This is a genomic window from Streptomyces sp. NPDC044044, from assembly GCF_056434405.1.
Genome location: NZ_JBWKFG010000010.1, coordinates 221,583 through 277,762, shown reverse-complemented (window position 1 = coordinate 277,762; position 56,180 = coordinate 221,583). Strand labels below are relative to the sequence as shown.

The window sequence follows — 56,180 nt, the reverse complement described above, 5'->3', positions numbered from 1 at the left end:
TAAGGGCCGCTTTGTTCCAGGTGGAGTGGTCAGGCCAAAGGTGTGACGCTCTTGTTATGCCACGGAGTATTCCGCGCTGGAACTCAGGGGGCGGTTGGGGCGGAATGCGCCACCTTCGGCGCATCCCGCATGCTGAGAACTTGCAGGACTGTCAGGGTGTTTTACTCATGACATCAGTGTTCGGGGGGCATGCGGCTGTCAGGGCCTCGGAAAGATCTTTTGCGTACGCCGAACCGAGGATGAAGCTCTGCGTCTGCATTGCGCGCACATTACGCAGTGTTACTTCCAGGAAAGGGAGTCCGGCATTCCGCGGCACATTTCCACATTCGCGAATGTGCATGGAAATACGTGCCGTCCGAGGGCTTCCGCTTTTCACTGTGAATGGGGTATGGGGGGCGACGGTGACCGACAGCGCCGCAGACGGCTGGCCGATCCGTCTGACGGACACGGGCGGCCCCGAGTCCTGGCCGAGGCTGACGGTGAAGCTGAACGTGCGGTCGCCTGCCCGTGGGTGCGTCATGTCGCCCCTGTACGCCACGGACACGGTCTGCGACGGGTAGAGCGGTGGCGGCGGCGCGGGGGGCCGGGGACGCGTCAGGTAGAGGCTGAGCCCCGCGGCCCCGACGACCGCGGCCAGGGCGACGGCCAGGGAGGTGCGGCGGTGACGGTTGAGGGGCGGGCGGGTCCTGACGGGGTGTGCGGCGGCCTGGTCCGGGGAGGCGGTGCGGGCGGCGTAGGTGTTGTCGCCGGGCTCGATGGGGCCGATGGCGTTCACACCCACGGCCCGCCGCTCGGCTGCCCGTGGCGGTAGCGCTTCTCGCACCGCTCGCGGGCCTCACGGGTGAGCAACGTCCGCCCCGAGGCGGCTCCGTGGCGCTCACGCTCGGCGCGGGCCAGGTCGAGGGTGTCCCGGAGGATCATGTACTGCCCGTTGGAGAGGCCCATCGACTGGTAGTCGCCGTAGGTCTCCTTGCCCGAGTCGTAGATCTGCCGTCCCCACTTGGTGATCAGGGCCGTGCAGAGGTCCTCGGGGGATGTGGTGGCGGGGGAGGGCTCAGGGGTGTCGTCGGAAGGGGAGCTCCCGCATCCGGTGGCGGTGAAGAGGGTGCCGAGGAGGGTGGTGAGGGCGAGCGCACAGAGCGGTTTCCGGTGCCTCATGCACAGACGCTAGACCGGCGCCCCACGCTCCGACAATGCGTGGGGCGCCGCCTTCAACTGCCTCAGCCGGCGGTGCCGTTGGGCTCCACGTCACGCAGCAGGCAGGTCAGCCGCGCGGTGCACACCCGCTTGTCCTGCTCGTCGGTGATGACGATCTCGTACGTCGCCGTGGAGCGGCCCCGGTGCACGGGCGTCGCCACGCCGGTGACCAGGCCCGAACGCGCGCCGCGGTGGTGGGTGCAGTTCAGGTCGACGCCGACGGCGAGCTTCCCGCTCCCGCCGTGCAGCATGGAGCCGACCGAACCGAGGGTCTCGGCGAGCACGGCGGACGCGCCGCCGTGCAGCAGGCCGTACGGCTGGGTGTTGCCCTCGACCGGCATGGTGCCGACGACGCGGTCGGCGGAGGCCTCGACGATCTGGACGCCCATACGGACGCCCAGATCCCCGGCGGAGAACAGGGCGGGCAGGTCGATGCCGAGCGCGGCGTACTCGTCGATGACCTCTTGCGGGAACTTCACGCTGTGCTGCTCGCCCATGGGCCCGGCTCCGTTCGTCGTCCTCACTTGTCGCTGAGCGAACGCTCAGTCGGTGCCTGATTGTTCCAGGCGCACGACGACGGACTTGCTGGCGGGGGTGTTGCTCGTGTCGGCCGTCGCATCCAGCGGGACCAGGACGTTCGTCTCCGGGTAGTACGCCGCGGCGCAGCCGCGGGCGGTGGGATAGTGCACGACCCGGAAGCCGGGCGCACGCCGCTCGACGCCGTCCTTCCACTCGCTCACCAGGTCCACGTACGACCCGTCGGCGAGGCTCAGCCCGCGGGCGTCGTCGGGGTTGACCAGGACGACGCGGCGGCCGTTCTTGATGCCCCTGTAGCGGTCGTCCAGGCCGTAGATCGTGGTGTTGTACTGGTCGTGCGAGCGCAGCGTCTGCAGCAGCAGCCGGCCCTCGGGCAGGCCGGGGAACTCGACGGGCGCCGCGGTGAAGTTCGCCTTGCCGGTGGCCGTGGGGAAGCGGCGCTCGTCGCGCGGGGCGTGCGGAAGGGCGAAGCCCGCGGGGTCGGCCACGCGCGCGTTGAAGTCCTCGAAGCCGGGGATCACGCGCGCGATGCGGTCGCGCACCGTGGCGTAGTCCTTCTCGAACTCCTCCCAGGGCGTGGCCGATCCGGGGCCGAGGACGCGGCGGGCGAGGCGGCACACGATGGCCGGCTCGGAGAGCAGATGTGGGCTCGCGGGCTCCAGACGGCCGCGCGAGGCGTGCACCATGCCCATGGAGTCCTCGACGGTCACGAACTGCTCACCGCTGCCCTGCAGGTCCCGCTCGGTACGGCCGAGCGTCGGCAGGATCAGGGCGCGCGCACCCGTGACCGCGTGCGAGCGGTTCAGCTTCGTCGACACATGGACGGTCAGGCGGGCCTTGCGCATCGCCGCCTCCGTCACCTCCGTGTCGGGCGAGGCCGCCACGAAGTTGCCGCCCATCGCGAAGAACACCTTCGCCTTGCCGTCCCGCAGGGCCTCGATCGCGCGGACGACGTCGAAGCCGTGCTCGCGCGGCGGCGCGAAGCCGAACTCCTTCTCCAGGGCGTCCAGGAAGGCAGGCGCGGGCCGCTCGAAGATGCCCATCGTGCGGTCGCCCTGCACGTTCGAGTGCCCGCGCACCGGGCACACGCCCGCGCCGGGACGGCCGATGTTGCCGCGCAGCAGAAGGAAGTTGACGACCTCGCGGATGGTCGGCACGGCGTGCTTGTGCTGGGTCAGGCCCATCGCCCAGCACACGACGGTGCGCTTCGATGCGAGCACCATGGCGAGCGCTTCCTCGATGCGGTCGCGGCCGAGACCGGTCGCCGTCAGCGTCTCGTCCCAGTCGGCGTCCCGCGCGGCCGCGGTGAACTCCTCGTACCCATGGGTGTGTTCGCGGACGAACTCCTCGTCGACCGCGCCATCCGTTTCGAGGATCAGCTTGTTCAGCAGCCGGAACAGGGCTTGGTCGCCGCCCAGACGGATCTGCAGGAAGAGGTCGGTCAGGGCGGTGCCCTTGAGCATGCCCTGCGGGGTCTGCGGGTTCTTGAACCGCTCCAGGCCCGCCTCGGGCAGCGGATTGACCGTGATGATCTTCGCGCCGTTGTTCTTCGCCTTCTCCAGGGCGGAGAGCATGCGCGGGTGGTTCGTGCCCGGGTTCTGCCCGGCGACGATGATCAGGTCCGACTTGTAGAGGTCCTCCAGGAGGACGCTGCCCTTGCCGATCCCGATGGTCTCCGTGAGGGCGGAGCCGGACGACTCGTGGCACATGTTCGAACAGTCGGGCAGATTGTTCGTGCCCAGCTCGCGGGCGAACAGCTGGTAGAGGAACGCCGCTTCGTTGCTGGTGCGGCCCGAGGTGTAATAGACGGACTCGTCCGGACTGTCCAGCTCGGCCAGTTCCTCGCCGATGATGTCGAAGGCCCGCTCCCAGGGGACGGGTTCATAGCGCTCGGCACCCTCCGCCAGATACATCGGGTGGGTGAGGCGGCCCTGCTGCCCCAGCCAGTACCCACTGCGGGTGGCGAGGTCGGCCACGGGGTGCGCGGCGAAGAAGTCCGGGGTGACGCGGCGCAGCGTGGCCTCCTCGGCGACCGCCTTCGCGCCGTTCTCGCAGAACTCCGCCTTGTGCCGGTGCTCCGGCTCGGGCCAGGCGCAGCCGGGGCAGTCGAAGCCGTCCTTCTGATTGACCCGCAGCAGCGTCAGCGCCGTGCGGCGCACGCCCATCTGCTGCTGGGCCATGCGCAGCGTGTGCCCGATGGCGGGAAGCCCCGCCGCGGCGTGCTGTGCCTCGGCGACCTGCGGCGCGTCCTGGACCGGATCACCCTTGGGCGACTTCCTTGCCATGATCGGCTCCCCTTCGAGCACGTGCGTGAGCTACGTCTCCGATCCTCCCACGCGGCAGTGACGGCGCGGTGGCGGGTGAGGGTTGGGCCTGAGTGTCAGTGGGGCGTGGCAGGATCGGGGACGTGGCAGAAAAAGCAGCGAAGAAGAAGTCCGAGACCGCGACGAAGCCGAGTGGCGAGCAGCGTCCGCGCCTGCTCCTCATGGACGGGCACTCCCTGGCCTACCGGGCGTTCTTCGCGCTGCCCGCGGAGAACTTCACGACCGCGACGGGCCAGCCGACGAACGCGATCTACGGCTTCGCGTCGATGCTGGCGAACACCCTGCGCGACGAGGCGCCCACGCACTTCGCGGTCGCCTTCGACGTCTCGCGCAAGACGTGGCGCTCCTCGGAGTTCCCGGAGTACAAGGCGAACCGCTCCAAGACCCCGGACGAGTTCAAGGGCCAGGTCGAGCTGATCGGCGAGGTCCTCGACGCGATGAACGCGGTGCGGTTCGCGGTGGACGGCTTCGAGGCGGACGACGTCATCGCCACGCTCGCCACCCAGGCCGAGGCGGCCGGCTTCGACGTCCTGATCGTCACCGGCGACCGCGACTCCTTCCAGCTGATCACCGACCACGTGACGGTGCTGTATCCCACGAAGGGCGTCTCCGAGCTGACGCGCTTCACGCCGGAGAAGGTCGAGGAGAAGTACGGCCTCACGCCCAGCCAGTATCCCGACTTCGCGGCCCTGCGCGGCGACCCGTCGGACAACCTCCCCGGCATCCCCGGAGTCGGCGAGAAGACCGCCGCGAAGTGGATCAACCAGTTCGGCTCCTTCGCGGACCTCGTCGAGCGCGCGGAGGAGGTCAAGGGCAAGGCCGGACAGAACTTCCGCGACCACCTGGACGCGGTGAAGCTCAACCGCCGCCTCACGGAGATGGTGCGCGACGTCGAGCTCCCCAAGGCGGTCACCGACCTGGAGCGCGCTCCGTACGACCGCACGGCCCTCGCCCTGGTCCTGGACACCCTGGAGATCCGCAATCCCTCGCTGCGCGAGCGTCTCCTGGCCGTCGACCCCGGCGCGGAGGAGGCCGAGCAGACCCCGGCCGAGCCCGGCGTGGAGCTTGACGGCTCGGTGCTCGGCGCGGGTGAGGTCGCCCCGTGGCTCGCCGAGCACGGCAAGGCGGTCCTCGGTGTGGCCACGGTCGACACCTGGCAGCTCGGCACGGGCTCGGTGACCGAGGTCGCCCTCGCAGCGGCCGGGGGAGCGGCGGCGTGGTTCGACCCGTCCGGCCTGGACGAGGCCGACGAGAACGCGTTCGCGGCCTGGATCGCCGACCCGGACAAGCCCAAGGTCCTGCACAACGCCAAGGCCACGATGCGGGTCTTCCCCGAGCACGGCTGGACCGTGGACGGCGTCACCATGGACACGGCGCTCGCCGCGTACCTGGTCAAGCCGGGCCGCCGCTCCTTCGCCCTGGACGCCCTGTCCCTGGAGTACCTGGGCCGCGAGCTGGCCCCCGCCGGGGCGGCCGAGGGACAGCTCGCCTTCGGCACGGAGGAGGACGACCAGGCCGAGGCCGAGTCGCTGATGGCACAGGCCCGCACGATCCTCGACCTGGGCACGGCCTTCGGGGAGAAGCTGAAGGAGGTCGGCGCCGGTGACCTCCTGACGGACATCGAACTGCCGACGTCCATCCTCCTGGCCCGCCTTGAGCGGCACGGCATCGCGGCGGACCGCGCCCATCTGGAGGCGATGGAGCAGCAGTTCGCCGGCGCGGTGCAGCAGGCGGTGAAGGAGGCGCACGAGGCCGCGGGCCACGAGTTCAACCTCGGCTCGCCCAAGCAGCTCCAGGAAGTCCTCTTCGGCGAGCTGAACCTCCCCAAGACGAAGAAGACCAAGACCGGTTACACCACGGACGCGGACGCCCTGGCCTGGCTCGCGGCCCAGACCGAGAACGAACTGCCGGTCATCATGCTGCGCCACCGCGAGCAGGCGAAGCTGCGCGTCACGGTCGAGGGCCTGATCAAGGCGATCGCCGCGGACACCCGCATCCACACGACGTTCAACCAGACCGTGGCGGCGACGGGCCGCCTGTCCTCCACCGACCCGAACCTCCAGAACATCCCGGTCCGCACGGACGAGGGCCGGGCGATCCGCCGCGGCTTCGTGGTCGGCGAGGGCTTCGAGTCCCTGATGACCGCGGACTACAGCCAGATCGAACTGCGCGTGATGGCCCACCTCTCCGAGGACGAGGGCCTCCTGGAGGCCTTCGGCTCGGGCGAGGACCTGCACACGACGGTCGCCTCCCAGGTCTTCTCCGTCGAGGGCTCCGCCGTCGACGCCGAGATGCGCCGCAAGATCAAGGCCATGTCGTACGGCTTGGCGTACGGCCTCTCCGCGTTCGGTCTCTCGCAGCAGCTGAACATCGAGGCGGGCGAGGCCCGTTCGCTGATGGACACCTACTTCGAGCGGTTCGGCGGCGTACGCGACTATCTGCGCCGAGCCGTCGACGAGGCCCGCGCGACGGGGTACACGGAGACGATGCTGGGCCGCCGCCGGTATCTCCCCGACCTCAACAGCGACAACCGCCAGCGCCGCGAGATGGCCGAGCGGATGGCCCTGAACGCGCCCATCCAGGGCACGGCAGCGGACATCGTCAAGATCGCCATGCTGAACGTGCACCGCGCGCTCACGGAGGCGAAGCTCGACTCCCGCATGCTGCTCCAGGTCCACGACGAAATCGTCCTGGAGATCGCTCCGGGCGAGCGCGCCAAGGTCGAGGAGCTCGTCCGCCGCGAGATGGCGGGCGCGGTGTCGCTGCGGGCTCCGCTGGATGTGTCGGTGGGCGTGGGGGCGGACTGGGAGTCCGCCGCGCACTGACTGCGTCGGGCTTGAGCGCATCCTCGGGCGCACCGGAAATCACCGGCTCCGCCGAGTTCGTCCGCACACGCCGGAGGGGCTGGAAGTCTTCCGGCCCCGGCTGAGATCTTTCAGCCGGGGCAGGGAGGAGCAGCCCCTCCGGCGTGTGAGGCGCGGGTTCCGGGGCGGAGCCCCAGGGGCGGTGCCTGTCCGGGGTCCGGGGTGGACTCTCAGGGTCGGGCCTGTCCGGGGGGTCTGGGGCGGACTCTCGGGGTTGGGCCTGTCCGGGGGGTCTGGGGCGGACTCTCGGGGTTGGGCCTGTCCGGGGGGTCTGGGGCGGACTCTCGGGGTTGGGCCTGTCCGGGGTCCGGGGTGGACTCTCAGGGTCGGGCCCGTCCGGGGTTCCGGGCGCCCCCTCAGGGGTGGCGCCCGTCCTGCGGGGCGCGTCGGACTCCGGCCGCACCCCGCAGGGCCCCTCACCCACGTGGCCCAGGTCCCCAGGCCCGGAGAAGGCGCCCCGGCCACGATGACCGCATGGCCCTTCACCTGCGAAAGTGCCGAATAGCGATAGCCACGGCACTGCTCACCACCCTCCTCACCCCCCTCCCCGCAACCGCTGCTCAAGCCAGCGCGGCGCAACGCGCGGCCTCTTGCACGGCCCGCAGCGATCCCGGCCTCGCCGCCCAGCTCTCCCGCGACATCCGCGCCGTCCTGACCGCACGGCGGGGCACCATCTCCGTGGCCCTCCACGACCCTGCGACCGGCCTCAGCTGCGCCTTCGGCCGCAGCCACCGCTACGACACCGCGAGCGTCGCCAAAGTCATGATCATGGAGACCGCCCTGCGCCGCGCACAGGACTGGGGGCGCGGGCTGACCGCCTGGGAACGCCGCAAGATACGCCCGATGATCATCCGCTCGGACAACACCGCGGCCCGGCGCCTCTTCGACGACCTGGGCCAGTCCTACATCGCCCGCTTCCTCGGCCGCGCGGGCACCACCGCCACCACGCTCAACCCGTACGGCCTCTGGGGCCTGACCCGCACCTCCGCGGCCGATCAGCTCCGCATCCTCGGCGTCCTCACCGGAGCCAGGGCCCGCGCCCTGCTGAGCCCGCGCTCACGCGCGTACGGCCTGAAGCAGCTGAACGAGGTGCGGCGCGACCAGCGCTGGGGAGTGCCCGCCGGAATGCCGCGCGGCACCAAGGCGTACCTCAAGAACGGCTGGCTGCCCCGGTCCACGCACGGCTGGCGGGTGCACAGCATCGGAGCGTTCACCGGAATCGGCGCACAGAAGGGCGGCGGCCGTATGTACCGCATCGTCGTCCTCTCCCACGACAACCCCACGATGAAGTACGGAGTCCGTACCATCGAACGCGTTGCCCAGGCCGTGCACCGCGCGCTCAACAAGGGCCGCTCGGCGGCGCAGGAGCTCACCCCGGAGAACGAGATCAGCGAAGTGCCCGACGGGTCGGTACCGCCCGAACAGGACGAGGCCAACCGGTGAAAATCGGGCACGAACGGGTGTCTGGGCGCCGGAAGTTGTCGTAGTGTCGCCTGAGTCGGCCTGCTGGGGAGCACAACGGGGAGCACAACAGGGCAGGGCGGCGACAGGCACAGTCGTCAAGGGGAGGGGTTCACGGTCATGGCGGCGGTATTCGGCAGGCGGTTGCGCAGGGGAGCGGTGACCACCGCGGTGGCGGCCGCGGCGGTGGCGGCGCTCGCGGCGTCCCAGGCCCCGGGCGTGACGGACGTCCCTCGCGACGAGCGGGCGGGGGCATCCGGCGCCACGCCGCCACCCGAGAACTCCGCGACCGGCAACTCCCCCTATTACACCGACCTGCCGCCCCTGAACACCCCGGTCCCGCCGACGGTAGCGCCCAACGGCGGCGACGACGAGACCGAGGCGGGCCTCCCGGCCACCGTCCTCGACGCGTACAAGAAGGCCGAGGCGTCCCTCGCCACCTCCAGGCCGGGCTGCAAGCTGCCCTGGCAGCTGCTCGCCGCGATAGGCAAGGTCGAGTCGGGCCAGGCGCGTGGCGGTCGCGTGGACGCGAACGGCACGACGCTCGCACCGATCCTCGGCCCGGTCCTCAACGGCAACGGCTTCGCGAAGATCACCGACACCGACGGCGGCGCGTACGACGGCGACAAGACGCACGACCGCGCGGTCGGCCCCATGCAGTTCATCCCCTCGACGTGGGACACCTGGGCGCAGGACGGCAACGCGGACGGCAAGAAGGACCCGAACAACATCTACGACGCCGCGCTCGCCGCAGGGCGCTACCTCTGCGCGAACGACCGCGACCTGTCCGTCGATGCCGATCTGCACAAGGCGATCCTCAGCTACAACCACTCGACGGACTACCTGAACACGGTCCTTTCGTGGCTGGAGTACTACCGCAAGGGCACCCACGAGATCCCCGACGGCACGGGCGTCCTGCCGAACGACCGCAGCGACAGCAGCGGTCCGAGCGCGGGCCCGAGCCTGAGTCCGAGTCCGACGCCGGGGTCGTCCGGTTCGCCCTCGCCCAAGCCGTCAGGGACGGGCGACGACAAGCCGTCCAAGCCCGGGAACGGCGGCGGCAGCGAGAGCCCGTCCAAGCCGCCGAGCGGTGGCGGCTCCGAGACCCCGAACCCCAGCCCCACGCCCACCGACCGGGTGGCGAGCCTAAAGGACGCCGGCACCGGCAAGCTCTCCGCGACGGCGGGCGACGCCTTCGCCGAGCGCGTCGAGGTGCGCACGGAGTCCGCGTCGGGCTCGGCCGTGGCCAAGGCCAAGGTGAGGTTCGCGATCGTCGGTGACACCGATGCGCGCTTCCCGGGCGGCGCCACCAGCGCGACCGTCACCACGAGCGCCTCGGGCAAGGCCACCGCCCCGGTGCTCAAGGCGGGCGAGAAGACGGGTGAGTTCACGGTCAGGGCCACGGTCGTCGGCCGCTCGCTGCCCGGCCTCGACTTCACGGCCTCGGTCGCCGCGCGTCAGGCCGACGCCCTGGCCAGGACCAGCGACAAGGCGCTGACCTGCGCGCCGGGCGGGGAGTTCGCCGACCAGGTCGAGGTCAAGGCGACGTACAAGGGAGAGGCCGCCGACCGCGTCGCGGCCACCGCCACCATGATCAAGTCGGCGGCCGACGCCACGGCCAACGACAAGGGTCCGTACTTCAAGGACGCGGACGGCAAGCCGGTCCGCACCCTCAAGGCCCTGAAGACGGACGCGAACGGCGTGCTCAAGCTCCCCAAGATGTACGCCGACGACGCGGCGGGCACCTTCCTGCTCCGCGTCACCACCGTGGGCGGCGCGACGCTCACGGTCGAACTGAAGGTGGCGGCGCCCGCGGCCTAGCCGCACGCACAGCGCATACGCAACAGCACGTGCGCGCCTCCTGAACGCAACGCCCCTGCGCCGCCCGGCGCAGGGGCGTTCGTGTGTGTGCAACGTGTTCTCATCTGGCCGCGGCGTTGCTACGGTGCCCCAGCCCTGACGCCCTGTCAGTTCATGACCGGCGTCCAGGACACCGTCAGATTTCCCGCCTCGGGAGGATCCGCATGCGCGCCCTCATCGCCGCCGCGACCGGTCTTGCCGTCGCCTTCGCCCTGGTCCTGACGATCACGGCGATGGGGGCCCCGCCCGGCGAGACATCGCCCGAGCCACTGCTCACCACCGTCCCCAAGCACCCGTAGGGAGGGCCGCCGCGATGCGCCGCAAGGCCAGCCTGATCCTGCTCGCCTTCGCCGTGTTCTTCACGGCGATGTCCCCGCTCATGCGCTGGTACGCCTTCCCGCGCCTCGCCAAGATCCCGCCGAGCCAGTACCAGGAGGCGGTCCTCGAGGCGAAGAACCCGACGCTCATCGACTACGGCTCGATGAAGGCCAAGAAGGTCGACAAGGTCACCATCGTGCAGACCCTCAAGGGCAACGTGGAGGCGTCCGAGAAGATCGAGAAGACGGCGGACCGCGACGTCGTCGTCTGGGACGCCCTCTCCTACGTCCAGGACGCCGACGGCAAGATGGTCTCCAAGGTCCCCGAGCGCTACATCTTCGACGCGCACAGCCAGGAACCGGTGCACGCGAAGGGCGAGATGGTCGACGGCGACGCGGTCAAGCGCGAGGGCATCGAGTTCAAGTGGCCCTTCCTGACCGAGAAGCGGGACTACGAGTACTTCGACGCGCAGGCCCGCGTCACCAAGCCCATCCACTACAAGGGCACACAGACGTTCCGCGGCGTGGAGGTCTACTACTTCGAGCAGACCATCCCCTGGACCAAGGTGCCCTTCCCCAAGACCATGCCGGTCAAGGGCATCACCCCGGAGTCGCTCGCCAAGACGGGCACCACGCGCTGGTACACCACCGTCCGCAAGTTCTGGGTCGACCCGACCACCGGGGCACCGGTCTACGGCGAGGAGATCCAGAAGAACGAGCTGCGCGGCGGCACACTCCTCGGCGGACGCGACAAGGTCACCGTGTTCGAGGGCCACGTGAAGATGCGCGAGGACTACATCAAGAGCACGGTCGACCTGGTGAAGTCCCAGCGCGTCCTGGTGCTCCTCCTGACGTCCTATCTCCCCTGGGGCTTCCTGGGCCTGGGACTGTTCCTGCTCGCCCTCTCCCTGTGGCTGGAGGCCCGCAGCCGCAGGCCCGGTGATCCGGAGGCCACGACGGCGCCCGAGCCGGAGCCGGTCAACGCCTGAGCCGCGCGTTGGTGAACCGCGTCGCCTGGGCGGCCGCCGGATCCTCCGGCCACGGATGCTTCGGATACCGCCCGCGCAGCTCCGCCCGCACCGCCCGGTAGCCGTCCCGCCAGAAGGAGGCGAGATCGGCGGTGACCGCGGCGGGGCGTCCGGCGGGGGACAGCAGATGCACCAGGACGGGCACGCCGCCGTCCGCGACCCGCGGGGTCTCGGCGAGCCCGAACATCTCCTGCAACTTCACGGCGAGTACGGGCTGTTCGGGGTCGGAGTAGTCGATCCGGATCCTGGAACCGCTGGGCACCGCCACCCGCTCCGGAGCGAGCGCGTCGAGCCGGGTGGCTTCACCGGTCGCCCACGGCAGGAGCCGGCCCAGCGCCTGCCCCGCGTCGATGCGCCGCAGGTCGGCCCGGCGCCGCGCCTTCGACAGCTCGGGCTCCAACCACTCGTCCACGCGCGCGTGCAGGGCGCTTTCGGACACGTCGGGCCAGGGCGCCCCGAGATGCCGGTGCAGAAAGGCGAGCCGCTCCCGCAGCTCCCGGGCGCCCTCGGACCAGTGCAGCAGCGAGGTCCCCTCCTCCTTGAGCCCCGCAAGCAGCCCTTCCCGTACGAGTCCGGGGGCGGGCTTCTTGAGGGGCCGCACCGTCAGTTCCACGGCACCGAGCCGCTCGACGTGGCGCGCGACGAGATCCCCGTCCGCCCAGGCGACCTCGTCCCCCTCGCTGTACAGGGGCGCCGCCGCGCTCCGGGCGACGTCCTCGTCGATGTGCCCGCCGAGCAGCACGCGCGCGTGCCCGGCACCCACCGGCCGGTCGGCCACGGCCACGGTGATCCACTCCGCCCCGGTGAGCGCGGACCCGGGCCGCACCTCGGCGCGGGTCCCGTTCACCATGAGGTACGCGCCGTCCCCACGCCTCTGGGCAACCCGCTCGGGGAAGGCGAGCGCGGCGACGAGTCCGGCGACGTGCTCGTCGCTCGTGCCGGTCCCTGACTCCCGCGCCTTCGGCGTACCGGTTCCCGGCGGCGACGCCTCCGCGGCAGCGGTCAGCCTCCGCACCTCCGTGCGCCATCGCGCCGCGTACCCGTCCCGGCCCTGCCGGGCAGCGCGCCACGCCGCCGCGAGGTCGTCCCCGTACTCACGCGGCGGCTCCTCGCTCAGGAGGGCCACCACCTCGGCCGCTCGGCGCGCCCCCACCAGGGGAACGGCATCCAGCAGGGCCCGCGCCAGGCGGGGGTGCAGCCCCACCCGCGCCATCCGCGTGCCCCGCTCCGTGACCCGCCCCGACTCCCCGGACACCGCCCCGACCGCCGTCAGAACGGCACGCGCCGCCGCCATCGCACCACCCGGCGGGGGATCGAGCAGGGCGAGACCGGAGGCGTCGGGATCGCCCCAGCAGGCCGCCTGCAGCGCGAACGCGGAAAGGTCCGCCAGCTTGATCTCCGGCGCCGGAAAGCGCGGCAGACGGGCGTCCTCCGCCTCCGCCCAGCACCGGTACACGGCCCCCGGCGCCTCACGCCCTGCGCGGCCCGCCCGCTGCCGTCCTGCCGCCTGCGAAGCCCGTACCGTCGTCAGCGCGCTCAGCCCGCGCGCATGGTCGACGCGCGGCTCACGTGCCAGCCCCGAGTCGACCACGACCCGCACCCCGGGAACCGTCAGGGACGACTCCGCCACGGATGTCGCGAGCACCACCCGGCGCGCGCCTCCCGCCGAGCCCGCGAGCACCGCGTCCTGCACCGCCGCGGGCGCCCGCCCGTGCACCTGCAGGACCTCCGCGGGCGCGTCCCCCAACTGCCCGGCCACGCGCGCGATCTCGCCGACCCCGGGCAGGAAGCACAGCACGTCCCCGTCCCGCTCGGCCAGCGCCCGCCGCACCACCGACGCCACATGGGTGAGCAGCGCCGGATCCACCCGCATCCCGTGCGGCGGCCGCACCGGACGCGCGGGCGGCGCCCAGACGACCTCCACCGGGTGAGAGGTGCCCTGCGCCTCCACCACGGGAGCGTCCCCGAGGATCCGTGACCAGCCCTCCGCGTCCGTCGTCGCGGACGCGGCCACCAGGCGCAGCTCGGGCCGCAGCGCCGCCCGCACGTCGACCAGGAACGCCGCCACGGTGTCGGCGTCGAGATGCCGCTCGTGACACTCGTCGATGATCACTACGTCGACTCCGCCGCCACCGGCCAACTCCTGGTCCCGCTGCAGCCGTTGCAGCAGGACACCCGTGGTGACGACCTCCACGCGCGCGTGGCGCCCCACCACGCGCTCACCGCGCACCGTGTACCCGACGCTCTCGCCGACCTTCTCGCCGAGCAGCCACGCCATCCGCCGCGCGGCGGCCCGAGCGGCGATGCGCCGGGGCTCGGCGACCACCACGCGTCGTACAGGCCCGTCCCCGAGAAGCCCGGCCAGGGCGAGCGGCACCAGCGTCGTCTTGCCCGTGCCGGGAGGCGCGCACAGCACGGCGCTGCCCGGCCCCTCCAAAGCGGAGCGCAGCGCGGGCAGCGCGCTGCGTACGGGAAGGTCCAGGGCGTCGCTACGGAGACGGATCACGCACTCAGTCTCGTACGCAGACGTAGATCGCCGTCCCCGGGATCAGATTTCCGCGCAGCGGGGACCAGCCGCCCCACTCCTGGGTGTTCCACGCGGGCCACTCCGGCTCCACGACGTCGACGAGGCGGAGACCGGCGGCCACGATGTCCCGCACCCGGTCGCCGAGCGTCCGGTGATGCTCTACGTAGACGGCGTTTCCTTCTTCGTCCTGCTCTACATAAGGAGTGCGGTCGAAGTACGAGGCCGCGACCGAGAGCCCCTCGGGGCCCGGCTCGTCGGGGAAGGCCCAGCGCATCGGGTGCGTCGCCGAGAACACGAACCGGCCGCCGGGCCGCAGCACGCGGTGCACGTCCTTGAGGACCCGTACCGGATCGGCCACGAACGGCATCGCTCCGTAGGCCGAGCACACGAGGTCGAAGCTGCCGTCCGCGAACGGCAGCGCCCCCGCGTCCGCCTCCACCAGCGGCACACCGCCGCCGATCCGCAGCGCGTGCTGCAGCTGCCGGTGGGAGAGGTCGAGGGCGACCGGACGCGCGCCCTGCGCGGCGAGCCAGCGCGAGCACTGCGCCGCACCCGCGCCGATCTCCAGGATGTCCTTGCCCTTCAGCTCCTCGGGCGGACCGAGCAGCTCGGCCTCGACCTCGTCGAGTCCTTCCGGACCCCACACGAACCGGTCGTCACCCAGGAAGGTGCCGTGCTCGATCTGGTAGTCGTCCGCATTCCTGTCCCACCAGCCACGATTGGCGCGGCTGCTCTCCGTGACGTCGGCGTCACGGCGGGTGGCTTCCGGTTCGGGCGTCTCGTGCAGCTCGGACTCTTGGATGATCGGCTCCATCGTCGTACTCTTCCGTCTGGCTTGATACGGCTCGTCGCGGCGGGACAGTGGCGAGGCGGGCCGAAAAGTGGTCGCGGCAGGGCGCTGTGCGGCCCGTGTGGCCTCATGCGACAGCATTTGTGCCGGGTATGCGGCGTTCCGCCCCGGGTGTGCGCCTTCGCGCATTGACCCTGTCCGGCTGCCCCCGTATGCTACAAGTTGCGCTGCGAGCCTGCCTTCCTCAGACATAGCAGGATGCGCTCGCATCTGTTGTATGTCCCCTCGGTTGTCGAGGCGCCTTCCGTAACTCAGGAATCGGCGCTTCCCAGGCTGTCCGGCTTCTTCAGAGCGAAATCGGCTCCGGCGCTAGCAGTACCTACGACTCACCGTCCGTACCGGAGCCCTTACCCACATGACGAGCAGCACCGAGACCACCGCTTCCACCACCCCGCAGGTAGCGGTCAACGACATCGGTAACGAGGAAGCCTTCCTCGCCGCGATCGACGAGACGATCAAGTACTTCAACGACGGCGACATCGTCGACGGCGTCATCGTGAAGGTCGACCGGGACGAGGTCCTGCTCGACATCGGTTACAAGACCGAAGGCGTCATCCCCTCCCGCGAGCTTTCCATCAAGCACGACGTCGACCCCAATGAGGTCGTCGCCGTGGGCGATGAGATCGAGGCTCTTGTTCTCCAGAAGGAGGACAAGGAAGGCCGTCTCATCCTGTCCAAGAAGCGCGCACAGTACGAGCGCGCCTGGGGCACGATCGAGAAGATCAAGGAAGAGGACGGCATCGTCACCGGCACCGTCATCGAGGTGGTCAAGGGTGGTCTCATCCTCGACATCGGCCTCCGTGGCTTCCTGCCGGCTTCCCTCGTCGAGATGCGCCGCGTCCGCGACCTCCAGCCCTACGTGGGCAAGGAGCTCGAGGCCAAGATCATCGAGCTGGACAAGAACCGCAACAACGTGGTCCTGTCCCGCCGTGCCTGGCTCGAGCAGACCCAGAGCGAGGTCCGCCAGACCTTCCTCACGACCCTGCAGAAGGGCCAGGTCCGCTCCGGCGTCGTTTCCTCGATCGTCAACTTCGGTGCGTTCGTGGACCTCGGTGGCGTCGACGGTCTCGTGCACGTCTCCGAGCTTTCCTGGAAGCACATCGACCACCCCTCCGAGGTTGTCGAGGTCGGCCAGGAAGTCACCGTCGAGGTTCTCGACGTGGACATGGACCGCGAGCGCGTGTCCCTGTCGCTCAAGGCGACGCAGGAAGACCCGTGGCAGCAGTTCGCCCGCACGCACCAGATCGGGCAGGTTGTTCCCGGTAAGGTCACCAAGCTCGTTCCCTTCGGTGCGTTCGTGCGCGTCGACGAGGGCATCGAGGGTCTGGTCCACATCTCCGAGCTGGCCGAGCGCCACGTGGAGATCCCGGAGCAGGTCGTCCAGGTCAACGACGAGATCTTCGTCAAGGTCATCGACATCGACCTCGAGCGTCGCCGCATCAGCCTCTCGCTGAAGCAGGCCAACGAGGCCTTCGGCGCCGACCCGTCGGCCGTCGAGTTCGACCCGACCCTGTACGGCATGGCCGCGTCGTACGACGACCAGGGCAACTACATCTACCCCGAGGGCTTCGACCCCGAGACCAACGACTGGCTCGAGGGCTTCGAGTCGCAGCGTGAGGTCTGGGAGACGCAGTACGCCGAGGCGCAGACGCGCTTCGAGCAGCACCAGGCCCAGGTCATCAAGTCCCGCGAGGCTGACGCCCAGGCCGAGGCCGAGGGCGCTGCGGCTCCCGCTTCCTCGACCGGCACCCCGGCCGCCGGTGGCAGCGGTGGCGGCGGCGGTTCGTACTCCTCGGAGTCGGACGACAACTCCGGCGCCCTGGCGTCGGACGAGGCGCTCGCCGCTCTGCGCGAGAAGCTCGCCGGAGGCCAGAGCTGACCTCGCGTCGCTCTCTCTAGGCGGTAGCTGAACACTGCGGGCCCGCATCTCTTCGGAGATGCGGGCCCGTTGTTCTGTTTGCGGGTGCGGGTGCGGGTGCGGTGCGAATGCGCGGGTGCGGGCCCGGTGGGGGCTTGGCGCCCTGCCGAGGGCCTACGGCGTGACCGTGATGTTCGTCAGGCCCTTGCCGCCCGTGACCGTGTTGCTCGCGTACACCGTCGTCCTGCAACTGCCGCTGAAATTGGTCACGTTGATCGCGAGCTGCTTGTCGCCCGTCGAGCCGGACAGGGTCGACCTGTTGCCGCGGAAGACCGTGCCGCAGCCCCAGCCGGACTGCTGGCTGTGGGTCTCGTAGCCGTTGTTCGTGGTGTTCTTGCCGGTGTTGTTCTCGATGAGGTAGTTGTTGCCCTTCACGTCGATCCACGAGTCGTCGTAGTTGTTGCCGGTCAGGCCCTTGCCGTCGAAGGTGTTGCCGGTGACCTTGCCGCCGGTGGTGCCTTCCTTGAGGTCGATGGCCTCGCCGCCCACGTCGGGGCCGATCGTGTTGTTCAGGATCTGTACGTTGTCGCTCTTGTCGCTCACGCCGCCCGCGCTGCCCACGTAGACGCCCTCGCCCATGCCGCGGTCGTCGTTCCCGGTGTCGTAGATCTTCGAGCCCTTGATGACGCCGTCGGTGCTCGACTTCCGGAAGTGGACGCCCTCCATGTCGAGGCCGTGGACCGTGACGGTGTCCACGACGACACCTCTCGCGGAGTCGATCATGATGCCCTTCTGGCCGCCCGTGACGGTGATGCCCTTCACCGTCCAGTAGGAGGCGCCGTTCAGATGCAGGCCGTATCCGCCGCCCGCCGTGAGCACCGCCTTCGAGGAGCCGGTCAGGGTGATGCGGGAGCCTGAGCTCGCGGCCGTGCTGGTCTTGAAGTTTCCGTTGTACGTGCCGTCGGCGAGGTGGATCGTGTCGCCCGGGGAGGCGCTGGTGAGCGCGGACTTGAGCTCGGCGGCCGTGGAGACCTCGATGGTCCCGGCCGCCGTCGTTGCGGGGGAAGCGGTGGCCATGGAGGCCAGGCCTCCGGTGGCGGCCGTCGCGGCGAGCGCGGAGACAGAGACGGAGACGGAGATGAGCAGGGTGCGTCGGGTGCGCATGTGGGGTGACCCTCCGGTTCTTGTACATGAACACTGGGTGTGCATCTGAACGTAGAGGTGGGGCATGTCCGCGTCAAGGTCTGGACCAGGCCGGTGAACTCGGCTCCCCCCAAAGGGGGTTCATGCATACGAACCCCCGGGTGCGCGTGACGTAAGAAGCCGCCGTGAAGGAGCCCGGCAGGGAATGCCCACGCCCTTGCGCGCGTTCTGCTGTACGAGTCACGAAGAAGAGGGCGAGGAGCGGTCACAGTGCTTGATCCGCAGGATTTGTACGCATGGGAGCCGAAGGGCCTCGCCGTCGTCGACATGGCGCTCGCGCAGGAGTCGGCCGGACTGGTCATGCTCTACCACTTCGACGGCTACATCGACGCGGGCGAGACCGGCGACCAGATCGTCGAGAGCCTCACGGACAGCCTGCCCGGCCAGGTGGTGGCGCGCTTCGACCACGACCGGCTCGTCGACTACCGCGCGCGCCGCCCGCTGCTCACGTTCCGGCGCGACCGCTGGACCGACTACGAGGTGCCCACGCTCGACGTGCGGCTGCTCCAGGACGCCACGGGTGCGCCCTTCCTGGTGCTCTCCGGGCCCGAGCCCGACGTCGAGTGGGAGCGCTTCGCGGCCGCCGTCGCGCAGATCGTGGAGCGGCTCGGCGTACGCCTCTCGGTGAACTTCCACGGCATCCCCATGGGCGTGCCGCACACCCGCCCCGTGGGCCTCACCCCGCACGGCAACCGCACCGACCTGGTGCCGGGGCACCGCAGCCCCTTCGACGAGGCGCAGGTGCCCGGCAGTGCGGCCTCGCTCGTCGAGTACCGCCTCCTGGAAGCGGGCCACGACGTGCTCGGCGTCGCCGCGCACGTCCCGCACTACATCGCGCGCTCCGCGTACCCGGACGCCGCTCTCACGGTCCTCGAGGCGATCACCGCGGCGACGGGCCTCGTGCTGCCGAGCGTCGCGCACGGCCTGCGCACCGAGGCGCACCGCACCCAGACCGAGATCGACCGGCAGATCCAGGAGGGCGACGAGGAACTGGTCGCCCTCGTGCAGGGACTTGAGCACCAGTACGACGCCGCGGCAGGTGCCGACGCGCGCGGCAACATGCTCGCGGAGCCCATGGACATCCCGTCGGCCGACGAGATCGGCCAGGAATTCGAACGCTTCCTCGCCGAGCGCGAGGGCGACGCGTAGCGGGAAGGGCGCGACGCATATCCGGGAGGGTGGAGCGTGGCCGGGAGGGTAGCGCGTATCCGGGAGGGGAACGCGTATCCGGGAGGGCGGAGCGTAACGCCACCCCCTAAGCTGCCGGTCATGCTGAAGGTGGGCCTGACCGGCGGTATCGGCGCCGGCAAGAGTGAAGTATCGCGTCTCCTCGTCGCGTCGGGAGCCGTGCTGATCGACGCCGACAAGATCGCGCGAGAGGTCGTGGAGCCGGGAACCGACGGGCTTGCGAAGGTCGTTGACGCCTTCGGGCAGGAGATCCTCGCCCCGGACGGCACCCTCGACCGGCCGAAGCTGGGCTCGATCGTCTTCGCCGACCCGGAGAAGCTGGCCGTGCTGAATTCGATCGTGCACCCGCTGGTCGGCGCCCGCTCCGCCGAGCTCGAGGGGGCGGCCTCGCAGGACGCGGTGGTCGTGCACGACGTGCCGCTGCTCGCGGAGAACGGCCTGGCGCCGCTGTACGACCTCGTGGTCGTGGTCGACGCGAGCCCCGAGACCCAGCTGGAGCGTCTCGTGCGGCTGCGCGGCATGAGCGAGGAGGACGCCCGCGCGCGGATGGCCGCCCAGGCGACGCGCGAGAAGCGTCTGGAGATCGCGGACATCGTGATCGACAACGACGGCCCGCTGGAGGGACTGGAGCAGCGGGTCGGCGCTGTATGGGCGGACCTCGCGCGGCGGGCACGCGCGGCCTAGAAGGAGGCGGGAGTGGTCGTACTGGCGGTGTTCACCGCTCTGGGCGGCCTGGTCGCGCTGCTGGCCGGTGCGTACGGCCTGCGGCAGACCCGGCGCATCACGGACCTGGGCGAGGTGACGGAGGCCCTGGTCAAGGCGGTGCAGCCGGGTGCCGAGAGGCCGATGCTGCAGTTCGAGACGGGGGACGGGCGGGTCGTCGAGGTGGTGTCCCCGGTGCCGCCCAGCAGGAGGGCGCCGCTCGCCGCGGGCGACCGGGTGCGCATCGCGTACGACAGCGACGATCCCCGGGAGACCGTCGTGCTGGGGCGCGAGCGCAAGGGCATCGACCGGGGATTCGTGGCGGCGGGCGCGGCGGTGCTGCTGCTCGGACTCGTGCTGACGGCTCTGGCGCTGTGAGGGGCGCGGAGGGCGCGGAGGGTGAGGGGCGGTGCCGGAGTGTGGGGGCCGCGTTCACGGGGAGACTTGACGGAATAGGCGTCGGCGTGACGGGCGTTGACACAGAGCAGCGAGGGAAGGAGTCACGCGTGCCCGAAATTACCCCGGAGACCCATGTCATCGACTTCCGTGCGGCGGAGCAGCTCCTTGCCGCGCGGGACCCCCGAGGCGCGGTGAAGCTGCTCGACACGGTCATCGCGGCCCACCCCGAGAACACGGCGGCGCGGCTGCTGCGGGCGCGCGCCTTCTTCGCCGCCGCTCAACTGCGCGCCGCCGAGCTGGAGTTCAGCATCGTCCTGGAGCGCGAGCCGGACAACGCGTTCGCCCATTTCGCCCTGGCCCGCACGTACGAACGCGCGGCGCGGCCCGACCAGGCCCGCCGCCACTTCCGCCTCGCCGCTGCGCTCGACCCGCAGCCGGACTACCTGGCGGCGGCGCGCTTCGACGACGGCGGCGGCGCGGGCACCGAGGGCACCGAGGGCACCGCGGGCGCCGAGGGCTGACACCTCTCCTTGGCCGGTCCGTCCCTCTTGGCCGGCCAGTCCCCATGGCTAACCCGTCCTCCCGGTCCGCGGAGGGTCGTACGGCGGGATGTCGCGGCCCGGCTGATAGTGCGGGCCCTGGTGGATGTGGTGCAGGATCACCGCCATGTCGGCGGTGACGATCAGCCAGAGCACCCCGCAGGCGAGCGCCCACTCGGGGCGGCCCACGAGGGCGAAGGCGACGGTGCCGAACGTGGCCCAGATCAGGCCCCACACGCTGAACCAGAAGCGCATGCGCAGCGGACTGCGCGCGGTCACCGGTTCACTGCCTGTGCGCATCAGGAGAGGTCATCTCCTCCCTCTCTATCCCGTTCTCCACCCCGTTCTCCACCCTTCCCTGCGCGTCTCCACCTTCAAGGATCCACCCGTGGGTGGTGGACCGGAAGGGCCCGAGGCTTCAAGATCGTAGATGTGTCGATCGGGGGGGCAGGGCTGTGCTGGACGTACTGAGGAACCGGGCGAGGTCGGACGAGCGGCTCGCCGCGTGGCTGCAGGATCTGGAGGCCCAGGAGGCCCAGGAGGCCCCGGAGGGCGTGGAGGTGCCGCGGGCCGCGGCCGTGCTGCCCTCTGCCGACGAGCTGCCGGACGTGCTGCTCGACCTGGCCGTGCCGCACGAGGACATCAACGCCCTGCTGGCCCTGCGCGGACGGCTGACGGAGGACCCCGAGGCGCGGTGGCTGCTCGACCGCAGCGTCGCCGGGACGGTGCGGGACATGGGAAGGCCGGGTGCGGGCCCCAAGTACGCTCCCTTGCCGGTGGAGTTGGGCACCTTCGGGGCCTACTTCTACGTGTACGTCTTCGTGGCGGCCTTGCCGTACGTGCGCGCGTATCACCGGAGTCACGGCATCCCGGACGACGTCTCCCGGCACACGCTCGCCGACCTCGGACGGCACATCGCGGTGCACCGCAGGGCGCGCGGTGGTCCCGGGCTGCTGCACCCGAGCTGGAATTCCCTGCATTTCCGGGGCGAGCTCTACCAACTGGGGCGGCTGCAGTTCCAGCGCGCGGTGCTGGGGGAGCGGATGGGCGGGGTGGTGGCCGCGGCGGGGCATTCCGCGAGCCGGGGGGACCTCTGTCTGAACCTCCACATCACCGACTTCCGGGGGCCGCTGTCCCCGGAGGCCTGCGACCGGTCGATATGGCTGGCGCGGGAGTTCTTCGCGCGGCACTTCCCGGAGGAGCGATATGAGATAGCAGTGTGCCACTCCTGGCTGCTCGATCCGCAGCTGAAGCGGTATCTGCCGGCGGACGCGAACATCGTCCGCTTCCAGGAGCGCTTCCACCTCGCGGACGGGTATGGGCGGGAGCCGGACGACAGCGCTCCCGTCGCCTTCGTCTTCGGCGACGGGGACCTGCCCGTGGCCGAACTGCCGCGGCGGACAAGGGTGGAGAGAGCCGTGGGGGACCACTTGAGGGCGGGAGGCCACTGGTATGGAGGGCATGGCTGGTTCCCGCTGTAGACGACGGGGCCAATGGGAGAGGTGGGAACGGGCCCTCGAAGCGCTTCGTTGACGGGGCATGACTGCTGAGATGCGTGAGGGATACGAGGGGACGGGCCCGGGAGCGATCACGCCGGACGGCTGCGCGGTGGACCTGTACGCGCGCCTGTCCGTCGGGGACGAGCCCGATGTCATCGCCGGTGCGGTACCGGCCGGGGCGCACATTCTGGAGCTGGGCAGCGGTGCGGGGCGGGTGACGCGTCCGCTGCTGGAGCGGGGGTTCCGGATCACGGCGGTGGACGAGTCCCCCGAGATGCTGGAGAAGGTCTCCGCGGTCGGCGGGCGGGTGCGCACGGTCCACAGCCCGATCGAGAAGCTCGAACTGGACGAGCGGTTCGAGGTGGTGATGCTCGCGTCGTTCCTCGTGCACACCGGCGACGTGTCGGTGCGCCGCGGGATGCTGCGGGCCTGCCGGAGCCATGTGACGGACGAAGGCTGGGTGCTGATCCAGCGGGAGGGCGCGGACTACCACACGAACCTGCCGAGGGAGCGGGTCGACCCCGGTGGGTTCACGGTGCGGATCGTGTCGGCGGAGCCGGTGGGGGACGGGGTGAACGAGGTGCGCGCGGAGTACGTCTTCCCGGACGCCGCATGGACCCACACGTTCCGCGCCCGGCCGCTCACGAAGGAGCAGTTCGAGCAGGCGCTGGAGGAGGCGGGGCTGAAGGTCGACAAGTACCTCACGGAGGACGGGACTTGGGTGCGGGCGGTGCCGGTGCGCTGACGGTGGGCTGCGGGCGACGCCCGGCGGAGATGGTGTGCTGCCGGGCGATGAGTTCCGTGGGGCGGGCCGGTCTATCTCGGTGACAGCACAACAGCCCCTGCGCATCGAGGAGATCGAGGAGATCACCATGACCACGGCCACCACCGCCCCCAGCGCCTCCGCCTCCACCGCCCCCAGCGGCACCGCCTCCAGCGCCTCCGCCCTTGGAGGGCGCCGCTCCGTTCGCATCACGCTGCGCACGGTCCAGGTCGTGCTCGCCCTGTTCTTCGCTCTCGCCAGCGGGGCTCCGAAGCTGATCGCGCACCCCACGGCGGTCGAGGCCTTCGAGAGGCTCGGGTGGGGCGATCCGGGGATGTACGCGATCGGCGCGCTGGAGGTGCTCGGCGGGATCGCGCTGCTGGTCCCGGTGCTCAGTTCCGTCGGCGCGACGAGTCTCGTCGGGCTGATGATCGGTGCCTTCATCGTGAGCGTGACCGCGCTCGGCGGGGAGAACGCCGCCACGCCGCTCATCCTCATCCTGCCGCTCGCGTGGATCGCCTGGGCGCGGCGCGGGCAGAACGCGGAGCTGATCCGTCTCCTTCAGCGGCGAGGCGTGGGCCGCGGCGAGTGAAAGGCGCCGCACCGGGGTGGAGTTCCGTCCCCGTGCCGAGGGCTCACCGGGTCATGCCGGGTGGGCCCTCGGTGCGGGGACGAGGCCGTGGCTAGGCCTCGCCCCGCAGTCGTTCCATCTCCCGGCGGTCGCGCTTGGTGGGGCGGCCCGTTCCCCTGTCGCGTACGCCGGCGGGGGCCACGGCCTCGCGGGGCGGCGGGGGAGGGCTGTTGTCGACGTAGCACTCGACGGCCACCGGAGGGCCCACGCGCTTGCGGATGAGGCGTTTCACGACGACGACGTGTTCACGGCCGCCCGCGTGGCGCAGGCGTACCTCGTCGCCGACGTGCACGCCGTAAGCGGGCTTCACGCGCTCGCCGTTGACCCGCACATGGCCGCCCTTGCAGGCCGCCGCGCCCATGGAGCGGGTCTTGACCAGGCGTACGGACCAGATCCACGCGTCGATCCGGACGGAACCCCCGCCCGCGCCAGCGCCTGCCCCCGCGCCGCCCGCACCCGCGCCTGCCGGAGCACCGCCGGCTCCGTTGCCGTTGCCGCCACCGCCTGAAGTCTCCGAAACCATGCCCCGACTTTAGTGCCTGTGGGGTGGTTCGTGGCGGGGGCCGTGATGTCCGGGGAAGGGCCTCGCGGCATGGCCGCTCACCCAGGCAGGCATTGTGCGGTCAGGCAGGTGCTGTGCGGCAGCGGTGCGGCATCCCCGGCTGCACGGCGAGCCGTTCGGAATCCGTTCCCCTCGGAGTCTGATAATTCGGGCTAATCACCACAAAGCCGGATGCAGACGACCCAGGGGTGCCGCCTATGAAGCTCGAAGCCACCGTCGATGACCTGATGGACACGTTGCGCGCCGACCTCGAACGGCTCGCCGCGATCCCCTCCATCGCCTTCCCCGGCTTCCCGGCCGCACCGGTGCAGGAGGCGCACGACCTGCTGGTCGAGCTGTTGCGGGGAGCGGGGGTGCCGACCGTCGAGCGGCTCGACCTGCCGGACACCTCACCCGTGATCTACGGGGAGATCCCGCCGCCGACCCCCGACGCCCCGACGGTCCTGCTCTACGGCCACTACGACGTCCAGCCGCCCGGCGACGAGAGCCTGTGGAAGTCGCCGCCCTTCGAGCCCACCCCGATCGAGGGGGGCCTGCGCGCCCGCGGCATCGCGGACGACAAGTCCAACGTCATCGCGCACCTGGGCATGCTGCGGGCCTACGGCGGCAGGCCACCCGTCGGCATCAAGATCGTCATCGAGGGCCAGGAGGAGTACGGCAGCGCCTTCGACGACTATCCGCCCACCGACCCGGAGCGGTTCGCCTGCGACGCCATGGTGGTCGCCGACCTCGGCAACCTCCGGCCCGGCACCCCCACCCTCACCACCGCCCTGCGCGGCGCGTCCGAAGTGGTCGTCGAGGTGCGCACCCTCGACGAGCCGCGCCACAGCGGGGAGTTCGGGGGCGCGGCGCCCGACGCGCTGCTCGTGCTCCTCAAGGCTCTGGCCACCCTGCACGACGTACACGGAGACGTGGCCGTCGAGGGGCTGCGGCGCGAGGACTGGAGCGGCACGAGCTACACCGAGGACGAGTTCCGCTCACTCGCCGGTGTGCGCGACGGGGTGCCGCTCATCGGCAGCGGCAGCCTGGGCGAGCGGCTCTGGAGCGGCCCCGCGATCACGGTGATCGGCCTGGACGCGCCGAGCGTCGAACATGCCGCTTCGGCCGTCGTGCCGTACGCACGCGCCAAGTTGAACCTCCGCTTCCACCCCCGTCAGGACGCGAAGGATGCGCAGGCCAAGCTGGTCGACCACCTGCGCTCGCTCACCCCCTTCGGCGTCCCCCTCACCGTCACGCCCGGCGACACGGGCCCCGGCTACGAGGCGCCCACAGGCGGTCCCGCCTACCGCGCCGCCCGTGCCGCGCTCAAGGAAGCCTGGGGCGAGGAGGCCTCGTTCGTCGCGACCGGCGGCTCCATCCCCCTGGTCAACGGCCTGGCGAAGGCGGCACCCGGCGCCGAGGTCCTGCTCTTCGGCGCCCAGGACAGCATGTGCAATCTGCACGCCCCGAACGAACGCGTGCTCTTCTCCGAGCTGCGCAACACGGTCGTCGCCATGGCCGCCTTCGTGCGGGAGTACGCGGCCGACTTCAATGGCTCAGGCACAGGCACAGGCGCAGGCTCCGGCGCCGACGGGGAGCGCCGCGCATGAGCACCACCGCGACGGATCCCGGCACCGAAGAGCCGCAGCACAAAAGGAAGTTCACCTTCCCTAGCGCCCTGACCATCCTCGCGATCGTCACCGTGGCCGTCTGGCTGCTGGCCTTCCTCATCCCCTCCGGCGCCTACGACCGCAATGCCGACGGAGCCCCCGTCGAGGGCAGCTACCACCGCGTCGACTCCGGCCAGACCTTCGTCGACCGGCTCAACGACCTCTTCCTCGCACCGGTCAACGGCCTGTACGGCATCCAGGACGAGAAGTCGGGCGTCGTCGGGCCCGACATGGCCGGTGAGCTGTACGGCAGCGCGGGCGTGTTCCTGTTCGTGCTCGCCATCGGCGCGTTCATCACCGTCGTCTTCGCCACCGGCGCCCTCGACCGCGGCATCGGCCGCCTCGCCCACCGCCTTCGCGACCGCGGCGCGATGCTGATCGCGGGCGTGATGCTCGTCTTCTCCGTCCTCGGCACGGTCGAGGGATTCGCGGAGGAGACGCTCGGCTTCTACGGCCTGATCGTGCCCCTCATGCTCGCCCTCGGCTACGACCGCATGGTCGCGGTCGGCGCGATCATCCTGGGGGCGGGGATCGGCGTGCTCTGCTCGACGGTCAACCCGTTCGCCACCGGAGTCGCCTCCTCCGCCGCCGACATCTCGCTCGGCGACGGCATCGTGCTGCGGTTCGTGATGTGGATCGTCCTGACCGCGGTCACCATCGCCTACGTCATCCGCTACGCGAAGCGCGTACAGAAGAACCCGGACCGCTCCCTCAGCGGCTTCCTGCCCGGGGACCGCGAGCAGACCGCCGCCGACGCGGGCGAGGTGCCGGAGCTGACGCGTCTGCACAAGACCGTGCTCGTCGTGGTCGCTCTCGTCTTCGCCTTCATGATCTTCTCCGTGGTGCCCTGGGCGAGCGCGCTCACGGGCAACGCGGACGCGAAGCCGTACGGCTTCGAACTCGGCTGGTCCTTCCCGCAGTTGGCGGCGCTCTTCTTCTGCGCGGCCGTGCTCGTCGGGTGCGTGGCGCGGATGGGCGAGCAGAAGGTCAGCTCCACGATCATCCAGGGCGCGGCCGACTTCATCTCGCCCGCCCTGGTCATCGTGCTCGCGCGCGGCGTCACGGTGATCATGAACAACTCGAAGGTCACGGACACCGTCCTGCACTCCATCGAGGGCGTGGTGAAGGGCACGTCGTCCGGGCTCTTCGCGATCATCGTCTTCGTCGTGAACCTGCCGCTGGCCTTCCTGATCCCCTCCACCTCCGGCCACGCGACCCTCGCCATGCCGATCCTCGCCCCGCTCGCCGACTTCGCCGGGGTCTCGCGCGCGGTCGTCGTCACGGCGTGGCAGTCCGCGAGCGGCTGGATGAACCTGTGGGTGCCGACCACCGCCGTGACCATCGGCGGCGTCGCGCTCGCGAAAGTCGGCTACGACAAGTACCTGCGCTTCGTCTGGCCGCTGCTCGCCATCCTTTTCGTACTGATCTGCGTCTTCGTGGCGCTCGGAGCGGTGATGACATGACGAACTCCTCAACCGTCGCGGCCAAGAGTGCCGAGGCCAAGCCGTCGGCCGCCGCCTACCGCAATCTCGCCGTGGCCACGGTCGGGTTCACGCTCACCTTCTGGGCATGGGACCTCATCGCGCCGCTCGGCAGCGACTTCGGCGACCGGCTCGGGCTCACGTCGTTCGCACAGTCCCTGCTGGTCGCCGTGCCGGTCATCGTCGGCTCGCTCGGCCGCGTCCCGGTCGGCGCGCTGACCGACCGCTACGGCGCCAAGCTGATGTTCCCGCTGATCTCGGCACTCACGATCGTGCCGGTGCTGCTGATCATTCCGGCCAAGGACAACTTCGTCGCGATGCTCGCGGTCGGCTTCCTGCTCGGCCTCGGCGGAACGACGTTCGCGATCGGTATCCCGCTGGTCAACTCCTGGTTCCCGCCCGCGCACCGCGGCTTCGCGCTGGGTGTCTTCGGGATGGGCATGGGAGGCGTGGCGCTCTCCGGGTACTTCACGCCGCGGATCGCCAAGCACGGCGACAACCTGCCGTTCCTGGTCGTGGCGATCGCGCTCGCGGCGTACGCGGTGCTCGCGGCCCTCCTGATCACCGACCGCCCCGACCGTCCGGTGCCGACGAGCCCGCTCACGACCCGCCTCGGGGAGGCCGGACGGCTGCGGGTGACGTGGGAGCTGTCCGCGCTGTACGCGATCGGGTTCGGCGGCATCGTCGCCTTCGGGGTCTATCTGCCCACGTACCTGAAGACCTGGTACGACCTCTCGCCCACCGAAGCGGGCACGAAGGCGGCCGGTTTCGCGCTGGTCACCGTCATCTTCCGCCCGATCGGCGGCTGGCTCTCCGACCGGATCCACCCGGCGACGGTCACCTCGTGCGCGCTGTCCGTCGTCGCGGTCTTCGCCATCGTGCAGGCCTTCGAACCGTCGCTGAATCCGGGCGGCACGATCTGCTTCCTCGCCATGGCGGCGGGGCTCGGCACGGCGAGCGGCAGCGTCTTCGCGCTCGTCTCGCAGGTGACGCCACAGGCCCAGGTCGGATCGGTGACAGGGATCGTCGGGGCGGTGGGAGGCCTGGGAGGCTTCGTCCCGCCGCTGGTCATGGGCGCGATCTACAGCGCCAAGGACTCGTACTCGATCGGGTTCATGCTGCTCTCGGACCTGGCGCTCGCGGGGTGCGTGTACGCGTACGGGCGGATGCGGGGGCTGCGCGCCGGGTAGCTGGTGGGGCCCGTGGGGAGCGGGTTACCTTCGGCCGATGGGCCTTTATCCGGAGATCGAGCCGTACGACCACGGCATGCTCGAAGTCGGCGACGGAAACCGCGTGTACTGGGAGGTCTGCGGCAACCCGCTGGGGAAGTCGGCGGTGGTCCTGCACGGAGGGCCGGGGTCGGGGTGCACGCCGTTCTTCCGGCGGTACTTCGACCCCGAGGCGTACCGGGTGGTGCTCCTGGACCAGCGCGGGTGCGGACGGTCGACGCCGCACGCGAGTGATCCCCGTACCGACATGAGCGTCAACACGACCGGGCATCTGCTGGCCGACCTGGAGCTGCTGCGGCGGCATCTGGGGATCGAGCGGTGGCTGGTGTGGGGCGGGTCCTGGGGGTCCGTGCTGGGGCTGCGGTACGCGCAGACGTACCCCGACCGGGTGTCGGAGCTGGTGCTCACCGGTCTGGCCACGGGGAGCCGGGCGGAGGTCGAGGTGCTGACGCGGGGGCTCGGGCAGATCTTTCCCGGGGCGTGGGAGGCGTTCCGGGACGGGGTCCCGGAGGGGGAGCGGGACGGGGATCTCTCCGCTGCCTACAACCGGCTGCTGGAGTCTTCCGACGCGGGGGTCCGTGCTGCCGCCGCGCGGGCGTGGACCGACTGGGAGACGGCGTTCGCGTCGCAGGCGCCGCGGTCCGTCCCCCGGTACGAGGACGCGGCCTTCCGGGCGGGTTTCGCCCGGACCGTCACGCACTACTTCGCCCATGACCACTGGCTGGGCGGGGACGAGGTCGTGCTCCGGGACGCGGGGGCGCTGGCCGGGATTCCGGGGACCCTGGTGCAGGGGACTCTCGACTTCGGGAATCTGGTGGGGATTCCCTGGCGGCTTCAAGGGGCCTGGCCGGGGAGTGAGTTGGTCATGGTCGGGGGTGTGGGGCACAACGCGGGGGCGCGGGGGATCGCGGAGGAGCTGGTGGCGGCGACGGATCGGTATCGGGGGCGGGGCTGGGATCCGTCCGGCCCGTCCGGCCCGTCCGGCGATTGAGGACGAACTCGGCGAAGGCGGTGATGGCGGCGAAGCCGGTGCTGACGGCGCGCGAGGCTCCGCGCCGGAGCGGGGCAGTGGAAAGGGGCGGGGTCGGGGACTAGTCCTGTTCCTCTTCCTCGCCGAAGAGATGCCGCACCGTGGACCGGTAGTTGGTCCGCACGTGGGCCAGCGCCACGTCGCGCGCGCGCCCCGCGTCCCCCGAAGCCACCGCCTCGTACAACTCCCGGTGCTCCGCGAGCAGATGCGTCCACTCCTCGTTCCGCCGCGTCATCCACCGCAGCCGTCCGTCCACCGGCTCCATGACCGACGTGAGCAGACCGTTCCCCGCCATCGCCAGCAGGCGGTCGTGGAAACGCGTGTTGATGTCCGTGATCGCCTCCCCGTCCGCCGTGCGCGTCGCCTTCGCGGCGCTGTCGAGCAGCGCGGACAGCTCCGCGAGACCCTCCTCCGTGGCCCGTTCCGCCGCGCGTCCCGCCGCGAACACCTCCAACGCCTCACGCAGTTCGAAGAGTTCGGTCACATCGGTGCGGGTCAGGCGGCGGACCACGGTTCTGCGTGGCGTCTCGAAGGTGACGAAGCCCTCGGCGACCAAGGCGCGGATCGCCTCGCGGACCGGCACCCTGGACACGCCCAGGCGCTCGGCCACCTCCCGTTCGACCAGGCGGTCCCCGGGGCCGAGGCGCCCGGCGATGATCTCCTGCCGCAACGCGGCGAGCACGCGTTCACGTACGGCGGCCAGCGGCTGCTCCACGGTCGTCATGGAGTCCATCATTGCCGAACCCCGCTTCGATTTACCGATTCGTAACCGTACGGACATTGCCGGGCGCCGTCGGGAGCGGGAGCATGACGGAATCTTTGGTATACCAAACTTTGGTATACCAAAGCGCGCCGCACCTCCGTCCCCCGCAGGATTCCTCGCAGGAGGCCCCGTGTCCCTCACCCAGCGCGCCGACGCCCCGGGCGCCGCAACCGACTTCGTGCCCGATCCCCGCCTCACCAACGAAGACCTCGCGCCCTCCGCCGAGCGCAAGTGGAAGGTCTTCGATCTCTTCGCCCTGTGGATGTCCGACGTCCACAACCTCGGCAACTACACCTTCGCGGCGGGCCTCCTGGTCCTCGGCCTCAACGTCTGGCAGATCTTCACCTCGCTCCTCGTCGGCTTCGTGCTCATCTACGTCGGGATGAACATGATGGGGCGCATCGGCCAGCGCCACGGCGTGCCGTTCCCCGTCGTCAGCCGCATCAGCTTCGGTGTCTGGGGCGCCAACATCCCCGCCCTGATCCGGGCCGTGATCGCCATCATGTGGTACGGAATCCAGACCTATCTGGCCTCCATCGCGGTCAACGTGATGCTGATCGCCGCCTTCCCGGGGCTCGACGCCTGGACCGAGCACTCCTTCCTCGGGTTGCACGCCCTCGGCTGGTGTTCGTTCGTCGCCCTCTGGCTCGTGCAGGGGCTGATCATGACCCGAGGCATGGAATCCGTACGGAAGTTCCAGGACTTCTGCGGGCCCGCCATCTGGGTCGTGATGATCGCGCTCGCCGTGTGGATCCTGTGGAAGGCCGGCTGGACCATCTCGCTCACCAGCACCCCGAACCCGGTCTCCACCGGCGAGCAGGTGCGGCAGTGGTTCGGCGCCATCGGGCTCATCCTCGCCACCTACGGCACGCTGATGCTCAACTTCTGCGACTTCTCGCGCTTCGCCCCCGACTACCGCACCGTCAAGCGCGGCAACTTCTGGGGCCTGCCCATCAACTCCACGGCCTTCGTGATCCTCTCCGTCATCGTCACCGCGGGCAGCCTCGAAGTCTTCGGCAAGGCCATCACCGACCCCGCCGAACTGGTCGCCGAGATCGGCAACACCTGGGTCCTCATCTTCGGGGCGCTCACCTTCGCCGTCGCCACGATGGGCGTGAACATCGTCGCCAACTTCGTCTCACCCGCGTACGACCTCGCCAACGTCTGGCCGCAGAAGATCACCTTCAAGATCGGCGGGATCATCTCCACGGTCGCCGCGCTGCTCGTCACGCCGTGGAACCTCTACTCCAACCCGACCGTCGTCAACTACTTCCTGGGCGGCCTCGGTGCCTTCCTCGGACCGCTGTTCGGGATCATCGCGGTCGACTACTTCTGGGTGAAGCGCGGGCGCATCGACGCCGAAGCGCTCTTCAAGGCAGAGCCGGGATCGCCCTACTACTACAAGAAGGGCGTCAACCCGAAGGCGCTCGCCGCCTTCGTGCCGACGGCGGGCTTCGCGGCCGTGTGCGCGCTCGTGCCGTTCTTCGACTACGTGGCGCCGTACTCCTGGTTCATCGGGACCGCGACGGCCGCGCTGCTCTACGCCGCGCTGTGCCGCGCCGAGCGGACCGCGGCACTCACGGATGCGGTGGAGGGCTAGTGCGCATCGTCGTCACCAACTGCAACACGACCCGGGCGATGACCGAGGAGATCGTCGCGGGCGCGCGGGACGCCGCAGCCCCCGGCACCTCCATCGTCGGGCTCACCCCCGCCTGGGGTCCTGAGTCCGCCGAGGGGTGGCTCGACAGCTATCTCTCGGCGGCCGCCGTCCTCGACACCCTGCGCGGACACGAGGAGCCCTACGACGCCGTGGTCATGGCCGGGTTCGGCGAGCACGGACGCGAGGGCGCCCGGGAGCTCCTCGACGTGCCCGTCGTCGACATCACCGAGGCGGCCGCACATCTGGCCTGTCTGCTCGGGCGGCGGTACGGCGTCGTCACCACTCTCGACCGGGCGCGCGGCCAGATCGAGGACAGCCTGCACGCGGCCGGCGTCGCGCAGAACTGTGCCGCCGTGGTGGGGACCGGGCTCGGCGTCCTCGACCTCGGGGACTCCGAGACCACCGTCCGCGCCTTCCTCGCGGCGGCCGAGCGGGCCCGTGACGCGGGGGCCGAGGTCCTGGTGCTCGGCTGTGCGGGGATGACCGGGCTGCAGGAGAAGGTCGGCGCCGCCCTCGACATGCCCGTGGTCGACGGCGTGGCCGCCGCGGTGAAGCTCGCCGAGTCCCTCGTCGGGCTCGGCCTGACCACGAGCCGCGCCGGTGGCTACGCCAAACCCCTGCCGAAGACGCGCACTTGGGCGCCGCCGTCGGAGTGATTCTTCGGGTGATCTGCCGCCCGACCGGCGGCGTGCGAGGCCTTGCGGGGGCCGGACGACCGCAGACTCCGGGGAACGCGCCGGGACCGTCCGGTGCCGAGCAACTGGAGGTGCCCGGTGTCGCAGCCGCCCTTCCGATCACCCGAGCGTGCCCGTCCGCGCTCTGCCCGTCCCCGCCTGGGCCGTCCTCGCCTCGTCCGGCCCCGTCTTGCCCGGCCCCGCCTTGCCCGGGTCCTCGCCACCGCGCTGCTCCTGAGCGCGGCGGCGTCCGGCGCGGTGTCCCAGGGTGCGGCCGACCCCGCGTACGCCGCCGTACACGCGGGGGGTGACGCCCCGGGGCCCACCTTCTGGGTCGACCCGAACAGCGCCGCGGCACGCCAGGCCACCGCGTGGCGCCGACAGGGCAGGACCGCCGACGCCCGTCTCGTCGAGCGCATCTCAGGGCGCCCCCAGGCCGTGTGGCTGCACAGTCCGGGACCCGGGCCCGTGGTCCGCGCGGCCACGGAGGCGGCGACCGCGCAGCGGCGCACCGCGGTGCTCGTCGCGTACTTCATCCCGCACCGCGACTGCGGTGACTACTCCGGAGGCGGGGCGGCGACGGCGGCGGAGTACCGGCGGTGGATCGACGAGTTCGCCGCGGGCATCGGGGAGCGCGCCGCGTACGTCATCGTCGAACCGGACGCCGTCGCGCAGAAGATCGCGGGCTGCGCGAAGGCCGACGCCCGCGAGCGGTACGGCCTTCTCGCCTACGCCGTCGACCGCATCAAGGCGCGCCCGCACACCAAGGTCTATCTCGACGCGGGCAACGCCGGCTGGATCCCCGCCGAGAGCCGTCTTGTGGCGCCGCTGCGGCAGGCCGGGATCGCCGGGGCCGACGGCTTCGCCATCAACGTGTCCAACTATCAGACGAACGCGGTGAGTTCGGAGTACGGACACCGCCTGGCCAGAGCGCTCGGCGGCGCCAAGCACTTCGTCGTCGACAGCAGCCGCAACGGCAACGGCCCCTACACGGGCGGCGGCGACGAAGCCTGGTGCAACCCGCCGGGCCGCGCCCTCGGCACCCCGCCCACCACCGTCACCGGCGACCCCGCGCTCGACGCCTACCTGTGGATCAAGCGGCCCGGCGAGTCCGACGGAACCTGCCGGGGCGGGCCGAGGGCGGGGCAGTGGTGGCCGCAGTACGCGCTGGGGCTCGCGAGCAGGGCGCGGGGCTGAGCTACTCCGGGGCCACGGTCGTGGCAACCCGGGACCACGGTCATGGCTACTCCGGGACAACGGCCGTGGCGGTGATCTCCACCAGCTGGCCGGTGTAGCCGAGGCATGTCGTGCCAAGGAGTGTCGAGGTGTGCGGACCCTTCGCGAGGAGGTCGGAGGCGCGGACGACCTCCCACACCTCGCTCAGCGGGCCGGGCTCGTCGCTCACGACGTACACCGTGCTGGCCACCACCTGCGTCAGGTCGCTGCCGATCGCGCGCAGGGCCTCGTCGAGATTGGCGACGACCTGTTCGGCCTGGCGGACCACGTCACCCTCCCCGACGAGATTCCCCTCGGGGTCGAGCGGCACCGAGCCCGCCATGAAGGCGAGCTTGGTGCCGGCCTCGACGAGGGCGGCGTGGGCGTATCCGGGCGGCGGGAAGAGGGTGGGCACGACGGTGCGGTGCGTGGTGGTCATGCGGCCGATCCTGCGGGAAGCTGCCGGTGGCGCGCATCCGAATTCCGCCCGGGGCGGGCCGAGCGCAGGTCAGCGCACCGCCGCCGGTGAAGTCCCGCCTCGTACGCGCAAGTTCGGCGCCCCCTTCCCGTCGGCCCGCGCCGTCCAGATGTCCTGCTTCCTGCCCTCCGCGCCCGGCAGGGCGTACGCCACGGTGTCGTCGTCCAGCCATGCGGCCTGGTCGTCGACGCCGTGGGTCTCGGCGAGGGGGTGTTCGCGCATCGTGCGAAGGTCGAGGACGTAGAGGCGCCAGGGGTCCGAACTCCCCTTTCGTACGCGCTTCTTGAACACCAGACGCGTGTTGTCGGGGGAGAGCGAGGGGCACTCCACGTTCGTGCGCAGGGTGCGGGCCGCCCACTTCTTCATGTCGCCCTGGACCAGGTACGTCCTGCCCTTGGTCGAGACGGTGGCGTAGAAGCGGTTGTCGCCCTCGGCGAAGGTGACGCCCCAGTAGTTGACGTCGGGGGAGTGGTAGCGGCGGCCGTCGAGGGTGAGGGGGATCTCCTCCATGTTCTTGATCAAGTAGCCCGTGCGGGTGTCCAGGATCGAGGTGCGGGTGGAGAAGGAGGACCCCGCGTACGAGTCGCCCGTCGCGAACATCGTCCAGGACAGCATCCGGCCCGACGCCGAGACCCGGGCCCGGTTGGGGATGCCGGTCAGCGCGATGCGGCGCTTCTCGCGCAACTGCCGGTCGAGGACGAGTGCGTACGACTGGGGCGGGATCCCCGGGCGGCGCTGGAGGCAGAGCGCGGTGCCCGCGGCGGCGTAGAAGCGCTCGCAGGAGGGGCCGCCCGTGGTGCGGGGGCCTTGGCCGAGTGCGCTGCCGGTCCGGGCCACGCGGCCCGCTCCCACTCCCCCTTTCGTGCCTGCTTCCGTGCTGCGGAAGTACAGGTGGCCGGGGTCGAGTGCGAACTCCGAGGTGGCGGCGGTCGGTTCGGCCCGGTCGGCCGCGCGCAATGTGTAGGCGACGGCCACCGTCGCGAGGACGGCGGCGGCCACGGCCACGGCGATGACGCGGGCGCGCAGGGAGAGCCTTGGGGATGCGGTGTTCTGCGTCATGTCTGCCTTTCGTGGCGGGGGAGGAGCGCTGTCGCTCCCGCCAGTGCCGCCGTCAGTGCGAGCGCCGCGCAGGTCAGTGCGGGGCCGATGCCCCACAGCGTCCAGGCCGCGCCGAACCCGGCGGCCGCGACGAGGCGGGCCAGCGCCTGGCCCGTCTGCAGGACCGCCATGCCGCCGGCCCGGCGCCCCGGGGGAAGCACGGGTGTGGCGAGCGCCATCAGGACGCCGTCGGTGGCCGCGTAGAAGATGCCGAGGAGCAGGAGTACGCCGATGAGCAGGGCCCAGCCGTCGGTGGGGGAGAGCAGCAGGACGTATCCGCCGAGCAGCGCCACATGCCCGGCCAGGAAGGGGACGCGGCGCCCCGTGCGGTCGGCGAGGCGCCCTGCGGGCACCGCGAGCAGCAGATAGACCGCGGCGGCGCCCAGCGGCAGCAGCGGGAACCAGCTCACCGCGAAGTCGAGCCGCCGCTGCAGGAGCAGATAGAGGAAGGCGTCGCCGATGGTGGCGGCGCCGAGGAGGGAAGCGGCGCACAGGATGCGCCGGAAGGCGGGGACGCGGAGGAGGCCAAGTGCCTTGAAGCGGCGGGCTGCCGGCTCGGCCTTGTCCGGTACGGGCGGCGCCTGGTCCTGCCGCCCCGGCACGAACGCGATCAGCATCAGGACTCCGAGCACCCCGAAGCAGAAGCTGACCACGAACACGGCGTCGTACGCGTCCGCCGTCGCCCAGAGCAGCGCGAACGCGGCGAGCGGCCCGAGCAGCGCGCCCGTCGTATCCATCGCGCGGTGCACGCCGAACGCCCTGCCGAGGGCGTCCGGCGGACTGCTGAGCGAGATGAGCGCGTCGCGGGGCGCGGTCCGCACGCCCTTGCCGATGCGGTCCGCGGCGAGCGCCGCACCGATCCCGGCCGTGGCGCCGCCCGCGAGGAGCAGGCCGAGCCGGGAGAGCGCGGAGAGGGCGTAGCCGCCGCCGGCGACGAGCTTGTGCCGCCCGCCGCGGTCGGCGGCGTACCCGCCGAGGAGTCGCACGAACGCGGTCACGCCGTTGTAGAGGCCGTCCAGGAAACCGAACTGGAGCGGCGAGAGGCCGAGTTGGAGAACGAAGTAGAGCGGAAGGACCGCCGTGACCATCTCGGACGAGATGTCGGTGACCAGGCTGACCGCGCCGAGGGCGAGGACGGGCCCGGCGACGCGGCGGCCGCCCCCGGTCCTGGCCTCGGGCTCTGCCTTGTCCTTGTCCTTGGCCTTCGCGACCGCGTCCGTTGACGCCAGATACATCTCGGCGGCTCAGCGGCAGTTGTAGGACGGGCTGCTGTCCTTCGTCGCGCCGTCCGAGCCGACGAGGTTCCAGGAGAAGCCGGTGTCGGTGAAGTTCAGCTTCACCACGCCGTACGTCTTGGTGATCCGCTTCTGGCTGTTGGGCTGGACCTCCTCGATCTTGTACGGGTTGGCGCCGCCCATGCCGCCGAGCAGCTCGACGATGCCGTTGGCGTCGGCCTTTCCGTCCGGGTTCTGCGGCGCGAACCGCTCGTAGTGGTGGTCGTGTCCGTTCATGACCAGCTCGGCCTTGTTGGCGTACAGGAGCTTCCAGACGGGCCTGCTGACCGGGTCGTTGCCGTGCTCGCCCGAGGAGAAGAGGGGGTGGTGCCAGTAAGCGGCCACGCACTTCTTGGAGTTGGCGGCGAGGTCGGCCTTGAGCCAGTCGATCTGCGCCTTGTCGTCGAAGCTGTTGGAGTCGAGGGCGATGAAGTGCCAGTTGTCCTTGTCGAAGCTGTAGTAGCTCTCGCCCTTGGGGTAGGCGACGCTGCCGAAGTAGGACTTGTAGCCCTCCAGGGCGCCTTCCGGGTCGTACGTCTCGTGGTTGCCCGGCACCGGGCGCGTCTTGTCCTTGAACGCGCCCCAGCTGGTGTCGTAGTAGTCCTCGAAGTCCTGCAGCCGTGCGTCGTCGTACTGGTTGTCGCCCATGGTCATCACGAAGGACGGGTTGAGCTGCTTGACGAGCGCGGCGGTCTTGGGGTGGGCGCAGCCGCTGTCGTCCGAGGTGCACTGTTCGGCGATGTCTCCGGCGGCCACCGCGGTGAAGGCCGCTTTCGTGTCGTTGCCGCTCGGCGCGGCGTCGGCCTCGTCGGCAGGGGACCACAGGAGGGTCCCGCCGACCAGCGCGAGCGAGGCGCCTGCTGCCAGGGGGATGGCCCAACGGGCTTTGTTCGTACGGGAGTTCATGGCGCGGGGGGTGGGCGGCATGTCCGTCTCCTAGATCGGCGTGGGGGGCCGTGAACGGTGCGGAGGCCATTCGCAGGCATCTTGTCGATGCGTCATGTGCGCGTCAATAACTTCGGACGAACTATTGTTAGGAAAGTTTCCTACCAGCGCTCACCTGTGAGCGGCTGGCCTAGGGTGGCGTGCGGGAATGACGCGCGGGTGACTGAGGGTGAGCGAGGTGGTGAACGTGATGGTGGGGGCTTCCGCGGCGACGGCTGCGGCCGCTGGTGTCGCCGCAGCCGCTGGTGTCGCTGGTGTCGCTGCCGGGCCTTCTGCCGGGCGGGTCGGCGAGCTCGTACGCTCCTGCGCCGCCGTCTTCCTGCCGGCCGAGGTGCCGAGGGAGGGGCGGGTCGCGTTCTGGGCGCCGGAGGGGAAGCTTCCCGGTGAGGGTGAGCTTCCCGGCGGGGGTGAGCTTCCCGGTGGGCGCGGGCTCCCTGGCGGGGGTGAGCTGCCTGGCGGGCGCGGGCTTTCCGGCGGGGGTGAGCTTCCCGGCGGGCGCGGACCGGCAGGCGATGACCGGCCCACCGGCGCGCGCGGGGTGCCCGGCGCCGTCGAGGGTGAGATCGCCGTCGTACGCCCGCACGGCAAGGGCATCCGCACCCGTACCGTCCCCGCGCTGATCCTGCCGGTGGCCGAAGCCGCCGCGCTCCTGCTGGGCGCCGGGCCCGCGCACCCCGCCGTGGCGTGCTGGGCCGCCGCGGCCCGGCACGCCCTGCACCTGGCCGCGCGGGGCAGGCTGCTGCCCGGCCTGACCGGCGGCGACCTGGACGCGTGGCGGGCCGGTCCGCTGGACGCCGCCGACGTCACGCAGCTGCGGGCGATCGCCGCCGCGCTGCCGGCCGAGGCGCACGCCGTACCGCTGCCCGGCAGCAAGCCCCTCCTGCTCCCCGAGCCGCTCGCCCTCGTCAGGGCCTTCGTCGACGCGGTGGTGGACACCCTGCCGCGTACGCCCGCGGCGGCGCACGCGGTCGGCGCGCCCTTCGCGGCGCGGGAGCCGCAGCGGCTGCCGGGTGCGCGGGAGTGGGCCGCGGAGGTGGCGGCCGGGATGGACGCGGGGGTTCGGGTGTCGCTGCGGCTCGACCTGCGGGCGCACGAGGTGTTCGACGGCGCGTCGGCCGATGTACCCGATGGGCCTGGCGTACCCGATGCCGAGTCGGGCGGCCGGACGGGCGGCTCCCGCGAGAGCGTGGCGAGCCCGGCGGCGGCCGTCGTCCAGGTGCACAGCCTCGCCGACCCCACCCTCGTGACGGACGCGGCCCAACTCTGGGCGGGCGCCGACCACTTCGGCCCTCGCGCCCGCGTCGACACGCTGCTCGCGGTGCGCCGCGCGGCCCGCGTATGGCCGCCGCTGACCCGCCTCCTTGAGCGCCCGCGCCCCGACGTGCTGCCGCTGAGCGAAGGGGAGTTGTACGAACTCCTCGGCACGGCGGCGACCAGGCTCGGCGCGGCGGGTGTGGCCGTGCACTGGCCCAGGGAGCTGACCCGAGGGCTGACCGCGACGGCTGTCGTGCGCCCCGCGCCCGGCACCGCTGCGGACAACTTCGACTTCTTCAAGACCGAGCAACTACTGGAATTCCGCTGGCAGCTGGCGCTGGGTCCCGATGACGGCGAAGGCGCGGAGGGCGGGAGTCCGCTCACCGAGGCGGAGATGGACATCCTGGCGGAGGCGCACCGCCCGGTCGTACGCCTCCGTGACCAGTGGGTCCTGGTCGACCCCGAACTCGTACGCAAGGCGCGCAAGCGGGATCTGGGCCTCCTGGACCCGGTGGACGCGCTGTCCGTCGCGCTGACGGGGGCGGCGGAGGTGGAGGGCGAGCGGGTCGATGCGGTGCCGGTCGGCGCCCTGGCCAGGATGCGGGAACGCCTGACCGGCGACCTGAGCCCGGTGGCCCAGCCCCCCGCCCTCGCGGCGACCCTCCGCGACTACCAGCTCCGGGGCCTGGCGTGGCTGGACCGCATGACATCGCTGGGCCTCGGCGGCTGCCTCGCCGACGACATGGGCCTCGGCAAGACGGTCACCCTGATCGCCCTCCATCTGCACCGGGCCCGCCCCGAGCCGACACTGGTGGTCTGCCCGGCGTCGCTGCTCGGCAACTGGCAGCGGGAGATCGAGCGGTTCGCGCCGGGGGTGCCGGTGCGCCGCTTCCACGGCGCGGGCCGAAGCCTCGACGGCGACCTGAAGGGCGGTTTCGTCCTGACGACGTACGGAACGATGCGTACGAGTGCGTCCGAACTGGCGGGCCACGCCTGGGGATTGGTGGTGGCGGACGAGGCGCAGCACGTCAAGAACCCGCACGCGGCGACGGCGAAGGCGCTGCGCACGATCCCCTCCCGGGCGAGAGTGGCGCTCACCGGCACCCCGGTCGAGAACAACCTCTCCGAGCTCTGGGCCTTGCTGGACTGGACGACGCCGGGCCTGCTCGGCCCGCTCAAGTCGTTCCGCGCACGCCACGCCCGCCTGGTGGAGGGCGGCGAGTTCGCGGAGAACGACGAGGCGATGGAGCGCCTCGCCCGCCTGGTCCGCCCCTTCCTCCTGCGCCGCAAGAAGTCCGACCCGGGCATCGCCCCGGAACTCCCCCCGAAGACGGAGACGGACCACCCGGTCACGCTCACCCGCGAACAGGCGTCGCTCTACGAGGCGGTCGTACGCGAGACACTCGCCCGCATCGAGGCGTCGGAGGGCATCGCGCGCAGGGGCCTTGTCATGAAGCTGCTGATGGCGCTGAAGCAGATCTGCAACCACCCGGCGCAGTACTTGAAGGACGGCGAGATCGCGACGCGCGCGGGCCGCTCGCGCTCGGGGAAACTGGAACTCCTCGACGAACTCCTGGACACGATCCTGGCGGAGGACGGCGCGGTCCTGATCTTCACGCAGTACGTGGAGATGGCGCGCCTCCTCGAGTCGCACCTGTCGCGGCGCGGCATCGGCACCCAACTCCTGCACGGCGGTACGCCGGTTCCGCGCAGGGAGGAGATGGTGGACCGCTTCCAGTCGGGCGAGGCCCCGGTATTCCTCCTTTCCTTGAAGGCGGCGGGCACGGGCCTGAACCTCACCCGAGCGGGCCACGTCATCCACTACGACCGCTGGTGGAACCCGGCGGTGGAGGAACAGGCCACGGACCGCGCCTACCGCATCGGCCAGACCCAGCCGGTCCAGGTCCACCGCCTGATCGCGGAGGGCACGGTGGAGGACCGCATCGCCGAACTCCTGTCGGCGAAGCAGGCGTTGGCGGACGCGGTGCTCGGCGGCGGCGAGGCGGCACTGACGGAACTCACGGATGTGGAGCTGGCGGACCTGGTGTCGTTGCGGAGGGTGTCGTGAGGGGCGGTGGGGATCGACCCGCGGGCGCGGGCGGCGGCAGGAGTGCGGGTGCGGGCGGCGCCAGGAGCGCTGGTACGGGCAGCACCGACCGAACCGGCATGACCTCGGCCAGCCGCGCCACAGGAGCAGGCCGAGTCTTCCCCCCGCTGCCTCGACACCCGGACGCCCAGACCCCGTTCGCGACCTCCTGGTGGGGCAACGCCTGGATCGGCGCGCTGGAGGGGACATCGCTCGACGCGGGTCGCCTCACGCGTGGGCGGGCCTACGCCCGTGAGGGCCACGTCGACACGATCACGGTCGCGCCGGGCCGCATCGTGGCGTACGTACACGGCAGTCGCCCCCGCCCCTACCGCGCGGAAATCCGCATGCGCACGCTCACGCCGGAGGACTGGGACAGCTTCCTGGACGCGGTGGCCACGGAACCCGCCCACATCGCGGCGCTCCTGGACAAAGACATGCCACACGCGCTGGTGGACGCGGCGGAGCGCGCCGGAGTCCAACTCCTCCCGGGCCCCGGCGACCTGGTCCCGTCCTGCACGTGCCCGGACCACGGCCGCCCCTGCAAGCACGCCGCAGCGCTCACCTACCAGACGGCCAGGCTGCTGGACGCGGACCCCTTCGTACTCCTCCTCCTGCGAGGCGGAGACGAACAGGCGCTCCTCGACGAACTGGCCCGGCGCAACGCGCACCGGGCGGCCCGCGAACAATCCGCCACCACACAGGGCGAGACCGCCGAAGCGCTCCCCGGCACCCTGGCCCGAGACGTCCTGGCCACGGAGTACCGCCCACCGCTGCCACCCCCACTCGCACCCCCGCCGCACCCGGGCGAACCCCCGCTCCTACCCTCCCTCCCGGGCGCCCCCAACCCCACATCCCTGGAGTTCCTGGCCACGGACACGGCGAACCGGGCCCACGCGTACCTCACCACCGGCGCGGACCCCTTCGCCGCCACCGACCCCTGGCACGACGCGGTCCGCCTGGCGGCATCCCACCCCGGCCTGACGGGCCGCCGCAGCTTCAGCCGTCAATTCGCTGAGCTGGCAAGGTCGGTGGAAAGCACCCCCACGGACCTCTCCCGCGCGGCGGCGGCCTGGCGCCAGGGAGGCGAGGAGGGCCTGTCCGTCCTGGAATCCCCCTGGGACCCCCCGGCGGGCCCCTTCGACCGAGCGCGAGGCGCCCTGATCACGGCAGACCTCCCCCGCATGACGATCCACCGCAACCACCTCACGAACGCCGCAGGCTCCCTGCAACTGCGATACGGGAGGGACGGCCGCTGGTACCCGTACCGAAGCGAGCCGGGGCGGGAGGACTGGTGGCCGGAGGGGGAGGCGGATGAGGATCCGGTGGGGGCGGTCGCGGGGATGATCGGGCCGTGACTGCCGGGCGGCGCGCCCGTCACCGCCCCGGCCGCCGTGTGGCCGGCAGCGTCCGTGCGTCAGGCGAAGGGGTCGTACGGCTTCGGCCAGGCGAGTGCCTTCGCGAAGGCGTTCCTGACCGTGTCGAGGCACTCCTGCGCGGAGGGGAGATGGCCCGTCTGGTGGGCGAGTTGGGGCTCCCACTCCATGTCCGGCAGCGTGCTGAACATGTGCGGCGCGGGAGCCGTGCCGGTCGCCATGCGCAGGAGTTCCGCCGACTCGGCGCTGATGGAGCCCGACCGTGCCAGCGCCGCCAGGTCGAAGAGGTCGCGCGGTGCGTGGCGGTCGCAGTACGCGGACACCTTCATGGCGACGAACGCCGCCCGCGTCGGAACCCTCAGCGTGGCGGGGCCCGGGACGTCGCGGTAGCGCAGTTCGACACCGCGCCGCTCGGTGGGCCAGCGCTTCCATCCGGAGTGGCCGGTGCTCGTGTCGAGGAGCTGTACGCGCAGACGCAGACCGTCGTCGGTCACCAGTTGGGCGGGATCCACCCCGCGGACGCCGGCGAGCGCGGGCTCCCACCGCGAACGCGGGAACTCACGCCGAAGCAGACGGGGGATGCGGGAGTCGAGGGCGTCGGCAACCGCCGGGGGGTCGTCCGTGAAGAGGTCGATGTCCTCGGAGAGCCGGCCGCCGGACGCCGCCGTCGTGAGGTGCGTGCGCGAGAGTGCCGTACCTCCGAAGAACACCACCGGCAGATCCAGCGAGGCCAGCGCCCACAGCACATGGCTGATCAGGTGATCGCGCCGCACCTGCTGCTCGGCGGCGCCGTACTCCGCGGCGATGCGCGCGAGATCACTCCGGTCCAGCATCCGGGTCCCCCTCGATATCCGAGTCCCCCTCGATCAGGTGCCGCGCCCGTTTCAGGGCGGCCATCTTGCGCTGCCCGGCCGCCAGTTCGGTCAGCAGGCCGGTGTCGGCGCGCAGCCACAGCGCGCGCAGCGCCTCGGTGATCGCGTCGGGCGGCAGACCGCCCAGCGCGGGGCGGGCGGCGAGGTCCAGCAGGGTCTGTTCAGGTGTGGTCGTCCACCCGGGAGTCACCTCGGTCTCGATCCGCTCCAGGTCGAGGACGGCCATGTCCCTGCGGACGAAGACGACCCGCCCGGCATCCGTCTCCAGCGGCGGGCGCTGCTTGGGCACGGCGATGAACGTGACGGCGATCTCGCGCGGAACGGCCCCGAACCGGCGGGCGGCCCCGACGCCCATCAGAGCCGCACCGTCCTGGCCGTAGTCGGCCTGCCCGATGCCGAGACCCACTGCGTGGAGGTCGGGGCGCCAGGTGCCGTCGCCGAGATGACGGCCGGGTACGAGGAGGTAGTAGCCGGTGGCCAGACGCCGTGCCGCCCCGTTCTTGACGAGGCGCGCCATCTCGGGGCGGGGGTGGGCGTAGACGTCGGCGGCGTCCTTGGGCCGCAGGACGAGGTTCGTCCTGCGGGCCAGCTCGGGCGGAAGGCCGACCGCCGTCCTCTTCGTCACCAGTACCACCTACGTAGGGTTAAAGCCTACGCTCATCGTAATGCTAGACGGTGGCACCCGCGAGGTGATCCGGCAGATCGTCCCCCGCCGTCCTGGCCCGCACCGTCCACAACGTCATGCCGCCTCACGTCCGCGAAAACGTCACATCACGGAAATACTCAGGCCCCTTCCTTCCCAACCGCACCGTTTAGGGTTGATCGCAGCCCAGGCCGAAGTCGTCCGGCGGCACGTACCCGTACCCGACGACGACAGGAACACGGTGAGCCCGGTGATCCCGCGCGCAGCTTCCGCTTCTCTTCCGCCTTGGCTCGGCCATGCCCTGCGTACGCAGCGCGGGCCCGTGCCGTGGCACTCCGTGGTGCGGGGTGCGCTGGCCGCGGGGCCGTTGCTGTGCGCGGGGCTGGTCGCCGGGCGGGTGTCCGTGGGCGTCGTGGCCGCGCTCGGGGCCATGCTGGCCGGGATCAACGACCGGCCAGGGAGCCAGCGCGTCGCCGTGCGGCGGATCGGGGTGCCCGCGCTCGCCGGGGCCGGTGGACTGGCCTTCGGGGCGTACGTCGGCGCATCGGCCGGCGGGTCGTCGGTCCTGCCCCTCCTGTTCGCCGTGCTCGGTCTGTTCGCCGGTGCCTTCAGCGCTGTCGGGCCCGTCGCATCCGCCGGCGGCACGCAATTGCTCGTCGCCGCCGCCATCGGGGCCGGGATGCCGCTGCCCGAGCCCGGCTGGCAGCGGGCGCTGTTCTTCCTCGCCGGGGCCGGGTGGCTGATCCTGCTGCGGCTCGTGCTGCCCTCGCCCGTGCCCGGCAAGGGGTGGACCGGTGCCGGCCCCGGGGGCGACAGGCCCGCACTGCCGGCCTACCGCCTCGATCGCCTCGACGGCGAACGCGCCGCCGTCAGCGCCGTCTACGAAGCCGTCGCCGCGCTCCTCGACTCCGCCGGTACCGCCGGATCCACCTCCCGCCGCGCCGCCCTCACCGCCGCCCTCGACCAGGCGCAGGACGCCCTCTCCGGGCCACGTCTGCGGCGGCACGCCGGCTCGGCCGCCGAGCGGCGGCTGCACGCGCAGTACCTCGCCGCCCTGCCGCTCGGCGAGGCGGCGACCGCGCTCGCCTGGGCCGGTGAGCCGCTGCCGGAGCGGGTGGGGGAAGGGCCGAGGCGCCTCGCCGCCGCTGTCCGCGACGGCGTTCCCTGCGGGCCGCTGCCCGCGCCCGCCCGCTCCGGCGCCGGGCTCCGCGCCCTCGACGACGCGCTGCTGCACGCCGCCGAGGCCTTCGACAGCGGCAACGCGAGGCCCCCGCACGGCCCCCGGCGCGGCCCCGTCGACGTACTGCGCACGGCGGCAGGTCCCGGCGGACGCGAGTACGGCGTGCGCGTCGCGCTCTGCTTCGGGGCAAGCGCCGCCGTCGCGCAGGCCCTGCACCACCCGCACTGGTACTGGCTGCCCGCCACCGCCGTCTTCCTGGTCAAGCCCGACCTCGGGCCGCTGGCCTCGCGCGTCCTGTGCCGCGCCCTCGGCACCGTCCTGGGAGCCGTTCTCTTCGCGGGGCTCGCCGCCCTGCTGCCGCGGCCCGCCGGACTCGTCACCGTCGTCGCCGTGTGCGGTGCGCTGATCCCCGTCGCCACCCGGCACTTCGCCGCCCAGACCGCCGTCGTCACCGTCCTGGTGCTCGCCCTCGTCATGGTGGGCGGGGAGCCGCAGGCCTCCTGGGGGCGAATCGGCGAGACCCTGCTCGCCTGCGGGATCGTCCTGCTCGTCGGGCATCTGCCGTGGCCGGTGCAGCGCGGCGGGCGCGTGCAGGACCGCCTCTCGGCCGCCCGTGAGTCCGCGCACGCGTATCTGCGCCACGTCCTGAGCGGCGCGGGCGACGGTGGGCCCGCAGGCGCCGACCACCGCGCCGCCCGCTGGGCCCTGCGGCGCGAGGCCTACCGGACGCTGGCCGAGGCCCGCGCCGCGATCGATCTGGCGGCCGCCGAACTCCCCACCCTGGCGCGGTACTCCGCGGGCTCGGAGAACGTGGCGGCCACCCTCGAACGCCTCGTCGACACCACGACCGCCTGCGCCGTGCACGTCGACGACACGGGGCGCCTGCCGCGGCGGCACGCGGAGCGCATCGACGCGCTGCTCGCGGAGCTCACCGCGGTGGCGTGACCGTCCCACCCAGGTGTCAGAAGTCCACGCGCAGCCGGTCGTCGAGGCGCGCCACGGAATCCTGCGCGTACTCCTTCACGTAGTCCTCGCGGATCTCCTCGATCAGACCGTCGCGCTTGTGCGCCTGCGACGTCGGATACAGCAGGATCAGCTCGTACGAACGCTCACGCTCGATCTTGCCGTTCGAGTCCCGCCACTGGCCGCGGCCGTCCTGCACCGTGAGCCCGTCGGGGAACGACGGCGTCACCTCGTCGTCGATGAACTTCATGAACTGCTTGTCGGTCACATCGGGCCCACCGTCGGGACGTTCCGTCCCGAAGAGGAGCCGGGTCTCGGTGTACGCCTCGCCGCGCGACACCTGCGTCGTGGTGGTCGTGCCGGGCGCGCGCGTGTCGGTGTCGAGCGAGGCGTACGCGGCCGGGGCGCCGACGGCGAGCACCGCGGTGGCGGCCGCGGTCACGGCGAGACGGGTGCGGGAGATGCGGGAGAGGGTGAGGGGCATGGCGGCTGATCCCTTTCTGCTTCTACGGGGGGTGATCAGTTTCCACTGCTGCTGCCGCGAGCGTGTGGATCTCTGCGTACGTTGATCCATAACGGGCGCAGACGGTAGCGGACACGCCACGGCCCCCGCCCTCCCTCGCCCTGCCGCGCGGCTGGATATCTCTCCTTGCCCGTCTCCCTGCCCGTAAGTCGCCGTCTTCCCTTCCGACACTCAACTCCCCTACGTTTCGCTGGACTTGACCGGAGCGGTGGAGGGGACGGCTGACATGAGGGCACGTACGGGGACAGGCCTTGCCATGGCCGTCGCGGCAGCGGGCGCACTGGCGTTCGGAGGTACGGGCTCCGCGAGCGGCACCGCCCTCGCGGCCGACGACCCGGCGCCGCAGTCGCCGTACGCGTCCACCACCGGCGTCGGCGTCCACAACGCCTACGAGAAGTCGAAGTACCCGTACTTCGCCGACGCGCTCGACTCCGGTGCCGGGATGCTCGAACTCGACGTGTGGACCAATGTGTTCGGGAGCGGCTGGCGGGTCGCGCACAGCAATCCGGTCGGGAACGACAACAACTGCGAGAACGCCGCGAGTCCGGCCGAATTGCGCACCAAGCCGCGCAACCAGAGCCTCACCGGCTGCCTCGCGGACATGAAGAGCTGGCACGACGCCCACCCCGGCCACCGGCCCATCCTGGTCAAGGTCGAGCTGAAGGACGGCTTCCAGGGGAGGAACGGGCGGGGCCCCGCCGATCTCGACGCCCTCCTCAAGAGCAAGCTCGGCGACGCCGTCTACCGCCCCGGCCAGCTCACCGGGGGCCACGCCACCCTCGACGAGGCCGTACGGAGCGACGGCTGGCCCCAGCGGAGCGCCCTCGCGGGGAAGTTCATCGTGGAGCTCATCCCCGGCACCGTCGAGCAGAACAACCCCGCCGACACCCTGTGGACCGACCGCGAGTACGCCACGCACCTGCGCGACCTCGCCGCGGCCGGACGTCTCGGTGAGGCCGCGGCCTTCCCCGCCGTGCTCGGAGCGGAGGCGGGCGACCCGCGCGTGCGGTACGCGGACGCGGCGATCCGGCCCTGGTTCGTCCTGTTCGACGGCGACGCGTCCAGGTACGCGGGCGGCACCATCGACACCAAGTGGTACGCCGACCGGCGCTACCTGGTCGTCATGTCCGACGCCCACAACGTCGCACCGGCCATCGACTCCGTGAACCCCACCGAGGCCCAGGCGCGCGACCGCGTCGCCCTGCTCGCGCGCGGCAACGCCAGCATCGTGTCCTCGGACTGGTATCCACTGCCGGGCGTCCTGTCGACGGTGCTCCCGCGCGGCTGAGGCCCAGCCGGGCGTCCGCGGCCGAGGCTCAGCTCCCGGCGAGCACCGTGTGCACCAGGGCCGTCCCCGGCGCCGTGCGCCCGCCGGGACCCGGCATGTGCGTCACCGTCTCCGGGGTCAGTTCCCCGCCGCAGTGCGCGCACGTCACCCGGGGCTCGGCCGGGTGGCCGCAGGTGTCGTGGACCGGCAGCAGGGGCGGGCCGCCGCCCTCGGCGGAGCGGTGGCGGTCGCCCCAGGTCATGAGGGTCAGGACGGTGCCGTAGAGCTCCCGGCCCGCGGGCGTGAGGACGTACTCGTGGCGCACCGGACGGTCCTGGTAGGCCCGGCGCTCCACGACGCCCTCGGCGGTCAGATGGTCGAGGCGGTCCGCCAGGATGTTCGTCGCGATGCCCAGGTCGGCGCGGAGATCCTCGTAGCGGTTCAGGCCCAGGAACAGGTCGCGCAGGATCAGCACCGTCCACCGGTCGGCCGTCACGGCCGCCGCGCGCGCCACCGAGCAGTGCATCCGGGCAAAGCGTTCGCCTCTCATGGCGCCCACGGTACTCGCTTGTCGTTTGCAAGTGACCCGCCTAGAGTGACCGGAGACGGTCACTTGTTATTTGCAAGTCACTAGGTCACTGGGTCGCTAGGCCCATGGAGGTGCCCGATGTACCACGCCATCGTCCGCCGCAAGGTCCGAGCCCTCTGGCGCACCACCGGCGACGGCAGCGGCAACTACCGCCCCGCCGTCGCCATGGCAGCCCCCGACCTGCGGTTCCGCTTCATCGGCGACAACGTCCTCGGCGCCGAGCTCCGCGGCCCCGAAGCCTTCGCCGACTGGTTCGAGAACGCCAACGAGCGCTTCCCCGGGATGCGGCTCAGCCTCACCGACATGGTCGTCAAGGGCTGGCCCTGGAACACCACCGTCGTCGTCAGGCTGCGCATCGAGGCCACCCTCGCCGACGGCAGCCCGTACGAGAACGAAGGCATCCAGTGGGCCAGGATCCGCTGGGGACGGATGGTCGAGGACACGGTCCTCGAGGACACGCTCCGTCTCCAGCAGGCCTGGCGGCGCCAGGAGTCGGCGGCCACCGCCCCCGGCCGGGGCTAGCGCTCGATCCGTATCCACACCGGCGCGTGGTCCGAGCCCGGCGCGTTCCTCCGCTCCTGCGGATCCTCGTCCCCGACCGACGGCAGCGCGGTCGCCGTCGAGCCCGGCACACCCGTGCCCGCCGCCGTGACCTGGTTCAGGAGGCTGCGGCTCACCAGGACGTGGTCGATCAGCTCGCGGCGCCCCGCGTGGATGCGGGAGTAGCGCTGCTCGGCGGGGATGAGCGGGGCCACGTTCCACAGCCGCTTCGCGTCGCCCTTGTCCGGCTTGTCGAAGCCGGGGGTGCCGATCTCGGAGCCGGGCGGGCCGAGCAGGATCTGCGTCGTCGCCGCCGACACCTCGTCGTTCAGGTCGCCGAGCACCACGACGTCGTGCTCGCGGCCGTCGCCCTTCAGAAGACGGTCGGCGATGGAGCGCACCAGCGTCGCCTCGGCCGAACGCCGGTTCAGCGCGTACGCCCCGAAGCGGGCCCGCTCGCCCTCGTCCCGCGGCTGGAACCGGCCGCCGCCGTACGAGAGCAGCTTCGACTTCAGATGGCAGACGGCCGCGTCGAAGAAGAACGCGCGCGTCGTCACCGTCACCGCGAGGACCCCGCGCCCCGCCCGCGCCACCGGCTTGCCCACGTCGCCGACCTGCACCGGGCGCACCGGCGCGGGGAAGCAGTCCTCGTCGGCGACGACGAACACCGGAAGCGAGGTGAGGAAGCCGACGCGGATGCCGCGCTCGTCCGCGTGCTCCGAAAGAGTGGTGTGCCAGGTGCCCTCCAGCATCCCGGCCAGATCCGCGAGGGCCTCCGGATCGCCGACCTCCTGCACGGCGAGCACGCTCGGCCGCAGCGCCGTGATCGTCGCCGCGAGCGAGGCCAGCTTCGCCTCGTACGCGGCCTTGTCCTTGGGCCCGAACTTGCCGCCGGGCCGGTAGAGGTTCTCCAGGTTCCAAGTGCCGAGGAGCATGGCGGGCTCCAACTGTGCTCGCGTGGTGGGTGGGTTGACGTCAGCGTGCTCGCGAAACCGGCGACGGGACAGGGCACGGGATGCGCACTCCCCGTACCTTGAACAGATGATGCCGCCTCCCGCGCACGGCCCCGCCGACCTCGTCATCACGGGCTGCACGGCCCTCGTCCACGACGAAGAGGGTCGGATCGGATTCCTCGACGACGCGGCCCTCGTCGTACGCGACGGTCGCATCGACACCGTCACCACCACCCCTGCCGTGGCCGGTCTGCGGGCCGCCGAGCGCATCGACGCGCGCGGCCAGGCGGCCCTGCCCGGCCTGATCAACTGTCATACGCACACGCCGATGGTCGCCCTGCGCGGCCTCGCCGAGGATCTGCCGGCACACGAGTGGTTCAACGACTGGATCTGGCCCATCGAGTCCAATCTGACCGAGCGCGTCGTCGGGCTCGGCGCGCGGCTCGCCTGCGCCGAGATGATCCGGGGCGGCGTGACGACCTTCGCCGACCACTACTTCGCGATGGACACCGTCGCCGACGTCGTCCAGGAGAGCGGTCTGCGCGCCAACCTCGGCGCGGCCTTCTTCTCCTCGCAGGGGCCCGAAGGCCGCGCCGCATCACTGGAGTTCGCGCTGAGGCGGCGCGGCGCCGCCGACGGCCGCATCACCACATCGCTCGCCCCGCACGCCCCCTACACCGTGGACGACGCGGACCTCGCCGCGACCGCCGAACTCGCCCGCGAGCACGGCCTCATGGTCCACCTGCACGCCTCCGAGAACCGCGCCCAGACCGACAACAGCCTGGACCGCCACGGCCGCACCCCCATCGAGGTCCTGCACCGCACAGGACTGCTCGACGTCGACGTCCTCATCGCGCACGGCACCGGCATCCTCGACCGCGACCTGCCCGTGCTCCAGCGGGGCACGGGCCGCATCGCCGTGGCGTCCGCGCCGCGCGGCTACCTCAAGTTCGGCTGGGACACCACGCCCGTGCGCGCCCTGCGCGGGATCGGCATCCCCGTCGGCCTCGCCACGGACGGCGCCGCCTCGAACAACACCCTGGACGTCTGGGAGTCCATGGCGCTCACCGCACTCGTGCAGAAGTCCACGCAGCGCGACCCGTCCTGGCTCACCGCGCGCCAGGCCCTCGACCACGCCACGCTGCAGAGCGCACGGGCCGTCGGCCTGGGAGAGCAGATCGGCAGCCTCGCGCCGGGGCGCCGCGCCGACATCGTCCTCGTCGATCTCGACGGGCCGCACACCCGGCCCGTGCACGACATGGCGGCCACCCTCGTGCACAGCGCGCGCTCGGCGGACGTCGTCACGACGATCGTCGACGGGCGGATCCTGATGCGCGACCGAAGGCTGCTGACCCTCGATGTGCCGGGCATCGTCGAGGAGTTGGGCGCCGAACTGCCCGCCCTGATCGACCGCAGCCACGGCAAGCGGATCCAGGACTACGAGGGCTGAGGGCGCCGGGGGCCGCGGGCGGGGCCGGGGGAGTGGCTGCCTAGGGTGGAGCCATGTCACACGCCCCGCAGCCGGCCTCCTCACCTGCCCCCTCGCACGCCCCGGGGCCGGACCCCGCCGACGGTCTCATCGACGACCCGTACGCCGCCTACGCGCGGCTGCGCGACACCGCGCCCGTGCACCGGGTCGCGGGGCCCGACGGCAGCCCGGCCTGGCTGGTCACGCGGTACGACGACGTACGCGCGGCGCTCGCCGACCCGCGGCTCTCGCTCGACAAGAGCCATGCGCTGCCGGGCGGTTACCGGGGTTTCGCGCTGCCGCCCGCCCTGGACGCGAACCTCCTCAACATGGATCCGCCGGACCACACCCGCATCCGGCGCCTGGTGGTCAAGGCCTTCACAGCGCGCCGGGTGGAGAGCCTGCGCGCGCCGATCCGGCGCACCGCCGACGAACTCCTCGACACCATCGAGCCGTTGGGCCGCGCGGACCTCGTCGCCTCGTATGCCGCGCCGCTCCCGATCGCCGTCATCTGCGACCTGCTCGGCGTGCCCGCCGGACACCGCCCGGACTTCCTGGCCTGGACCGACGCCCTGGTCGCGCCCGACCCGGCGCGGCCGCAGAGCGCGAAGGAGGCCGTCGTCGCGATGCTCGGCTTCTTCACCCAACTCCTCGCGGAGAAGCGGAAGGAGCCCGCCGACGATCTGCTCTCCGACCTGATCGCCGTACGGGACGAGGACGCCGCACGGCAGGGTGAGGAGGGTCGGCTGGGCGAGGAGGGCCGACTGAGCGAGGACGAGCTGATGTCGCTCGCCTTCCTGATCCTCTTCGCCGGATACGAGAACACCGTCCAGCTCATCGGCAACGCCACCCTCGCGCTCCTGCGCCACCCCGAACAGCTCGCGGCCCTGCGCGCGGACCCGTCACAACTCCCGGCTGCCGTCGAGGAGTTCAGCCGCTACGACGGGCCGGCCCTGCTCGCCATCCGCCGCTTCCCCCTCGAAGACGTCACCATCGGCGGCGTCACCGTCCCGGCCGGCGAGACCGTGCTGCTCTCCCCGTCGGCCGCCAACCGCGACCCGCGCCGCTACCCCGACGCCGACCGCCTGGACATCACCCGCGACACCACGGGCCAACTCGCCCTGGGCCACGGCATCCACCACTGCGTCGGCGCACCCCTGGCCCGCCTGGAGGCGGCCACCGCGCTCGCCGCCCTCATCGAACGCTTCCCGCGCATCGCACTCGGCGTACCGGACCGGGAACTGCGGTGGCGTCCCTCGATGCGGGCGCGCGGACTGCTCGCGCTTCCGGTGACCTTCTAGATTCTTTCCGGATTCCTCTAAATTTCCTCGCCGCGACCGATGAGTTCCGGCGACCGGGCAGGTCACCCCTCCCAGAAGCACGGATCCGAGGGGCGGATCCGGCGGAGGGACTGAGGGACCATGGGACTTCCCGGCATCGTCACGCGCGAGGAGTGGCTCGCCGCGCGCAAGGAACTGCTCGCCAAGGAGAAGGCGGAGACCCGGGCGCGTGACGCGCTCAACGCCGAGCGGCGTCGGCTTCCGATGGTCGAGATCGGCAAGGAGTATCTGTTCGACGGTTCCGACGGCAAGGCGACGCTGTTCGACCTCTTCGACGGAGACGCCCAACTGATCGTCTATCACTTCATGTTCGCCCCGGAGTGGGACGCGGGCTGCCGCAGTTGCTCGGCGTTCCTCGACCAGATCGGGCACCTCGCCCATCTGCGGGCCCGCAGCACGAACTTCATCGCGGTCTCCCGCGCGCCGTTCACCAAGATCCTGCCCTTCAAGGCCCGGATGGGCTGGACGGTGCCGTGGTACTCCTCGAACGGCACCGACTTCAACGAGGACTTCGACGCCACCGTCGGCGAGGGCGAGGAGTCCTTCGAGCAGCCAGGCATCAGCTGCTTCCTGCGGGACGGCGACCGCGTCTTCCACACGTACTCGACGTACGCCCGCGGCCTCGACTGGGTGTCGTCGTACTCCAGCCTCTTCGATCTCACCGCCCTCGGCCGGCAGGAGGAGTGGGAGGAGCCGAAGGGCCGGTCGGCGGGGATCGGGGCACCGGCGGGCGGCAGCCGGGTGAGGTATCACGACGAGTACGAGATGTGAGGAACCGGCACAACCAGGTGTCAGGTCGGTCACGTTGCGAGTCCTTTCCACCCCTCGGCGCGTTCTACTCCATGAGAGTCCGTCAGGACTGCCGACGGGGGAGCAGAAGGACGATGATGAACAACCGAGTGGTACTGGAACGCTTTCCGGCCGGTGGGCCGCGAGGATCGTGGCCCGCGGAGGAGTTCGCCCGCGCCCGCCGCATGGAGGGACAGGAGGCGGAGGTCGTCATGGACCTCGCCTCCGATGCCTTCCTGGTGATCGTGCGCGAGACCCGGGTGACCGACATGGCGGAGGTGGCCGCCGCCGCGTAGGCCGGAAGCGAGCGCGCCCCTCAGCGCTCGGCGTGACCGTTCGGTGAGGGGATCTTCGCCGTGAACTGGTCGGCCTGCAGGGCGTACAGCTCCGCGTAGACACCGCCGGTCCGCAGGAGCTCGTCCGGTGTGCCCGACTCCACCAGGCGCCCTCCGTCCAGGACATGGACCAGATCCGCGTGGCGCACCGACGCCAGGCGGTGGGTGATGAGGATGACGGTCTGGCCCGTCCCCGCGAGGGCCCTGATCTTCTCGAACACCTCTAGCTCGGCACGGGCGTCGAGCGCTGCCGTCGGTTCGTCCACGATGAGGATGCTGCCGCGCCGGTACGCGGCGCGCGCGATGCCCAGGCGCTGCCACTGGCCGCCCGACAGCTCGTGCCCGCCGGTGAACGCACGCGCCAGCAAGGTGTCGAGCCCGCGCGGCAGATCGGCCACGACGTCCCCGGCACCGGCCTCCCCGACCGACGCGCCGATCCGGTCGTCCGTGAGCGGCACCGACGACCGGCCGATCGCGATGTTCACGCGCGCCGTGAACGGCCAGCGCTTGAAGTCCTGCGCCACCATCGCGATGCGCTCGACCAGTTGGTGCCGGTCCGCGGTCGCCGCGTCGACGCCGTCCCACAGGATCCGGCCGTCCTTCGGCGCGTACAGACCGGCGAGCAGCTTCACCAAGGTGGTCTTGCCGGAGCCGTTCTCGCCGACGAGGGCGACGATCTTCCCGGTGGGCAGGGTGAGGGAGACATCGCTGAGCGCGTCCCTGCCCGACGCCCCCGGATAGCGGAAGGTGACGTTCTCGAACCGTATCTCCCGTGGATCCGGCGGCAGTTCGGCGCCGCCGACCGGGATCGCGCGCTGCGCGGCCTCCACGAAGAGCCGCTCCAGGTCGCCGACGAACAGGGCGTCCTCGTGCAGGGAGTTGACCTCCAGGACGAGCGTGTCGAGATTCGACGCGCCGGTGCGGATCGCGATGACGGCGGTGCCCGCGACGGACAGCGCCATCGCACCGGCGAGCAGCAGCCCGCCGAGCGTCGCGTACGTCGCCGCGGTGGCGGCACCCGTCCACGCCGCGGCGATCAGGCCCGTCCGGGCGGCGAGCCGCGCGAGGCGCGCCTGCTCCTCCTCCGCGGCCTCCGACATGGACCGGAAGTGCCGCAGCAGGAAAGGACCCACACCGTGCACCCGGATCTCCGGGGCCGCCCGCGCCTCGGTGAGGAGGCTGCCGATGAGGCGTCCCGCGCGGGCGTGCTGCACCCAGGCGTGGAAGGAGACATAGCGGCGCCTGGCGATGGTCAGGGCGCTCCACGCGCTCGGCAGGGTCATCGTCACCAGGAGCGGAAGCAGCACCGGGTGCAGGACGGTCAGCACGCTCGCCGCCGCGATCAGCGAGATCATCGCGTTCACCACGCGCGTGGAGATGCCGATCATGCGCCGGGCGGAGGCAGCTCCGTACTGCGCCGTGTCGAGCAGCTTGTGGAACGCGTCGTCCTCGATCGCCGACAGCTCCACCGACGCGGCCTTCTCCAAGTACTGCTCGGTGGCGACGCGTTCGACCTTGGGTTCAAGACGGCCCGTCGCGTACGTCGATGCCGCGCGCAGCAGCGCGGCGACGAACAGGACGGATGCCACGGTCACCAGGGCGGGCATCGCGCCGCGCAGCCGGTCGGCCACCGGGGCGTCGGTCATCAGGCGCCCGAGGACACTGTTGACCGCGAGGAGGCTCACCGCCTGGGCCAGCCCGCGGCCCACCTCGGCGCCGATGACGATGCGTGCGGCGCGCCGGTCGGCCTGCCAGGCGAGCCGGAAGCTGGCGGCGAGCAGCGCGGGAAGCCGCTTCAGCATGGACCGGAACCCCAGCTGGAGGAAGGCCTCCTCGTGCTGGGCCCAGCCGGTGTCGTAGCGCAGGGGACCGCCGAAGAGCAGCGACTCCGACTCCGAAGTCCCGCTCTGTTTGCGGGTGTTGCTCTGTTTGTCGTTCGTCTGCTTCTCCTTCTCCGTTTGCGTACGTCCTGTGCGGGCTTGCAACCCCGGGCAACTGTTGCCGGTCGGCCCGGGGTTGCAGTGCCATACCCCAAGCAGGCAACTCCGCACCCGCGCAGGCAAAGGAGTTCTTCCGTGACCGACACTCTCCGGACACCTCAAGTCCCGCACGAGCACGGCCTGGACGGTCCCGCACTGCTCGACGCGTACCGCACGATGCGTACGATCCGTGACTTCGAGGAGCGCCTCCACGAGGA

50 protein-coding genes (1 of these 50 only partly in view) are annotated in these 56,180 nt (G+C 71.5%); 31 read left to right on the top strand and 19 right to left on the bottom strand.

The window, feature by feature from the left end; genetic code table 11:
• Positions 1-401: 401 nt before the first annotated feature.
• Entirely contained in the window at positions 402-560 is a 159-nt protein-coding gene (locus tag AC07AG_RS34870; RefSeq protein ID WP_478760335.1) for a hypothetical protein, read from the top strand.
• 211 nt (positions 561-771) lie between these two features.
• Here AC07AG_RS34870 and AC07AG_RS34865 read toward each other — a convergent pair whose 3' ends face one another.
• The 3 genes from AC07AG_RS34865 to AC07AG_RS34855 form a co-directional block, all read right to left on the bottom strand.
• Entirely contained in the window at positions 772-1,158 is a 387-nt protein-coding gene (locus tag AC07AG_RS34865; RefSeq protein ID WP_478760333.1) for a hypothetical protein, read from the bottom strand.
• A gap of 62 nt (positions 1,159-1,220) precedes the next feature.
• Positions 1,221-1,694 (bottom strand): PaaI family thioesterase, encoded by a 474-nt coding sequence (locus tag AC07AG_RS34860; RefSeq protein WP_361045230.1) that lies wholly within the window; start codon positions 1,692-1,694, stop codon positions 1,221-1,223.
• Between the two features lie 45 nt (positions 1,695-1,739).
• Positions 1,740-4,019, bottom strand: a complete 2,280-nt coding sequence (locus AC07AG_RS34855) for an FdhF/YdeP family oxidoreductase (protein WP_478760331.1) — start codon at positions 4,017-4,019, stop codon at positions 1,740-1,742.
• A 122-nt stretch (positions 4,020-4,141) separates the two neighbouring features.
• On the opposite strand from AC07AG_RS34855, the gene polA reads away from it, so the two are divergent.
• The 5 genes from polA (at position 4,142) to pgfA (ending at position 11,549) form a co-directional block, all read left to right on the top strand.
• On the top strand, positions 4,142-6,883 hold the full coding sequence (polA, locus tag AC07AG_RS34850) for a DNA polymerase I (RefSeq protein WP_478760330.1): 2,742 nt from the start codon (positions 4,142-4,144) through the stop codon (positions 6,881-6,883).
• A 513-nt stretch (positions 6,884-7,396) separates the two neighbouring features.
• The gene (locus AC07AG_RS34845; RefSeq protein WP_478760328.1) at positions 7,397-8,365 is read left to right on the top strand and encodes a serine hydrolase; all 969 of its coding nucleotides are present in this window, start codon (positions 7,397-7,399) and stop codon (positions 8,363-8,365) included.
• Positions 8,366-8,503: 138 nt separating this feature from the next.
• On the top strand, positions 8,504-10,204 hold the full coding sequence (locus AC07AG_RS34840; protein WP_478760326.1) for a lytic transglycosylase domain-containing protein: 1,701 nt from the start codon (positions 8,504-8,506) through the stop codon (positions 10,202-10,204).
• Between the two features lie 203 nt (positions 10,205-10,407).
• Positions 10,408-10,542: an SPW_0924 family protein gene (locus tag AC07AG_RS34835; protein ID WP_361045215.1), complete on the top strand. Its 135-nt coding sequence runs from the start codon at positions 10,408-10,410 to the stop codon at positions 10,540-10,542.
• 14 nt (positions 10,543-10,556) lie between these two features.
• Positions 10,557-11,549 carry a cell envelope lipid trafficking protein PgfA gene (pgfA, locus tag AC07AG_RS34830; RefSeq protein WP_478760324.1) on the top strand — a complete coding sequence of 331 codons (993 nt, stop codon included), beginning with the start codon at positions 10,557-10,559 and terminating at the stop codon, positions 11,547-11,549.
• Here the strand turns inward: pgfA and hrpB are convergent.
• Positions 11,539-14,094 (bottom strand): ATP-dependent helicase HrpB, encoded by a 2,556-nt coding sequence (gene hrpB, locus AC07AG_RS34825; RefSeq protein ID WP_478760322.1) that lies wholly within the window; start codon positions 14,092-14,094, stop codon positions 11,539-11,541. The genes pgfA and hrpB overlap by 11 nt on opposite strands.
• Positions 14,095-14,098: 4 nt before the next feature.
• Positions 14,099-14,929, bottom strand: coding sequence for a class I SAM-dependent methyltransferase (locus AC07AG_RS34820; RefSeq protein WP_478760320.1), 831 nt, complete (start codon positions 14,927-14,929; stop codon positions 14,099-14,101).
• Positions 14,930-15,320: 391 nt separating this feature from the next.
• Between AC07AG_RS34820 and rpsA the strand changes: the two genes are divergently transcribed.
• Positions 15,321-16,844 (top strand): 30S ribosomal protein S1, encoded by a 1,524-nt coding sequence (gene rpsA / locus AC07AG_RS34815; protein ID WP_249590536.1) that lies wholly within the window; start codon positions 15,321-15,323, stop codon positions 16,842-16,844.
• A 153-nt stretch (positions 16,845-16,997) separates the two neighbouring features.
• Here rpsA and AC07AG_RS34810 read toward each other — a convergent pair whose 3' ends face one another.
• A complete protein-coding gene (locus AC07AG_RS34810; RefSeq protein WP_478760318.1) occupies positions 16,998-17,987 on the bottom strand; it encodes a right-handed parallel beta-helix repeat-containing protein in 990 nt (329 codons plus the stop codon).
• A gap of 249 nt (positions 17,988-18,236) precedes the next feature.
• Here AC07AG_RS34810 and AC07AG_RS34805 point away from each other — a divergent pair, with 249 nt between their 5' ends.
• From AC07AG_RS34805 to AC07AG_RS34790, 4 genes are all read left to right on the top strand, one after another.
• Complete coding sequence (locus AC07AG_RS34805) at positions 18,237-19,175, top strand: PAC2 family protein (protein ID WP_478760316.1); 939 nt, start codon at positions 18,237-18,239, stop codon at positions 19,173-19,175.
• A 120-nt stretch (positions 19,176-19,295) separates the two neighbouring features.
• Entirely contained in the window at positions 19,296-19,898 is a 603-nt protein-coding gene (coaE, locus tag AC07AG_RS34800; RefSeq protein ID WP_478760315.1) for a dephospho-CoA kinase, read from the top strand.
• A 12-nt stretch (positions 19,899-19,910) separates the two neighbouring features.
• Positions 19,911-20,294 carry a hypothetical protein gene (locus tag AC07AG_RS34795; RefSeq protein WP_478760313.1) on the top strand — a complete coding sequence of 128 codons (384 nt, stop codon included), beginning with the start codon at positions 19,911-19,913 and terminating at the stop codon, positions 20,292-20,294.
• A 128-nt stretch (positions 20,295-20,422) separates the two neighbouring features.
• Complete coding sequence (locus AC07AG_RS34790) at positions 20,423-20,836, top strand: tetratricopeptide repeat protein (protein WP_478760311.1); 414 nt, start codon at positions 20,423-20,425, stop codon at positions 20,834-20,836.
• Between the two features lie 48 nt (positions 20,837-20,884).
• On the opposite strand, the gene AC07AG_RS34785 is transcribed toward AC07AG_RS34790, so the two are convergent.
• Positions 20,885-21,154: a DUF6343 family protein gene (locus AC07AG_RS34785; RefSeq protein ID WP_478760310.1), complete on the bottom strand. Its 270-nt coding sequence runs from the start codon at positions 21,152-21,154 to the stop codon at positions 20,885-20,887.
• A gap of 155 nt (positions 21,155-21,309) precedes the next feature.
• Between AC07AG_RS34785 and AC07AG_RS34780 the strand changes: the two genes are divergently transcribed.
• The 3 genes from AC07AG_RS34780 (at position 21,310) to AC07AG_RS34770 (ending at position 23,708) form a co-directional block, all read left to right on the top strand.
• A complete protein-coding gene (locus AC07AG_RS34780; protein ID WP_478760308.1) occupies positions 21,310-22,335 on the top strand; it encodes an acyltransferase domain-containing protein in 1,026 nt (341 codons plus the stop codon).
• 58 nt (positions 22,336-22,393) lie between these two features.
• Entirely contained in the window at positions 22,394-23,098 is a 705-nt protein-coding gene (locus AC07AG_RS34775; RefSeq protein WP_478760306.1) for a class I SAM-dependent methyltransferase, read from the top strand.
• A 127-nt stretch (positions 23,099-23,225) separates the two neighbouring features.
• Positions 23,226-23,708 carry a DoxX family protein gene (locus AC07AG_RS34770; protein WP_478760649.1) on the top strand — a complete coding sequence of 161 codons (483 nt, stop codon included), beginning with the start codon at positions 23,226-23,228 and terminating at the stop codon, positions 23,706-23,708.
• Positions 23,709-23,799: 91 nt separating this feature from the next.
• Here the strand turns inward: AC07AG_RS34770 and AC07AG_RS34765 are convergent, their stop codons facing one another.
• Positions 23,800-24,270 (bottom strand): RNA-binding S4 domain-containing protein, encoded by a 471-nt coding sequence (locus tag AC07AG_RS34765; protein WP_478760305.1) that lies wholly within the window; start codon positions 24,268-24,270, stop codon positions 23,800-23,802.
• Positions 24,271-24,506: 236 nt separating this feature from the next.
• Between AC07AG_RS34765 and AC07AG_RS34760 the strand changes: the two genes are divergently transcribed.
• The 4 genes from AC07AG_RS34760 to pip are packed head-to-tail and all read left to right on the top strand — an operon-like array spanning position 24,507 to position 29,659.
• Positions 24,507-25,898, top strand: coding sequence for a M20/M25/M40 family metallo-hydrolase (locus tag AC07AG_RS34760; RefSeq protein WP_478760304.1), 1,392 nt, complete (start codon positions 24,507-24,509; stop codon positions 25,896-25,898).
• Positions 25,895-27,421, top strand: a complete 1,527-nt coding sequence (locus AC07AG_RS34755) for a YfcC family protein (RefSeq protein WP_478760302.1) — start codon at positions 25,895-25,897, stop codon at positions 27,419-27,421. The genes AC07AG_RS34760 and AC07AG_RS34755 overlap by 4 nt, the downstream gene beginning before the upstream one ends.
• Positions 27,418-28,629 carry an MFS transporter gene (locus AC07AG_RS34750; RefSeq protein WP_478760300.1) on the top strand — a complete coding sequence of 404 codons (1,212 nt, stop codon included), beginning with the start codon at positions 27,418-27,420 and terminating at the stop codon, positions 28,627-28,629. The genes AC07AG_RS34755 and AC07AG_RS34750 overlap by 4 nt, the downstream gene beginning before the upstream one ends.
• Positions 28,630-28,666: 37 nt before the next feature.
• Complete coding sequence (pip, locus tag AC07AG_RS34745) at positions 28,667-29,659, top strand: prolyl aminopeptidase (protein ID WP_478760299.1); 993 nt, start codon at positions 28,667-28,669, stop codon at positions 29,657-29,659.
• A gap of 100 nt (positions 29,660-29,759) precedes the next feature.
• On the opposite strand, the gene AC07AG_RS34740 is transcribed toward pip, so the two are convergent.
• Positions 29,760-30,422, bottom strand: a complete 663-nt coding sequence (locus AC07AG_RS34740; RefSeq protein ID WP_478760298.1) for a GntR family transcriptional regulator — start codon at positions 30,420-30,422, stop codon at positions 29,760-29,762.
• 169 nt (positions 30,423-30,591) lie between these two features.
• Here AC07AG_RS34740 and AC07AG_RS34735 point away from each other — a divergent pair, with 169 nt between their 5' ends.
• The 3 genes from AC07AG_RS34735 to AC07AG_RS34725 all read left to right on the top strand — a co-directional run bounded on the left by AC07AG_RS34735 (position 30,592) and on the right by AC07AG_RS34725 (position 33,992).
• The gene (locus AC07AG_RS34735) at positions 30,592-32,061 is read left to right on the top strand and encodes an NCS1 family nucleobase:cation symporter-1 (protein WP_478760296.1); all 1,470 of its coding nucleotides are present in this window, start codon (positions 30,592-30,594) and stop codon (positions 32,059-32,061) included.
• Entirely contained in the window at positions 32,061-32,777 is a 717-nt protein-coding gene (locus AC07AG_RS34730) for an aspartate/glutamate racemase family protein (RefSeq protein WP_478760295.1), read from the top strand. The genes AC07AG_RS34735 and AC07AG_RS34730 overlap by 1 nt, the downstream gene beginning before the upstream one ends.
• Positions 32,778-32,954: 177 nt before the next feature.
• Positions 32,955-33,992, top strand: a complete 1,038-nt coding sequence (locus AC07AG_RS34725; RefSeq protein ID WP_478760647.1) for a glycoside hydrolase family 6 protein — start codon at positions 32,955-32,957, stop codon at positions 33,990-33,992.
• Between the two features lie 46 nt (positions 33,993-34,038).
• Here AC07AG_RS34725 and AC07AG_RS34720 read toward each other — a convergent pair whose 3' ends face one another.
• The 4 genes from AC07AG_RS34720 to AC07AG_RS34705 form a co-directional block, all read right to left on the bottom strand.
• On the bottom strand, positions 34,039-34,449 hold the full coding sequence (locus AC07AG_RS34720) for a RidA family protein (RefSeq protein ID WP_478760294.1): 411 nt from the start codon (positions 34,447-34,449) through the stop codon (positions 34,039-34,041).
• A 69-nt stretch (positions 34,450-34,518) separates the two neighbouring features.
• Positions 34,519-35,547: a TolB-like translocation protein gene (locus AC07AG_RS34715; protein WP_478760293.1), complete on the bottom strand. Its 1,029-nt coding sequence runs from the start codon at positions 35,545-35,547 to the stop codon at positions 34,519-34,521.
• Positions 35,544-36,821 (bottom strand): MFS transporter, encoded by a 1,278-nt coding sequence (locus AC07AG_RS34710; RefSeq protein ID WP_478760292.1) that lies wholly within the window; start codon positions 36,819-36,821, stop codon positions 35,544-35,546. Before AC07AG_RS34710 ends, AC07AG_RS34715 begins: the two co-directional genes overlap by 4 nt.
• Before the next feature lie 9 nt (positions 36,822-36,830).
• Positions 36,831-37,787, bottom strand: coding sequence for a metallophosphoesterase family protein (locus tag AC07AG_RS34705; protein ID WP_478760291.1), 957 nt, complete (start codon positions 37,785-37,787; stop codon positions 36,831-36,833).
• 208 nt (positions 37,788-37,995) lie between these two features.
• Between AC07AG_RS34705 and AC07AG_RS34700 the strand changes: the two genes are divergently transcribed.
• Both AC07AG_RS34700 and AC07AG_RS34695 read left to right on the top strand, forming a co-directional pair.
• Positions 37,996-41,127 carry a DEAD/DEAH box helicase gene (locus AC07AG_RS34700; RefSeq protein WP_478760646.1) on the top strand — a complete coding sequence of 1,044 codons (3,132 nt, stop codon included), beginning with the start codon at positions 37,996-37,998 and terminating at the stop codon, positions 41,125-41,127.
• A 98-nt stretch (positions 41,128-41,225) separates the two neighbouring features.
• On the top strand, positions 41,226-42,503 hold the full coding sequence (locus tag AC07AG_RS34695) for an SWIM zinc finger family protein (RefSeq protein ID WP_478760290.1): 1,278 nt from the start codon (positions 41,226-41,228) through the stop codon (positions 42,501-42,503).
• 59 nt (positions 42,504-42,562) lie between these two features.
• On the opposite strand, the gene AC07AG_RS34690 is transcribed toward AC07AG_RS34695, so the two are convergent.
• Positions 42,563-43,354 carry a nucleotidyl transferase AbiEii/AbiGii toxin family protein gene (locus tag AC07AG_RS34690; protein ID WP_478760289.1) on the bottom strand — a complete coding sequence of 264 codons (792 nt, stop codon included), beginning with the start codon at positions 43,352-43,354 and terminating at the stop codon, positions 42,563-42,565.
• Entirely contained in the window at positions 43,338-44,018 is a 681-nt protein-coding gene (locus AC07AG_RS34685) for a type IV toxin-antitoxin system AbiEi family antitoxin domain-containing protein (RefSeq protein ID WP_478760287.1), read from the bottom strand. Before AC07AG_RS34685 ends, AC07AG_RS34690 begins: the two co-directional genes overlap by 17 nt.
• Positions 44,019-44,289: 271 nt before the next feature.
• Between AC07AG_RS34685 and AC07AG_RS34680 the strand changes: the two genes are divergently transcribed.
• Entirely contained in the window at positions 44,290-46,161 is a 1,872-nt protein-coding gene (locus AC07AG_RS34680) for an FUSC family protein (protein ID WP_478760644.1), read from the top strand.
• Positions 46,162-46,177: 16 nt separating this feature from the next.
• On the opposite strand, the gene AC07AG_RS34675 is transcribed toward AC07AG_RS34680, so the two are convergent.
• The gene (locus AC07AG_RS34675; RefSeq protein ID WP_478760286.1) at positions 46,178-46,663 is read right to left on the bottom strand and encodes a DUF3574 domain-containing protein; all 486 of its coding nucleotides are present in this window, start codon (positions 46,661-46,663) and stop codon (positions 46,178-46,180) included.
• Between the two features lie 265 nt (positions 46,664-46,928).
• Here AC07AG_RS34675 and AC07AG_RS34670 point away from each other — a divergent pair, with 265 nt between their 5' ends.
• Positions 46,929-47,990 (top strand): phosphatidylinositol-specific phospholipase C domain-containing protein, encoded by a 1,062-nt coding sequence (locus tag AC07AG_RS34670; protein WP_478760284.1) that lies wholly within the window; start codon positions 46,929-46,931, stop codon positions 47,988-47,990.
• 28 nt (positions 47,991-48,018) lie between these two features.
• Here AC07AG_RS34670 and AC07AG_RS34665 read toward each other — a convergent pair whose 3' ends face one another.
• A complete protein-coding gene (locus AC07AG_RS34665; RefSeq protein WP_478760283.1) occupies positions 48,019-48,519 on the bottom strand; it encodes a winged helix-turn-helix transcriptional regulator in 501 nt (166 codons plus the stop codon).
• A gap of 117 nt (positions 48,520-48,636) precedes the next feature.
• Here AC07AG_RS34665 and AC07AG_RS34660 point away from each other — a divergent pair, with 117 nt between their 5' ends.
• A complete protein-coding gene (locus AC07AG_RS34660; RefSeq protein ID WP_478760282.1) occupies positions 48,637-49,080 on the top strand; it encodes a nuclear transport factor 2 family protein in 444 nt (147 codons plus the stop codon).
• On the opposite strand, the gene AC07AG_RS34655 is transcribed toward AC07AG_RS34660, so the two are convergent.
• Positions 49,077-50,033 carry an endonuclease/exonuclease/phosphatase family protein gene (locus AC07AG_RS34655; protein WP_478760280.1) on the bottom strand — a complete coding sequence of 319 codons (957 nt, stop codon included), beginning with the start codon at positions 50,031-50,033 and terminating at the stop codon, positions 49,077-49,079. The genes AC07AG_RS34660 and AC07AG_RS34655 overlap by 4 nt on opposite strands.
• A 106-nt stretch (positions 50,034-50,139) precedes the next feature.
• Here AC07AG_RS34655 and AC07AG_RS34650 point away from each other — a divergent pair, with 106 nt between their 5' ends.
• From AC07AG_RS34650 to AC07AG_RS34635, 4 genes are all read left to right on the top strand, one after another.
• Complete coding sequence (locus AC07AG_RS34650) at positions 50,140-51,501, top strand: amidohydrolase (protein WP_478760278.1); 1,362 nt, start codon at positions 50,140-50,142, stop codon at positions 51,499-51,501.
• A 53-nt stretch (positions 51,502-51,554) separates the two neighbouring features.
• The gene (locus tag AC07AG_RS34645; protein WP_478760277.1) at positions 51,555-52,820 is read left to right on the top strand and encodes a cytochrome P450 family protein; all 1,266 of its coding nucleotides are present in this window, start codon (positions 51,555-51,557) and stop codon (positions 52,818-52,820) included.
• A 120-nt stretch (positions 52,821-52,940) separates the two neighbouring features.
• Positions 52,941-53,630 (top strand): DUF899 domain-containing protein, encoded by a 690-nt coding sequence (locus tag AC07AG_RS34640; RefSeq protein ID WP_478760275.1) that lies wholly within the window; start codon positions 52,941-52,943, stop codon positions 53,628-53,630.
• 116 nt (positions 53,631-53,746) lie between these two features.
• A complete protein-coding gene (locus AC07AG_RS34635) occupies positions 53,747-53,944 on the top strand; it encodes a hypothetical protein (protein WP_361046281.1) in 198 nt (65 codons plus the stop codon).
• A 20-nt stretch (positions 53,945-53,964) separates the two neighbouring features.
• Here the strand turns inward: AC07AG_RS34635 and AC07AG_RS34630 are convergent, their stop codons facing one another.
• Entirely contained in the window at positions 53,965-55,968 is a 2,004-nt protein-coding gene (locus AC07AG_RS34630; protein ID WP_478760273.1) for an ABC transporter ATP-binding protein, read from the bottom strand.
• A gap of 90 nt (positions 55,969-56,058) precedes the next feature.
• On the opposite strand from AC07AG_RS34630, the gene AC07AG_RS34625 reads away from it, so the two are divergent.
• Positions 56,059-56,180, top strand: partial view of a thiamine pyrophosphate-dependent dehydrogenase E1 component subunit alpha gene (locus AC07AG_RS34625; RefSeq protein WP_478760271.1) — the beginning only. Its footprint extends 883 nt past the window's final position; 122 of the gene's 1,005 nt are visible here — the first part of the coding sequence; it begins with the start codon at positions 56,059-56,061; the stop codon falls past the right edge of the window.

Excerpts from the sequence above, each read along its gene's own strand:
- AC07AG_RS34865 (WP_478760333.1), bottom strand. The coding sequence starts at position 1,158 with ATGAGGCACCGGAAACCGCTCTGTGCGCTCGCCCTCACCACCCTCCTC.
- AC07AG_RS34860 (WP_361045230.1), bottom strand. The coding sequence starts at position 1,694 with ATGGGCGAGCAGCACAGCGTGAAGTTCCCGCAAGAGGTCATCGACGAG.
- AC07AG_RS34855 (WP_478760331.1), bottom strand. The coding sequence starts at position 4,019 with ATGGCAAGGAAGTCGCCCAAGGGTGATCCGGTCCAGGACGCGCCGCAG.
- AC07AG_RS34845 (WP_478760328.1), top strand. The coding sequence starts at position 7,397 with ATGGCCCTTCACCTGCGAAAGTGCCGAATAGCGATAGCCACGGCACTG.
- AC07AG_RS34840 (WP_478760326.1), top strand. The coding sequence starts at position 8,504 with ATGGCGGCGGTATTCGGCAGGCGGTTGCGCAGGGGAGCGGTGACCACC.
- AC07AG_RS34835 (WP_361045215.1), top strand. The coding sequence starts at position 10,408 with ATGCGCGCCCTCATCGCCGCCGCGACCGGTCTTGCCGTCGCCTTCGCC.
- pgfA (WP_478760324.1), top strand. The coding sequence starts at position 10,557 with ATGCGCCGCAAGGCCAGCCTGATCCTGCTCGCCTTCGCCGTGTTCTTC.
- AC07AG_RS34820 (WP_478760320.1), bottom strand. The coding sequence starts at position 14,929 with ATGGAGCCGATCATCCAAGAGTCCGAGCTGCACGAGACGCCCGAACCG.
- rpsA (WP_249590536.1), top strand. The coding sequence starts at position 15,321 with ATGACGAGCAGCACCGAGACCACCGCTTCCACCACCCCGCAGGTAGCG.
- AC07AG_RS34810 (WP_478760318.1), bottom strand. The coding sequence starts at position 17,987 with ATGCGCACCCGACGCACCCTGCTCATCTCCGTCTCCGTCTCTGTCTCC.
- coaE (WP_478760315.1), top strand. The coding sequence starts at position 19,296 with ATGCTGAAGGTGGGCCTGACCGGCGGTATCGGCGCCGGCAAGAGTGAA.
- AC07AG_RS34785 (WP_478760310.1), bottom strand. The coding sequence starts at position 21,154 with ATGCGCACAGGCAGTGAACCGGTGACCGCGCGCAGTCCGCTGCGCATG.
- AC07AG_RS34775 (WP_478760306.1), top strand. The coding sequence starts at position 22,394 with ATGACTGCTGAGATGCGTGAGGGATACGAGGGGACGGGCCCGGGAGCG.
- AC07AG_RS34770 (WP_478760649.1), top strand. The coding sequence starts at position 23,226 with ATGACCACGGCCACCACCGCCCCCAGCGCCTCCGCCTCCACCGCCCCC.
- AC07AG_RS34765 (WP_478760305.1), bottom strand. The coding sequence starts at position 24,270 with ATGGTTTCGGAGACTTCAGGCGGTGGCGGCAACGGCAACGGAGCCGGC.
- AC07AG_RS34760 (WP_478760304.1), top strand. The coding sequence starts at position 24,507 with ATGAAGCTCGAAGCCACCGTCGATGACCTGATGGACACGTTGCGCGCC.
- AC07AG_RS34755 (WP_478760302.1), top strand. The coding sequence starts at position 25,895 with ATGAGCACCACCGCGACGGATCCCGGCACCGAAGAGCCGCAGCACAAA.
- AC07AG_RS34750 (WP_478760300.1), top strand. The coding sequence starts at position 27,418 with ATGACGAACTCCTCAACCGTCGCGGCCAAGAGTGCCGAGGCCAAGCCG.
- pip (WP_478760299.1), top strand. The coding sequence starts at position 28,667 with ATGGGCCTTTATCCGGAGATCGAGCCGTACGACCACGGCATGCTCGAA.
- AC07AG_RS34740 (WP_478760298.1), bottom strand. The coding sequence starts at position 30,422 with ATGACGACCGTGGAGCAGCCGCTGGCCGCCGTACGTGAACGCGTGCTC.
- AC07AG_RS34720 (WP_478760294.1), bottom strand. The coding sequence starts at position 34,449 with ATGACCACCACGCACCGCACCGTCGTGCCCACCCTCTTCCCGCCGCCC.
- AC07AG_RS34715 (WP_478760293.1), bottom strand. The coding sequence starts at position 35,547 with ATGACGCAGAACACCGCATCCCCAAGGCTCTCCCTGCGCGCCCGCGTC.
- AC07AG_RS34710 (WP_478760292.1), bottom strand. The coding sequence starts at position 36,821 with ATGTATCTGGCGTCAACGGACGCGGTCGCGAAGGCCAAGGACAAGGAC.
- AC07AG_RS34705 (WP_478760291.1), bottom strand. The coding sequence starts at position 37,787 with ATGCCGCCCACCCCCCGCGCCATGAACTCCCGTACGAACAAAGCCCGT.
- AC07AG_RS34700 (WP_478760646.1), top strand. The coding sequence starts at position 37,996 with ATGGTGGGGGCTTCCGCGGCGACGGCTGCGGCCGCTGGTGTCGCCGCA.
- AC07AG_RS34695 (WP_478760290.1), top strand. The coding sequence starts at position 41,226 with ATGACCTCGGCCAGCCGCGCCACAGGAGCAGGCCGAGTCTTCCCCCCG.
- AC07AG_RS34690 (WP_478760289.1), bottom strand. The coding sequence starts at position 43,354 with ATGCTGGACCGGAGTGATCTCGCGCGCATCGCCGCGGAGTACGGCGCC.
- AC07AG_RS34675 (WP_478760286.1), bottom strand. The coding sequence starts at position 46,663 with ATGCCCCTCACCCTCTCCCGCATCTCCCGCACCCGTCTCGCCGTGACC.
- AC07AG_RS34670 (WP_478760284.1), top strand. The coding sequence starts at position 46,929 with ATGAGGGCACGTACGGGGACAGGCCTTGCCATGGCCGTCGCGGCAGCG.
- AC07AG_RS34665 (WP_478760283.1), bottom strand. The coding sequence starts at position 48,519 with ATGAGAGGCGAACGCTTTGCCCGGATGCACTGCTCGGTGGCGCGCGCG.
- AC07AG_RS34660 (WP_478760282.1), top strand. The coding sequence starts at position 48,637 with ATGTACCACGCCATCGTCCGCCGCAAGGTCCGAGCCCTCTGGCGCACC.
- AC07AG_RS34655 (WP_478760280.1), bottom strand. The coding sequence starts at position 50,033 with ATGCTCCTCGGCACTTGGAACCTGGAGAACCTCTACCGGCCCGGCGGC.
- AC07AG_RS34650 (WP_478760278.1), top strand. The coding sequence starts at position 50,140 with ATGATGCCGCCTCCCGCGCACGGCCCCGCCGACCTCGTCATCACGGGC.
- AC07AG_RS34645 (WP_478760277.1), top strand. The coding sequence starts at position 51,555 with ATGTCACACGCCCCGCAGCCGGCCTCCTCACCTGCCCCCTCGCACGCC.
- AC07AG_RS34640 (WP_478760275.1), top strand. The coding sequence starts at position 52,941 with ATGGGACTTCCCGGCATCGTCACGCGCGAGGAGTGGCTCGCCGCGCGC.
- AC07AG_RS34635 (WP_361046281.1), top strand. The coding sequence starts at position 53,747 with ATGAACAACCGAGTGGTACTGGAACGCTTTCCGGCCGGTGGGCCGCGA.